54 protein-coding genes (2 of these 54 only partly in view) are annotated in these 56,282 nt (G+C 62.5%); 22 read left to right on the top strand and 32 right to left on the bottom strand.

What is annotated here, in order from left to right:
• The 3 genes from recB to EC845_RS17125 all read left to right on the top strand — a co-directional run.
• On the top strand, window positions 1-2,368 hold the 3' portion of the coding sequence (gene recB / locus EC845_RS17135) for an exodeoxyribonuclease V subunit beta (RefSeq protein WP_233598135.1). It extends 1,562 nt beyond the left edge of the window; 2,368 of the gene's 3,930 nt are visible here — the last part of the coding sequence; its start codon lies off the left edge, out of view; it ends in the stop codon at window positions 2,366-2,368.
• Window positions 2,365-4,665, top strand: coding sequence for an exodeoxyribonuclease V subunit alpha (gene recD, locus EC845_RS17130; RefSeq protein WP_199739833.1), 2,301 nt, complete (start codon window positions 2,365-2,367; stop codon window positions 4,663-4,665). The genes recB and recD overlap by 4 nt, the downstream gene beginning before the upstream one ends.
• A gap of 193 nt (window positions 4,666-4,858) precedes the next feature.
• Entirely contained in the window at window positions 4,859-5,746 is an 888-nt protein-coding gene (locus EC845_RS17125) for a fructose bisphosphate aldolase (RefSeq protein ID WP_123299349.1), read from the top strand.
• Between the two features lie 259 nt (window positions 5,747-6,005).
• Here the strand turns inward: EC845_RS17125 and EC845_RS17120 are convergent, their stop codons facing one another.
• The 5 genes from EC845_RS17120 to EC845_RS17100 form a co-directional block, all read right to left on the bottom strand.
• Entirely contained in the window at window positions 6,006-6,434 is a 429-nt protein-coding gene (locus EC845_RS17120; RefSeq protein ID WP_199739832.1) for a DUF2845 domain-containing protein, read from the bottom strand.
• Between the two features lie 85 nt (window positions 6,435-6,519).
• Entirely contained in the window at window positions 6,520-7,233 is a 714-nt protein-coding gene (gene hxsA, locus EC845_RS17115; protein WP_123299348.1) for a His-Xaa-Ser repeat protein HxsA, read from the bottom strand.
• Complete coding sequence (gene hxsC / locus EC845_RS17110; RefSeq protein WP_123299522.1) at window positions 7,230-8,357, bottom strand: His-Xaa-Ser system radical SAM maturase HxsC; 1,128 nt, start codon at window positions 8,355-8,357, stop codon at window positions 7,230-7,232. Before hxsC ends, hxsA begins: the two co-directional genes overlap by 4 nt.
• Window positions 8,354-9,811, bottom strand: a complete 1,458-nt coding sequence (hxsB, locus tag EC845_RS17105) for a His-Xaa-Ser system radical SAM maturase HxsB (protein ID WP_255416913.1) — start codon at window positions 9,809-9,811, stop codon at window positions 8,354-8,356. The genes hxsC and hxsB overlap by 4 nt, the downstream gene beginning before the upstream one ends.
• A gap of 354 nt (window positions 9,812-10,165) precedes the next feature.
• Window positions 10,166-11,926 carry a tannase/feruloyl esterase family alpha/beta hydrolase gene (locus EC845_RS17100; protein WP_123299347.1) on the bottom strand — a complete coding sequence of 587 codons (1,761 nt, stop codon included), beginning with the start codon at window positions 11,924-11,926 and terminating at the stop codon, window positions 10,166-10,168.
• 267 nt (window positions 11,927-12,193) lie between these two features.
• Between EC845_RS17100 and EC845_RS17095 the strand changes: the two genes are divergently transcribed.
• Complete coding sequence (locus EC845_RS17095) at window positions 12,194-13,201, top strand: tripartite tricarboxylate transporter substrate binding protein (RefSeq protein WP_123299346.1); 1,008 nt, start codon at window positions 12,194-12,196, stop codon at window positions 13,199-13,201.
• A 129-nt stretch (window positions 13,202-13,330) separates the two neighbouring features.
• On the opposite strand, the gene EC845_RS17090 is transcribed toward EC845_RS17095, so the two are convergent.
• The 8 genes from EC845_RS17090 to EC845_RS17060 form a co-directional block, all read right to left on the bottom strand.
• The gene (locus EC845_RS17090) at window positions 13,331-14,131 is read right to left on the bottom strand and encodes an amino acid ABC transporter permease (RefSeq protein WP_123299345.1); all 801 of its coding nucleotides are present in this window, start codon (window positions 14,129-14,131) and stop codon (window positions 13,331-13,333) included.
• Window positions 14,128-14,790, bottom strand: a complete 663-nt coding sequence (locus EC845_RS17085; RefSeq protein ID WP_123299344.1) for an ABC transporter permease subunit — start codon at window positions 14,788-14,790, stop codon at window positions 14,128-14,130. Before EC845_RS17085 ends, EC845_RS17090 begins: the two co-directional genes overlap by 4 nt.
• Window positions 14,791-14,793: 3 nt before the next feature.
• A complete protein-coding gene (locus EC845_RS17080; RefSeq protein ID WP_123299343.1) occupies window positions 14,794-15,696 on the bottom strand; it encodes a glutamate ABC transporter substrate-binding protein in 903 nt (300 codons plus the stop codon).
• Between the two features lie 215 nt (window positions 15,697-15,911).
• Window positions 15,912-17,114, bottom strand: a complete 1,203-nt coding sequence (locus EC845_RS17075; RefSeq protein WP_123299342.1) for an MFS transporter — start codon at window positions 17,112-17,114, stop codon at window positions 15,912-15,914.
• A 104-nt stretch (window positions 17,115-17,218) separates the two neighbouring features.
• A complete protein-coding gene (locus EC845_RS17070; RefSeq protein WP_123299341.1) occupies window positions 17,219-18,124 on the bottom strand; it encodes a LysR family transcriptional regulator in 906 nt (301 codons plus the stop codon).
• A 199-nt stretch (window positions 18,125-18,323) separates the two neighbouring features.
• Window positions 18,324-19,823, bottom strand: coding sequence for an ImmA/IrrE family metallo-endopeptidase (locus EC845_RS17065; RefSeq protein WP_123299340.1), 1,500 nt, complete (start codon window positions 19,821-19,823; stop codon window positions 18,324-18,326).
• Entirely contained in the window at window positions 19,820-20,236 is a 417-nt protein-coding gene (locus EC845_RS22185) for a hypothetical protein (RefSeq protein ID WP_148077327.1), read from the bottom strand. The genes EC845_RS17065 and EC845_RS22185 overlap by 4 nt, the downstream gene beginning before the upstream one ends.
• 31 nt (window positions 20,237-20,267) lie before the next feature.
• Complete coding sequence (locus EC845_RS17060; RefSeq protein WP_148077326.1) at window positions 20,268-20,750, bottom strand: hypothetical protein; 483 nt, start codon at window positions 20,748-20,750, stop codon at window positions 20,268-20,270.
• A gap of 556 nt (window positions 20,751-21,306) precedes the next feature.
• Here EC845_RS17060 and EC845_RS22405 point away from each other — a divergent pair.
• Together EC845_RS22405 and EC845_RS17055 are read left to right on the top strand one after the other, a co-directional pair.
• Entirely contained in the window at window positions 21,307-21,456 is a 150-nt protein-coding gene (locus EC845_RS22405; RefSeq protein ID WP_158615715.1) for a hypothetical protein, read from the top strand.
• Complete coding sequence (locus EC845_RS17055; protein WP_148077325.1) at window positions 21,453-21,929, top strand: hypothetical protein; 477 nt, start codon at window positions 21,453-21,455, stop codon at window positions 21,927-21,929. Before EC845_RS22405 ends, EC845_RS17055 begins: the two co-directional genes overlap by 4 nt.
• A gap of 354 nt (window positions 21,930-22,283) precedes the next feature.
• Here the strand turns inward: EC845_RS17055 and EC845_RS17050 are convergent, their stop codons facing one another.
• The 8 genes from EC845_RS17050 to EC845_RS17015 all read right to left on the bottom strand — a co-directional run bounded on the left by EC845_RS17050 (window position 22,284) and on the right by EC845_RS17015 (window position 31,964).
• Window positions 22,284-23,543 carry a putative Na+/H+ antiporter gene (locus EC845_RS17050; RefSeq protein ID WP_123299337.1) on the bottom strand — a complete coding sequence of 420 codons (1,260 nt, stop codon included), beginning with the start codon at window positions 23,541-23,543 and terminating at the stop codon, window positions 22,284-22,286.
• A 182-nt stretch (window positions 23,544-23,725) separates the two neighbouring features.
• A complete protein-coding gene (locus EC845_RS17045) occupies window positions 23,726-26,260 on the bottom strand; it encodes a TonB-dependent receptor (protein WP_233598133.1) in 2,535 nt (844 codons plus the stop codon).
• A gap of 105 nt (window positions 26,261-26,365) precedes the next feature.
• A complete protein-coding gene (locus EC845_RS17040) occupies window positions 26,366-27,307 on the bottom strand; it encodes a FecR domain-containing protein (RefSeq protein ID WP_233598132.1) in 942 nt (313 codons plus the stop codon).
• Between the two features lie 93 nt (window positions 27,308-27,400).
• Entirely contained in the window at window positions 27,401-27,904 is a 504-nt protein-coding gene (locus tag EC845_RS17035) for a sigma-70 family RNA polymerase sigma factor (protein WP_123299334.1), read from the bottom strand.
• Between the two features lie 85 nt (window positions 27,905-27,989).
• A complete protein-coding gene (locus EC845_RS17030; RefSeq protein WP_123299333.1) occupies window positions 27,990-28,751 on the bottom strand; it encodes an SDR family oxidoreductase in 762 nt (253 codons plus the stop codon).
• A 374-nt stretch (window positions 28,752-29,125) separates the two neighbouring features.
• Window positions 29,126-29,446, bottom strand: coding sequence for a hypothetical protein (locus EC845_RS17025; RefSeq protein ID WP_123299332.1), 321 nt, complete (start codon window positions 29,444-29,446; stop codon window positions 29,126-29,128).
• Window positions 29,447-29,580: 134 nt separating this feature from the next.
• Window positions 29,581-31,170 (bottom strand): sensor domain-containing diguanylate cyclase, encoded by a 1,590-nt coding sequence (locus EC845_RS17020; protein WP_123299331.1) that lies wholly within the window; start codon window positions 31,168-31,170, stop codon window positions 29,581-29,583.
• A gap of 572 nt (window positions 31,171-31,742) precedes the next feature.
• A complete protein-coding gene (locus tag EC845_RS17015; protein ID WP_123299330.1) occupies window positions 31,743-31,964 on the bottom strand; it encodes a DUF2158 domain-containing protein in 222 nt (73 codons plus the stop codon).
• Window positions 31,965-32,224: 260 nt separating this feature from the next.
• On the opposite strand from EC845_RS17015, the gene EC845_RS17010 reads away from it, so the two are divergent.
• The 5 genes from EC845_RS17010 to EC845_RS16995 all read left to right on the top strand — a co-directional run bounded on the left by EC845_RS17010 (window position 32,225) and on the right by EC845_RS16995 (window position 35,274).
• A complete protein-coding gene (locus tag EC845_RS17010) occupies window positions 32,225-33,118 on the top strand; it encodes an SDR family oxidoreductase (RefSeq protein WP_123299329.1) in 894 nt (297 codons plus the stop codon).
• 95 nt (window positions 33,119-33,213) lie between these two features.
• Window positions 33,214-33,750, top strand: a complete 537-nt coding sequence (locus EC845_RS17005) for a dihydrofolate reductase family protein (RefSeq protein ID WP_123299328.1) — start codon at window positions 33,214-33,216, stop codon at window positions 33,748-33,750.
• A gap of 35 nt (window positions 33,751-33,785) precedes the next feature.
• Complete coding sequence (locus EC845_RS17000; protein ID WP_233598131.1) at window positions 33,786-34,307, top strand: TetR/AcrR family transcriptional regulator; 522 nt, start codon at window positions 33,786-33,788, stop codon at window positions 34,305-34,307.
• Between the two features lie 332 nt (window positions 34,308-34,639).
• On the top strand, window positions 34,640-34,792 hold the full coding sequence (locus EC845_RS22400; protein WP_158615714.1) for a hypothetical protein: 153 nt from the start codon (window positions 34,640-34,642) through the stop codon (window positions 34,790-34,792).
• The gene (locus EC845_RS16995; RefSeq protein WP_123299326.1) at window positions 34,789-35,274 is read left to right on the top strand and encodes a hypothetical protein; all 486 of its coding nucleotides are present in this window, start codon (window positions 34,789-34,791) and stop codon (window positions 35,272-35,274) included. The genes EC845_RS22400 and EC845_RS16995 overlap by 4 nt, the downstream gene beginning before the upstream one ends.
• A gap of 300 nt (window positions 35,275-35,574) precedes the next feature.
• Here EC845_RS16995 and pycTIR read toward each other — a convergent pair whose 3' ends face one another.
• The 4 genes from pycTIR to EC845_RS16975 form a co-directional block, all read right to left on the bottom strand.
• Window positions 35,575-36,486: a Pycsar phage resistance system effector protein PycTIR gene (gene pycTIR / locus EC845_RS16990; protein WP_123299325.1), complete on the bottom strand. Its 912-nt coding sequence runs from the start codon at window positions 36,484-36,486 to the stop codon at window positions 35,575-35,577.
• A 157-nt stretch (window positions 36,487-36,643) separates the two neighbouring features.
• Window positions 36,644-37,243: a Mov34/MPN/PAD-1 family protein gene (locus EC845_RS22815; protein ID WP_123299324.1), complete on the bottom strand. Its 600-nt coding sequence runs from the start codon at window positions 37,241-37,243 to the stop codon at window positions 36,644-36,646.
• The gene (locus EC845_RS16980; RefSeq protein WP_123299323.1) at window positions 37,240-38,976 is read right to left on the bottom strand and encodes a ThiF family adenylyltransferase; all 1,737 of its coding nucleotides are present in this window, start codon (window positions 38,974-38,976) and stop codon (window positions 37,240-37,242) included. The genes EC845_RS22815 and EC845_RS16980 overlap by 4 nt, the downstream gene beginning before the upstream one ends.
• Window positions 38,976-40,568: an adenylate/guanylate cyclase domain-containing protein gene (locus EC845_RS16975; protein WP_123299322.1), complete on the bottom strand. Its 1,593-nt coding sequence runs from the start codon at window positions 40,566-40,568 to the stop codon at window positions 38,976-38,978. Before EC845_RS16975 ends, EC845_RS16980 begins: the two co-directional genes overlap by 1 nt.
• 546 nt (window positions 40,569-41,114) lie before the next feature.
• Between EC845_RS16975 and EC845_RS16970 the strand changes: the two genes are divergently transcribed.
• Window positions 41,115-41,582 (top strand): Rrf2 family transcriptional regulator, encoded by a 468-nt coding sequence (locus EC845_RS16970; protein ID WP_123299321.1) that lies wholly within the window; start codon window positions 41,115-41,117, stop codon window positions 41,580-41,582.
• On the top strand, window positions 41,572-42,465 hold the full coding sequence (locus EC845_RS16965; protein ID WP_123299320.1) for an NAD(P)/FAD-dependent oxidoreductase: 894 nt from the start codon (window positions 41,572-41,574) through the stop codon (window positions 42,463-42,465). Before EC845_RS16970 ends, EC845_RS16965 begins: the two co-directional genes overlap by 11 nt.
• Before the next feature lie 26 nt (window positions 42,466-42,491).
• Here EC845_RS16965 and EC845_RS16960 read toward each other — a convergent pair whose 3' ends face one another.
• A complete protein-coding gene (locus tag EC845_RS16960; RefSeq protein WP_123299319.1) occupies window positions 42,492-43,799 on the bottom strand; it encodes an MFS transporter in 1,308 nt (435 codons plus the stop codon).
• Between the two features lie 100 nt (window positions 43,800-43,899).
• Here EC845_RS16960 and EC845_RS16955 point away from each other — a divergent pair, with 100 nt between their 5' ends.
• Window positions 43,900-44,865, top strand: coding sequence for an AraC family transcriptional regulator (locus EC845_RS16955; protein ID WP_199739831.1), 966 nt, complete (start codon window positions 43,900-43,902; stop codon window positions 44,863-44,865).
• Between the two features lie 105 nt (window positions 44,866-44,970).
• Here EC845_RS16955 and EC845_RS16950 read toward each other — a convergent pair whose 3' ends face one another.
• Both EC845_RS16950 and EC845_RS16945 read right to left on the bottom strand, forming a co-directional pair.
• Entirely contained in the window at window positions 44,971-45,999 is a 1,029-nt protein-coding gene (locus tag EC845_RS16950) for an LLM class oxidoreductase (RefSeq protein ID WP_123299318.1), read from the bottom strand.
• A 28-nt stretch (window positions 46,000-46,027) separates the two neighbouring features.
• The gene (locus EC845_RS16945; RefSeq protein ID WP_123299317.1) at window positions 46,028-46,651 is read right to left on the bottom strand and encodes a glutathione S-transferase family protein; all 624 of its coding nucleotides are present in this window, start codon (window positions 46,649-46,651) and stop codon (window positions 46,028-46,030) included.
• A 172-nt stretch (window positions 46,652-46,823) separates the two neighbouring features.
• On the opposite strand from EC845_RS16945, the gene gcvA reads away from it, so the two are divergent.
• On the top strand, window positions 46,824-47,741 hold the full coding sequence (gcvA, locus tag EC845_RS16940; RefSeq protein ID WP_123299316.1) for a transcriptional regulator GcvA: 918 nt from the start codon (window positions 46,824-46,826) through the stop codon (window positions 47,739-47,741).
• Here the strand turns inward: gcvA and EC845_RS16935 are convergent.
• On the bottom strand, window positions 47,736-48,638 hold the full coding sequence (locus tag EC845_RS16935) for an AraC family transcriptional regulator (RefSeq protein WP_123299315.1): 903 nt from the start codon (window positions 48,636-48,638) through the stop codon (window positions 47,736-47,738). The genes gcvA and EC845_RS16935 overlap by 6 nt on opposite strands.
• A gap of 186 nt (window positions 48,639-48,824) precedes the next feature.
• Between EC845_RS16935 and EC845_RS16930 the strand changes: the two genes are divergently transcribed.
• Window positions 48,825-49,559 carry an SDR family oxidoreductase gene (locus EC845_RS16930; RefSeq protein WP_123299314.1) on the top strand — a complete coding sequence of 245 codons (735 nt, stop codon included), beginning with the start codon at window positions 48,825-48,827 and terminating at the stop codon, window positions 49,557-49,559.
• 52 nt (window positions 49,560-49,611) lie between these two features.
• Here the strand turns inward: EC845_RS16930 and EC845_RS16925 are convergent, their stop codons facing one another.
• Window positions 49,612-50,343 carry an IclR family transcriptional regulator gene (locus EC845_RS16925; RefSeq protein ID WP_123299313.1) on the bottom strand — a complete coding sequence of 244 codons (732 nt, stop codon included), beginning with the start codon at window positions 50,341-50,343 and terminating at the stop codon, window positions 49,612-49,614.
• 190 nt (window positions 50,344-50,533) lie between these two features.
• Here EC845_RS16925 and EC845_RS22680 point away from each other — a divergent pair, with 190 nt between their 5' ends.
• From EC845_RS22680 to EC845_RS16900, 6 genes are all read left to right on the top strand, one after another.
• Complete coding sequence (locus tag EC845_RS22680; RefSeq protein WP_233598130.1) at window positions 50,534-51,466, top strand: hydroxymethylglutaryl-CoA lyase; 933 nt, start codon at window positions 50,534-50,536, stop codon at window positions 51,464-51,466.
• 33 nt (window positions 51,467-51,499) lie between these two features.
• Window positions 51,500-52,705, top strand: a complete 1,206-nt coding sequence (locus tag EC845_RS22675) for a CaiB/BaiF CoA-transferase family protein (RefSeq protein ID WP_233598129.1) — start codon at window positions 51,500-51,502, stop codon at window positions 52,703-52,705.
• A complete protein-coding gene (locus EC845_RS16915) occupies window positions 52,702-53,697 on the top strand; it encodes a tripartite tricarboxylate transporter substrate binding protein (protein WP_123299312.1) in 996 nt (331 codons plus the stop codon). Before EC845_RS22675 ends, EC845_RS16915 begins: the two co-directional genes overlap by 4 nt.
• Before the next feature lie 24 nt (window positions 53,698-53,721).
• The gene (locus EC845_RS16910) at window positions 53,722-53,841 is read left to right on the top strand and encodes a tripartite tricarboxylate transporter substrate-binding protein (protein WP_123299311.1); all 120 of its coding nucleotides are present in this window, start codon (window positions 53,722-53,724) and stop codon (window positions 53,839-53,841) included.
• Between the two features lie 132 nt (window positions 53,842-53,973).
• Window positions 53,974-54,483, top strand: a complete 510-nt coding sequence (locus EC845_RS16905) for a GNAT family N-acetyltransferase (protein ID WP_233598128.1) — start codon at window positions 53,974-53,976, stop codon at window positions 54,481-54,483.
• Window positions 54,484-54,621: 138 nt separating this feature from the next.
• On the top strand, window positions 54,622-54,945 hold the full coding sequence (locus tag EC845_RS16900; RefSeq protein WP_123299310.1) for a hypothetical protein: 324 nt from the start codon (window positions 54,622-54,624) through the stop codon (window positions 54,943-54,945).
• A gap of 90 nt (window positions 54,946-55,035) precedes the next feature.
• Here EC845_RS16900 and EC845_RS16895 read toward each other — a convergent pair whose 3' ends face one another.
• Window positions 55,036-55,620 (bottom strand): hypothetical protein, encoded by a 585-nt coding sequence (locus EC845_RS16895; protein WP_123299309.1) that lies wholly within the window; start codon window positions 55,618-55,620, stop codon window positions 55,036-55,038.
• 53 nt (window positions 55,621-55,673) lie between these two features.
• Window positions 55,674-56,282, bottom strand: partial view of an amidohydrolase gene (locus EC845_RS16890; RefSeq protein ID WP_123299308.1) — the 3' portion only. Its footprint extends 312 nt past the window's final position; only the last 609 of its 921 coding nucleotides appear in the window; its start codon lies off the right edge, out of view; its stop codon occupies window positions 55,674-55,676.

The following is a 56,282-nucleotide window of genomic DNA, read 5'->3' as shown; positions in this document are numbered from 1 at the left end:
TGCCTATGCGGAAACGCACCACCCACGCGGCGCCTTCCGGTTTGCCGAGCCCGATGGCCGCAATCCCGTGCCCTTTGTGCCCGTGCAAGCCCAAGGCCGCCGGGAACGCCTGCTGATCGACGGCGCCGAGGTGCCCGCGCTCAATGTGTGGATGCTGGAGAACCCCGTCGATCCGCTCTTGCCCGTGGGCGCGACGATGTACCGCGAGCAGATGGCCGAACGCAGTGCCAGCGCCGTGCGTGACTGGCTGGCCCTGGCGAGCGAAGGGCGTGCAGGCTATGCGTCCGACGAAGCCGGGGCGCTGCCGCGGGTGCAGCGTGCGCTGCGGCCGGCCGATATCGCCATCCTCGTGCGCGGCCGGGCCGAAGCCGAGGCCGTGCGCTCTGCATTGGCCCGGCGCCGGCTGGCCAGCGTCTACCTCTCCGACCGCGACTCGGTCTTCGACACCCCCGAGGCGCAGGATCTGCTGCGCTGGCTGCAAGCCTGCGTCGAGCCCGGCCACGACGGCCGGCTGCGCGCCGCGCTGGCCACCCGCACCATGGGACTGGCCTGGGCCGCGCTCGACCGGCTCAACGAAGACGAGCAGCATTGGGAGACCCTGGTGCTGCGCGTGCACGGCTACAAGCTGATCTGGCAGAAACAGGGCGTGCTGCCCATGCTGCGCCGCTGGCTCTCGGACTTCGACTTGCCCGAGCGCCTGCGTGCCTTGCCCGACGGCGAGCGCAGCCTCACCAACGTGCTGCACCTCAGCGAATGGCTGCAACGCCAGTCGGCCGAGCTCGACGGCGAACACGCGCTGGTGCGGGCTTTTTCCGAAGAACTCGCCCAGCCCGGCGCCGAAGAGATCCTGCGCCTCGAAAGCGATGCCGACCTGATCAAGGTCATCACCGTGCACAAATCCAAGGGGCTGGAATATCCCTTGGTACTGCTGCCCTACATCTGCGCCTGGAAGGATGTCGACGGCCGCAGTGCAAGCCTGGGCTACCACCAGTCGCCGCAGGACGCCAGCGGCTGGCCCGGCGCCTATGTGGTCGAACTCTCGCGAGACAAGGTGCTGGCCGGCACCGCCTACGAACGCGCCAACGACGAACGCCTCAGCGAAGACCTGCGCCTGCTGTACGTCGCGCTCACGCGTGCGCGCCATGCCATCTGGATGGGCGCCGCGCCGCTGGTGGCCGGCAATGCGCGCCACTGCGAACTGCACAAGGGCGCCGTCGGCTACTTGCTGGCGGGCGGACAACCGGTGCCCACCGCAGAACTGCCCACCGCCCTGGCCACCTGGCGCGGCACCTGCGACGCCATTGCCCTGGCACCGGCCCCATCGGCCCATGACGACAGCCTGCCCCGGCAAGCCGCACCCACGCCCGGCGCGGCGCGTATTCCTGTGGCACGTGTGCGCACACCGTGGTGGATCGCCAGCTACTCGGCCCTGCGCATCGCAGACCCTGACACCGGCGCGTTGCCCAGCCTGTCCGACCTGCCCGAGGTGCAGGACACCCTGGAGCGCACCCCCGCCGAACCCGCCACGCCGCAAGAGGCCCGGCTGCGCGAATCCGCCCACCCGGTGCCGCCCACCGTGCCGCTGGTCACGCCGGGGGCCGTGCCCGAGATCGAAGCCGGCAGCCCCCATGCCTTTCCACGCGGTGCTGCGCCGGGCAGTTTTCTGCATGGCCTGTTGGAGTGGATGGCCGAGCAGGGCTATGCGCAGGTCGTCGCCTCGCCCGCGCTGCTGCGCGACACCGTGGCCCGCCGCTGCACGCTGCGGGGCTGGACCGAATGGATCGATCCGCTGGTGACGTGGCTGCTGCGACTGGCGACCACCCCGCTGCCGCTGCCCGACCCCGGCGCCAGCCCGCCCGTCGCCCTGGCCGCACTCCCATCCAGCCAGTCCGAGATGGAATTCTGGTTCTCGGCCAGCCATGTCGATGCGCTCAGGCTCGATGAATGGGTGACACGCTACACCCTGCAAGACACGCCGCGTCCGCGGGTGCGCCCCGACCAGCTCAACGGCCTGCTCAAGGGCTTCATCGATCTGGTGTTCGAGCACGAGGGCCGCTATTACGTCGCCGACTACAAATCGAACTGGCTGGGCCCGGACGACAGCGCCTACAGCCATCCCGCCATGCGGCTGGCCATGGCCGAACACCGCTACGACCTGCAATACAGCCTGTATCTGTTTGCACTGCACCGCCTGCTGCGCGTGCGATTGCCCGACTACGATTACGACCGCCATGTCGGCGGAGCCGTCTACCTGTTCATGCGCGGCATCGGCGCGCCGGGCCAGGGCGTGTATGCAGACAAACCGCCGCTGGCGCTGATGGACGCGCTCGACGCGCTGTTTCAGGGGCAGGAGACCCCCACACCATGACCACGCCCACCCACGGCTCCGGCCAGCTCGACCTCCTGGCCCCGGCCACGCCGTTCCCCGGCCCGGCCGGCATGATGGATCTGCTCGGCGAATGGGTGGCCCAAGGCTGGCTGCGCGCGCTCGACCGCATGCTTGCGGCTTTCTTGCTGGAACAAGACCCGACCGCCGATGCCCGCCTGCTGCTCGCCGCCGCACTGGCCAGCCACCAACTGGGCCGTGGCCATGTGTGCCTCGACCTGCAGGCCACGCTCGACAACAGCCGGTTCGTGCTCTCCCTGCCGCCCGACGGCGAAACCGGGACCGCCTTGCCGCGCCTGCCCTCGGACGTGCTCGAAGGCCTGCAGGCCGACGACTGGCGCCGCGCGCTCGATGCCAGCCGCCTGGTCGAGTCGATCGATGGATCGCAGCCGGGCAGGGCGATCGACGATGGCGACCATCGGCGGGCGGCCTCGGCAGAGGCCGCCCGCCCGTTGGTCTTGCACGGCAACCGTCTCTACCTGCGCAGATACTGGCGCTACGAGCAGCAGGTGCAGGCCGGCATCGAAGCCCGCCTGGCCGGCAACGCCGCACGGCGCGAAGCCCTGCCCACCGCAGTGCTGCGCGATGCGCTCGAGGCGCTGTTCCCGCCGCCGAAGCCGGCTCGGACCCTTCCCGACGCCGCCGAAGCCCCGGCCGGCCCCGCCACCGACTGGCAGAAACTCGCCTGTGCGCTCATGGCCGGCACCGCCTTCGGCGTCATCACCGGCGGGCCCGGCACCGGCAAGACCACCACCGTCGTCAAGCTGCTGGCCCTGCTGCAAAGCCTGGCGCTCACCGGCGAGCGTCCCGCCGCCTTGCGCATCCGCCTGGCCGCGCCCACCGGCAAGGCCGCAGCCCGGCTCAACGAATCCATCGCCGCCACCGTACTCCAGCTCGATCTCGATCATCTAGCCCATGGAGAAACCGTGCGCCGGCACATTCCGGTCGAAGTCACCACGCTGCACCGCCTGCTCGGCAGCCGTCCCGACAGCCGGCAGTTCCGCCACCATGCCGGCAACCCGCTGGCGCTCGACGTGCTGGTGGTCGACGAAGCCTCGATGATCGACCTGGAGATGATGGCCGCCGTTCTGGCCGCGCTGCCCGCGCATGCCCGGTTGCTCATGCTGGGTGACAAGGACCAGTTGGCCTCGGTCGAGGCCGGTGCCGTGCTGGGCGAGCTCTGCGCCCGGGCGCGCACCGCGCACTACCTGCCGCAGACCGCCGAATGGCTGCAGCGCGTCAGCGGCCAGCCGGTCGATCCGGCATTGACCGATGCCCAGGGCCGCCCGCTGGACCAGGCCGTGGCCATGCTGCGGCACAGCTACCGCTTCGACGCCCGCAGCGGCATCGGCCAACTGGCCGAGGCGGTCAACGCCGGCCAGCCGCAGTGGGTGATGGCCGTGCTGGCGCAGGGGCATCACGATCTGGCCACGAGCTGGCTCGCCCCCGAGGGAATCGGGGCCGGCCCGGCGCAAGGCATCCCCGGCCCAAGCGGATACGCGCCCCGCACCCAGGCATCCGCCGGTGCACTGGCCCGCCTGGCCGTCGAAGGCGGCGACTGGCCCGGCCACGCCGCCAAGCCCGGCAGCCCGAAAGGCTACCGTCATTACCTGACGCTGCTGCGCGACCGCCAGCCCGATCTCGACGCCGACGACAGCGCCTTCGACGCGTGGGCTCGCCAGGTGCTCGAGGCGCATGCCCAGTTTCAGATTCTGTGTGCCCTGCGGCGCGGGCCCTGGGGTGTGGAGGGGCTCAACCTCACCATCGCACGCGAGCTGGCCCGCCAGGGACTCATTCCCGCCGCGCAGGGCTGGTACCTGGGCCGGCCCGTGCTGGTCACGCGCAACGACTACGGCCTGGGCCTGATGAACGGCGACATCGGCATCACCCTGGCCCGACCGGTGGCAGGGCAGGGCGGCCGGCTGGCCTGGTCGCCCCGCGTGGCCTTTGCGGCCGGCGACGGCAGCCAGGGCATACGCTGGGTGCTGCCCAGCCGGCTGCAGGCCGTCGAATCCGTCTTTGCGCTCACCGTGCACAAATCGCAGGGCTCGGAATTCGCCCACGCCGCCATGATCGTGCCCGATGCGCTCAGCCCCATGCTCACGCGTGAACTGATCTACACCGGCATCACCCGCGCCAAAAGCTGGTTCACGCTCGCCCTGGCCCAGCGGCGTGCCGACGCCACGCTGGCCGCACGGACCGCCGTGCTGCGCACCGCCGTCGAGCGGCGAGTGCAGCGCAGCAGCGGCCTGGGGCAGCCGGGAGACGACCGCGATTGAGTCGGACAACAGCGGGTTTCGAACCCCTGTTCCCTGGGGCGAGTACCTTCGACTTCGCCTGCGACCTGTCTGCAGCCAAGTCAAACCCGGTATCATCGACCGCGTTGCCGGGCTGGACCAGCCCTGGATAGTCGGTTTTGTCGGTTTCGAAGTTCAGATTTTCAGATTTTCAAACTCTATAGGAGCAACCACTGTGCATCAGGAACAATTGGCCAAAGTCAAAGAAGGCAAGGGCTTCATCGCCGCGCTGGATCAAAGCGGCGGCAGCACCCCCAAGGCCTTGAAACTGTATGGCGTCGAAGAATCGTCGTACAGCGGCGACGCCGAGATGTTCGATCTCGTGCACGCCATGCGCACCCGCATCGTGAGCAGCCCGGCATTCGACGGCAAGCGTGTACTGGGCGCCATCCTGTTCGAAGCCACCATGGACCGCCAGTTCGATGGCCTGGACGCAGCCGCCTACCTGTGGGAACGCAAACAAGTCGTGCCTTTCCTGAAGGTCGACAAGGGCCTGGCCGCACGCGCCGACGGCGTCGAGCTCATGAAGCCCATCGCCGGTCTGGACGAACTGCTCAAGCGCGCTGTCGCCAAGGGCATTTTCGGCACCAAGATGCGTTCTGTGGTGCATGAAGCCAACGCCAAGGGCATCGACGCCGTCGTCGCCCAGCAGTTCGAAGTCGGCCAGCAGATCCTTGCCGCCGGCCTCGTGCCCATCATCGAGCCCGAAGTCTCCATCGCCGCGCCCGACAAGGCCGACGCCGAAGCCCTGCTCAAGAAATCCCTGCTGGCCCACCTCGACGCACTGCCGGCCGACGCCGTCGTCATGCTCAAGCTGACCCTGCCCGAAGTCGACGGTTTCTACAAGGAACTCGTCGAACACGCCCGTGTCGTCCGCGTCGTTGCGCTCTCCGGCGGCTACAGCCGCGACGAAGCCAACGCCCGCCTGGCCCGCAACCCCGGCATCATCGCCAGCTTCAGCCGCGCCCTCACCGAAGGCCTGAGCGCACAGCAAAGCGACGACGAGTTCAACAAGACCATCGATGGCACCATCGAAACGATCTACCAGGCTTCGATTGCCTGAGTGTTGATCGACTGATAAGTTGAATTGACCGTTTCTTGGGACGAGCTGGCCTGCCGTGCTGCAGGTCTGCCTGTTCTAAGGCAGAGACCCCGCTGAGTGTGAACTTGGCGGGGTTTTTGTTTTGCCATGACGCCAGTTGGACACTTCAAGGATGGCGTAATGCGCCAGGCCGTATTGATCCGACCGAATTGGTGCGGGTGATATCGCTAAAAGCGTAAGCTGCAAAGGAGTTGTTGAATGCCAGCTTTGGTGTGAGCGGCTATGATTTTTTGTCCCATCCTGCGACGTGGCCATTTTCAACAGTGATCCTGAGTCCATAGCGATTGACACCCTGCCGGTTGTACTTCCAGACTTCCTTGATCTTGGTCTTTAGTAATTTGTTGTCTACCGACTCAGGACGTCCCAGCGAGTCCAACAGTTGCTCGGCAGTCTGACCTTCCCAGAAATAGCCAGCGTAAATTTTCTGCACAGTTGTTTCGTCTTTGTATTTGCCTCTAAGGTAGGTGAGGCGCTTGTGCTTTTTGTTGTATTTGTACAGCGCAATCGCCACTACCAGCCCCAACATCGCCAAGAGTGGAATTGCCCAGCCCGAAGAGTCGATGACTTTCGAGGCGCCATAGATAGGTAAACCTATGACTGCCGCCGCTGCGATGAGAGTTCCTTGAACTTTGGATGATTTGCGGGCCATTAGATGTCCTTTATTCGAGGGGCGATGTTTTGGAATGACCGGCTTCTCGAACCTGCCACGAAAAATTGAGTAGGTCGATCTATTTTTACCTGACTGCCGTGATGCCCAACGCGTTCATCGTCTCCGTCGACATCAGCCCATTTGCAGGCAGCGATTTAACGATCTGGAACCGTTTCAGCGCCTCGACGGTCTGGGGCGTCATCACGCCGTTGGCCGGTCCGTCATAAAGTCCTACCGACAGAAGCTTGATTTGCACCCTCATGATTTGCAGTTTGAGCTTCTCCGTGCGGTTCATCTCGACCCCATCGCCTTGTCCAACTGCCGTAGCGCCTTTGGCGGATGTGGCACTGGATGTCGTTGCAGGCTGGACAGTTGTCGAAGACGGATTCGGCGATGGAGCCAGTGGGCGCGACGGCGAACCCAAGAGATTGCTGGCGGTGCCCGCCGCTGTCGACGAAGAAGAACGAGAAGGTGCGGGGGCAGGCGTTGGAGACGACCTCGGCGCGCTGTAGCTGGGGGCAGGCGAGGGCGCAGGTGAGGAGTAATACGAGGAACGGCCGCTTGATCCCGAGTAATGTGAGCTGTGACTGGAGTGAGATCGATGGCTGGAATGTGACCGATGACCCGCGAACAGGTTGTCGTGCTCGAAGTTCAGGGGACGCAACGGCACAGCCTGCGGCTCGTTGAGTGCATTGAGTGCCAGTTCAGAGGCCGGAATGGCTGCATCGGCAGTCTTGCTCCCGGCCAACGGGGTGATACTGGCCAGAAACAGGCCGATGTTTTTGATGAAACGGCTCATGCCGTGTACTCCTCGCGCGTAATGGGGATGGTTTTGGCGGGTTTCCAGCCTCGCTCATGCCAAGCAAAAAAGCCGGCGCAGTCCGGTTTGAGCTGGCAAGGTTCACAGACTGGCGTGTAGACGTTTTTCCAGTCCGAGATGCTTCGGTGAGCGTGCCCATGAAGATCCGTCGGCAGTGCGCAAAGCGGCGTGTTCATGAAGAGAAAGGGAACGGAATGCCGTTTCAGTTGGCGAGCGGCTTGTTCCAACGTGCCCTGCCAGTCCGCCAGGTCAACCTCGCACAACTCCCGGTTGGCCAGCGCAAAGCCGATAGGCTCGCAAGCCATGAGGGCGACCTCTTTGACGAATGGCAGGTTGCGACCAATGAAAGTACACAGCTCCGGCAAAACATCCAGCACTGGCTTGATCAAGACGATACGCAACTGAATCGGCTGGCGGTGTTGCTGGAGATTGAGCAGCCCCGCAAGCGTCTGCTCGAATGCGCCATGGGCTTGCACAACAAAATCGTGCAAAAAATCGACGTGGCCATACAGTGGCACCAACCATGTGGTCGGTGTCTGCAATCCATCCACAACGGCTTTGCACAGAGGGGCATTGGCAAGCAAGCGGCCGTTGCTCAAAATCTCGACCCGAGTGCTCGGGTGACATTCATGCACATGATCGAGAACCTCACGCAGACCCTCGCCTAAGAGCAAGGGCTCTCCACCTGTGAGTCCCAGTACCGGCGGGGAACTGCCCATGTGGCGAATGACCTCGACAGCCTCACGAACCATCCAGTCGTCAGCTTGCGGCGTCGGGGGTTGAGAGCACATCAGGCAGTTGCTGTTGCACCGATTCGTGAGTTGCAAGCCATGGTGAAGGTCGCTTGGGCGGTAAAGCACCGCTGCTTGCGATCGATGGGGTGTGGTGACTACCACGTCGCCAATCTCGGTATCGCAGGCATCCATCCATTCGACATTGCCAAGACCTGCAGCCTGAAGTTGGTGGACGTGCTTCCGGTCACTGTCACGGGTGACCTTGACCAGAAACTGCAGATCCGATTGCCATTGGGCTGCGAGAGTTTCAATTGATACCACGCGCCAAATGTCTTCGTTCTGCACTCGGCTTCCAAAGCTTGCACTCATGCGTCGCATAAGGTCTCCTGCTCGGGGGACGATGTGGGCCTGGCCCACGCATGAAATAGATCCAAGCGATCCTCGTCAGCCTGACGTACTGCATCGAAGAAGAAATCGAACAGCCACTGGTGTCGTTGGCAGTGCTCGGTTTCCAGGGCCGGTGTGTCCAGTCGACCAAATTGCGCCTGTGCGTCGACCGGGTTGGGCGCACAGTAGCTCTGGAAGGCGCACGTTCGGCAGTCATCGACCCGCTCGACTTGACTGGCCTCAATCAATGCCTGTTGAACGGCGGACTGTTGAAGCTCGGCCAGCGGCGTACCAATGGGCCCCAAACGCAGCGAAATGTCTCCCGATTCAGCCAGCATGCGTGCTTCATCACTTGGATAGACGTAACCGTCGTAGTTGTAGACCAGTACGCTTTGACCCGCCCCTGTCGGACTTTGCAGGTCGACATAGCCGCTGTCGAATGGCGAGAGAATCTTGTTGAGAATGATGGACGCATAGACTTCTCGTAGCGGCACACCCTGACGGTTCCAGTGAAGTACGCGCTCAAAAGCTCGGCGGTAGAAAGTCTCGAACTGAGCGGGTCGATAACCCAGTAAGGCCTGATTGCGCTTGGCAAAGCCATAGCTGCTGAGTGGACGCAAAAAGATCTCGGCAAAGCCCAGCCGTACGTACTCGTCGACGATCGCCTCGGGGTGCGCCAATGATGCCTTGGTTGTCGTCATCAGCGCTGAAACGGCATCGTGACCCATCCAGCGCCGCGCTCTCTCGATGCCCGCCAAAGTGCGCTCGTACGCATCGCGCCCCGGGAGGGGCCGATTACGGTTATGCAGTGACGCCGGACCATCCACGCTGGTGGACAGTACAACGCCGTGCTCGCGAAAGTAGGCACACATGGCGTCGTCAAGTTGATGCAACGTCGAAGCCACCACAAATCGCAGCAGTCGTCCCTCATGACGGTTTTTAATCTGGATCCGCTCGATGGCTTCCCGCACCAGATCAAAGCGCAGCAGCGGGTCCCCGCCCTGAAATTCGATCGTCAGCGTTGGCGATTGACTGTCGAAAATTCGATCACAAGCGGCATGCAAATCTTCACGAGTCATCGTGTGGCCGGTATCGTGCAATGAACGGCTGACTTGGCAATACTGGCACGAATGCGCACACTGCAGAGTGGGAACAAGAATATGCAGACTGGGGCCCGCAGTGACCGTTTCTCGACGTGCCGCCCGTCTTGAATTGAGGAGCCGCCGCGTGCCTGGAGTATCGGTGCTCGCTGTGAAGAAGCGGGATTTGAGCGTGGCTTGCAATGCCAGCGGCAATTCGCTGACGCACCCTTTGTTCAGTGTTTCGACTTCAGGTCCCGATAAGAAAACATGGTCACCCGAGCCGCTGACTGCCAGCCAGTCGTCTCCCAATGGCCGTTTCCAAAACGGCAAGACCTCGACTGCGTAAATCCCCACCTCATCCTCCCGACCCGTGTTTGAAACACTTGTTTGTCCTGTACTGAATCATCCTGACATGGAATCGGCTACAGCTGTATTCGTGCTCACCCGTTGTCGCACGAGGTTCATCAACTGTCAGGAGGATGTAAGGATGGATTGGGGATTTAGATTTTTAAGAAAATAGGATTCAATCTCGTGAAGATGAAAAGATTCCTATACAGAATTGCAAACGCCCGATGAGGCTACTCACCGGGCGTCCATTTTCAGCCTCACCAAGCCGACTCTTCATCCCCGAGAGGCATCACCTCCATCTCGGGACTGCGCGCAAACCCAACGCATCATCAGTGATGCGTCAGGTCCGCAGCGTGCCTTTCACTGCAAAGCGCACCGATAGCTGGCCGCCACCGCCACGTCGCCCGCGACGTACTGGGGGTAAGAGGGGTACCGGCACATGGGCTTGGATGCCTTGACGGCATAGGGGGGCAGGGGCTCATAAGACGACAGGGTCAGGTTGTCTGCCGGTTTGCTGCCCTCTTTCACCCATTTGTCCAGAAGACTCAGCAGATCCTGCTGACCGGGGATGCCGTACGCCGGGGCGTTTTGCGCACCGGCCGCGATGCCAGGCGAGGTGTGGGGCAGGCCGGTCGCGGCATAGGCGATGAAGAATTTCTCGACCGTCTCACGTCCCATGGTCGAGACGACCGAATCCCAGTAGTTGAGGCCTGTTCTCGGGCTCTGGGCCGTGTCGGCCAGATTCTCGCGCAGGATCAATTTTCCACCCCTGGCGTAGAAACGGCTCAGATCGGGGTTGGTTGCATCCATCATGGACGAGACTTCTTGGACGCGAGAGCGGTACGTGTCGGGGTTGTAGCCCAGCGGGTTGAAATCCTTGTCTTGCGCGATGAAGTAGCGGATGTAGCCATTGCCATAGGCAAAAAGATTGCCCACCCGCGTTTCGTTCGGCGCGGCGCTGAACACAGGCGCTTTGGAGCCGGTCATCCAGGCGCTCCAGTTCGAAGGCAGTCCCTCGCCACCATACGCAAAGCCAGCGTATTGGGTCATGTTGTTGGCGAGGGGGAAGTTGAATGTGTAACCGCTGTGCGCGGCACGCACCACATCCAGTTGTGCGTCCGACAGGCAGGCCGCACCCGAATCATTTCCGTCGGAGCAACGCAGCGCCTCGAGGGCAGGTCGTGCAACGGCGCCGCACGCGTTGTAGTTGCTGATGACGCCATCGGCCAGGCCATCGAGCTTGTCGCAGGCCGCCACCACCGTGTCGTGCACCCGTTGGACTTTGGTGCCCAGCCACGCCGAAGGTTTGCTCTGGAGCACGCCTCCCACGTAGTTGCCGAAAGTCTGAAGACCCGACCAGTTCATGACCGGATCGATCGAGATGATGCCGTCGTAGTCCTCGGGATAGCGCTGTGCCATGGTCATGCCTTCGCGGCCCCCCTCCGAGCCGCCCATGTAGTAGGTCGTGCCGGGTTTGGCGCCGTAATACAACTGCGCAACCTCGACCGCCAGATCGTGGGTCTTGTTGTACGAGGCATAGGCAAAGTTGCGCAGTGCCTCTGCATTGAGGGCAAAGGCCTGGGCTTCGACGCCGGTTGCATTCTGATGCCCGGAGTCGGTTCCCGCGGTCATGTAGCCCTGCGTGATGGGGCGGGGTGTGTCGGGGCCTGCCAGACGAACACCATCGAGCCCGGTGACCAGCGCGCCGTTGTAGCCGCTGCCACCGAACTGAAGAAACTTGTTGTTCCAGGCGCTCGGCAGGTTGACTTGCACGTTGATCAACGGAGCGGACGGATCCACGGGTTTGATGGTGGCCAGCACCTTGCAATAGTCGGGTGTCGCTTGAACCACGGCCGTGCCTGCCGTGTTCTGTGCATCGGCAACCGCCACGGTGAACACGGCGCTGTCGAGGGAGGCCTCGCCAGAGGCCTCTCCGAATGCCGTGGCGGCGACCTTCTTGCCCGCCAGCGCATGGCATGCAGCCTCGCCGACCGTCGGTTTGACAGGCGTCTCGCCGCTTGAATCATCGTTGTCGCTTCCTCCGCAGGCGACCACCAACAGCGTGGTGGCGCAGGCTGCGGCAAGCAGGTGCGGGCTGAATTTTTTCTTGTCTCCGGACATTGTTCTAGCTCCAAGTGAAGGAGCCCAGATGATTGTTTTTGGAAAAGATTTTCCGATTGGGGTTAGCACCACCCGTTGCAGAAAGATTGCGCGATCACCGCGCAATGTGTCTATTCATCGCGCAATAAGAATCGCCACTCCCGTAGTAACCAGTAGACGCCAGAGCCCACACCTGTTCCATCATTCCGCTAGCTCAACGACACGGGCGTCGCTTCGGCCGGGGTGGCCGAGGAACGCACGACAAACACATCACTGACGAGGGGTTTTATGAGGAATGACAGCGTGAACATGAAGCGTCGACACCTGGCCATGGCCATGGGGCTGTTGGCAACCGGTGTGGCAGCACCCGCCTTTGCACAATCGGGCTCGGCGAATTGGCCCGTCAAGCCCGTGAGGATCATCAATCCGTTCCCGGTGGGCGGAGGCCCGGACGGCGTCGCCCGACTGGTCGCCGACAAGCTTTCTCGGACCTGGAATCAATCGGTCGTCGTCGAGAACCGCCCCGGAGGCAATGGCTTCATCGCGATCGCGGCGTTCAAGCAAGGCGCGACGGATGGAACCGACATCATCCAGCTCGACAACGTGCATCTCGCGGCTTACCCCCATCTGTTCAAGAAGCTGCCTTACGATGTCCAGAAGGATTTCGAAATCATCACGCCGTTGTTCCGCACGTATTTTTTTGTGTGCGTCCCGGTCAACAGCCCCTATCAGTCGGTCGGCGATCTGATCGCCGCCGCAAAAGCCAACCCCGGCAAGTTGAACTACGGCTCATGGTCGGTCGGCAACCCCGTCCATCTCGGCTCGGCCCTGCTCGAGAAAATGACCGGGACCAAAATGGAGCATGTGATCTACAAGGAAACCAGCCAGCTCTACCAAGGCGTGGCCAATGGCGAACTCGACTTCGCGCTGGGCTCGAGCGGCACCGCCGGACCGATGGTGCGAGCAGGCAAACTTCGGCTGCTGGCGATCGCCGCGCCTGAGCGTCTGCCGGGCTACGAGAATGTTCCCACGGTGGCAGAGTCCGGAGGACCGGCCAACTATTTCGTCACGGGCTGGAACGCATTTGCCGTCCGCCCCGGAACGCCGGCCGAAGTGCAAAGAAAGCTGCGCACCGATGTGCAGGCCGCGCTTTCCGGACCCGATGTCAAAGAGAAATTCCAGACATTTGGATATGTTCAGTACGCGCCGACCCCCGAAGAGTTCAAGGTGTTCATGGCCGCCGAGAGCAAACGCTTCGAGGAAGTGATCAAGGCAGCCGGCCTGTCGCTGGAGTAAAGCTTCCGCAGGCGCAGCGCGGCTCGACCCAGGATCGTCCCTGCGCCTGCCGGCCAGCATCCATCTTGTCGACAGCTTTTGCCGTTGCCAGGGCGCCGAGTCACCGAACCGCGCGCATCCTGGCGACGGTCAATGCATCGGCCGTCCAAGCCGTTTACTCGCTCTGGATATCGCGTAATTCACGAGGCAATAAAGCACCGCCACGACCAGGTACACGGGCACCAGCGAGTTGTAGTTGGCGACCAGCACCTTGGCGTTCTGCATGAGTTCACCATAGGTGACGACGTAGCCGAAGGTGGTGTCCTTGACCACGATGACCAGTTGCGCGACCAGCGCCGGAACGATGTAGCGCAGCGCCTGCGGAAAGACGATCGAGAAAAAAACCTGCGCTTCGGTCATTCCCACACTGCGCGCCGCATCGGTCTGCCCGCGGGGAACGGCGAGCACGCCCGCGCGGTACACCTCGGCCACCACTGCGGCGGTGCTGAGGCCGACGGGCAAGGTCAGCATCCAATAGGTGCTCAGCTTCATCCCGACCGACGGCAGCACCAGAAAACACACATAGATCAGCAGCAGCGTCGGTGTGCCCCGCAGGAACTCGATGACCGCGATGCTGGGCCAACGCACGAGCCGCAACCGCGACCGGCGGCCCACCATCAGCAGCAGCCCGAGCGTCAGCGCGATGACGGCAGCCGTCGCCGCCGAGGCCAGCGTGCCGAGCAGGCCTTTGGCCAAGAAAGCCCAGGTCGTCGGCCGGGCGAAGAATTCCCACAGTGCGACGTCGAGCTGCCCTGCGGCATGGAACCGGTACACGACGCCCGCAGCCAACAGCAGCAGCACGGCCGCAGCGGCCACGCTCGCAGCCCGCATGACGGTGCGGGTCTGGGGATTGGGTGCACCGAACAGAATGTCTTCGAGAGGACGGCTCATCGCAGTATCCGTGCCTTCTTGTCCAAGGTGGCGCCAGCCCAGGCGATGAGCAAGCCTGTCACCACATACATCGCAGCCGCCACGGCGAACGCGGCAATGCCGCTGGCCGAGTCGTTGGCGATCTTGGCGACCAGCGCGGTGAGTTCTCTCCCCGGAATCGGCACCTGCGACGCCAGCGAGGTCGACAACATCAGCGCAATGAGCAGCGAGGTCATCGGCTGCACCACCGAGCGCAGCGCCTGCGGCAAGACCACGGCAGAGATCACCTGCACGGGCCGCATGCCCAAGCTGAGCGCGGCCTCGATCTGGCGGCCGTCGATGGTGTTGATGCCTGCGCGCAGGTAATCTGCCGTGAACGCGGAGCAGATCAGCGTCAACGTCAGGATCACGCTGTGCTCATAGTCGATCAGGACATCGAGATCGGGCAAGGCGAATACAACGAAGATCAGCAGCGCCACGCCGGGAATGTTGCGAAAGACTTCGACATAAGCGGTCAGGACCCCACGCAGCGGCGGCAGCGGCAGGAGCCGGAGCAGCGCCACGAGCACGCCCAGCACGAAGCCGGGCACAAACGACACGATCGTCAGCTTCCATGTCAGCAAAAGGGCCTGCCCGAAGGCAGGCCCATAGTTGGCCAGAAGCCGGGAGACCTCGTCCATCGCTCAGGGGATGGAGGGCGGCGTGGGAACGTCGGTGCTGCCGGTGCGCTGTCCGATGGACACGGTCCACAGCTTGGCCCAGGTGCCGTCGGCTTCCAGCTTCTTCAGGAAGGCATTGACGAAGGCCACGCCGTCCGAGCCCTTGGGCAGGCCGATGCCGTAGGGGTCTTGCGCGCCAAAGGGCGCGCCCGCCAGCCGCGCTTCGCTGCCGCCGAGGCTCAGCACATTGAGCAGCAGCGTCTGGTCGGTGACGTAGGCGTCCACGCGTCCCTGGCGCAATCCGTTGAGCGCCTCCTGGTGCGTCTGGAACTCTTGGACGACCGCCTTGGGCGCATATTGCGCCAGGATCGCGGGCCCCGTGGAGCCCGCCTGCGTGGCGACCTTCTTGTCGGCCAGGTCGTTGTACGACTGGATCTCCTTGTTGCTGGCCTTGACCAGCACGCCCGCCTGCGATGCGTAGTAAGGACCGGCGAACGCGATCTTCTCGGCGCGGGCCGGGGTGATGGAGTAGGTGGCGAACACCACGTCCACCTGGTCGTTGATCAGCACCTGCTCGCGCGTGGACGAGGTCACCTGCGTGAACTGGTACTTGGACTGATCGCCCAGGATATAGCGCGTGAGCAATTGGGCCAGGCCGGCGTCGAAGCCGCGGATCTTGCCGTCTTTTTCGTCGAGCAGAGAGAAAAGATTCGCGGTTTGCGTCGTGCCCAGGCGCAGCGCGCCAGCCTGCTTGATCTTGCTGGCCCAGGCGCTCGATGCAATGGTCGAGGCGCTGGCCACGGGGCCCTGCGCAACCAGCGCGTCGAACTGCGCGGCGTTGATGGGCGTGCCCTGTGCAAAGACCGATCCCCCGGTGACGATCGCCAGTGCCGCCACGGTGGATTTCAGAATGGATTTGATCGACATGCGATCCTCTCGAAGGGTATGTTGAGTGAATCAAAATATAGCAGCTATCGCGTGTGCAAGCTGCCGATCCGGTCAAGTCTACCGCCGTGCGCGCGATGCTGCTGGCAGGGCGTTCAGGCAAACTGCGTCGTCATGGCTCGCCAAGGTTATCCCGACCTCGGCGATGCGTCGGCACGCGGGGGCCGCATCACCTGGCGAGATCTCCAGGGCTTCGATCACTGGCGCTTGTGCGCCCACACGCCGATGACCAAGGCCGCGACCGCAGAAGCCAACGCGACGGCCGCTCCGACCAGGCCCACGCTCTCGATTCCCCACCAGGGGATGCTGGCACCGCCCAGGGCCGCACCCATGGCGACGCCACCGTTCGCCGCGGAAACATTGATTGTCCCAGCGAGCGCCTGTGCATGCGGTGCCGACTTCATCACCCGAATCTGGCAGATCGGGTACAGCGCGGTATTGGCGATGCCCCAGACGCACAGAGCGATCGCCAGGGCGGCTTGCATCTGCGCAAGCAGTACCGTGGCGGTCATCCCGGCGGCGAGCAGCATGCTGAACAAGGCGGTCGTGGCCAACGGCTTGCGGTCCACCCCAAGGCCGCCCAGCCAATTGCCGATCAGGCCTACGGCACCGAAGCCCATCAGCCACCATCCGACCTGTGCGGAAGGGACGTTCGCCGCCTTTTCGAGCAGTTCGGCAAGGTAGGTGTAGCCCGTGAACATCGCGGTAAACACCGCCACCGACAGCAGCACGTTGGCGACGAACGTTGGATCACGGAGGATGCGGGCCTGCTCTGCCATGGCCACGCGCTTGCCGGCCTTCAGGGTCGGCATCGAGACGTGCAGCAGCAAGGCGATCGACAGCGACATGATGGCCAGTGCCCAGAACGCGCCCCGCCAGCCGATGGCATCGCCGGCAAGAGTGCCTAGCGGAATGCCCAGCAGCATGGCTGCCGAGATGCCCAGGTACACCATCGACACGGCTTTGCCGGCGCGCGCCGGACCGGCCATCTGGGCGGCCGTCTCGCTCGCCGTGCCCCAGAACACCGGCAGCGCCAGGGCAGGAACGATACGTGCCAGGCTCAGCACCCAGATGTTGGGCGCGACGGCTGCCAAGGCGTTCGAGGCCGCAAACAGCAAGACCACGGCAACGAACAGGCGCTTGCGCTCGATGTGCGCGAGCCAGGCCGTCAGCGGTGGACCGAAGACCATGACCACCACCGCAAACAGCGTGACCAGTTGCCCCGCCGTGGAGACCGACACGGCGAGATCTCGGGCCAGCGCAGGCAGCAGGCCGACCATGAGGAATTCGGTCGTGACGATGACAAACGCCGCGACTGCCAGGATGAGAATGGACGCCTGGCTGTTGGAGGTCGGGCTCGCAGCGTCGCTGGCAGGGGCCGGGGATGAAGACGAAGACATGGAAGAGCTTGCAGAAAATCGAAGACAAAGACGCAAGCTTATTGATTCCTCATGGTCTAGTGTTGGATGACTTTTCCTCTCAATATGGCCTGGGATTCCGCAATTCACACCTGTAGCGTGCCGGACAGGTGCTGGAGCAGCGCATCGACCTTGGGCAATTGCTGCCGGCTGCGCAGCCACAGCAGATACAGCGGCAGTCCCTCGACCGCATGGGCGGGGAGCACCTCCACGAGCTCGCCGCTGGCCAGACGGTCTTCGATGAGCCAAGTCGAGAGCTGAGCGATACCGAACCCGCTGACCACGGCCTCGACGTGGGCCTCTGCACTGCCGACTGCCATCCGCGCCAGGGGGTGGAAGTGTTCGACCGGGCCCGTGTTTCGGCGGATGAACCACGGACTGGCCGATCCGTCCGCGCGCTTGTAGACCACGGCATCCCGTGCGGGCAGTGCCTCCAATCCCACGATGGGGCCGGCGGACGCCAGATACGCGGGGGAACAACAGAAAACCCGACGTTCGTGGCCGATGAAGCGGTAGCCGATGGGCGTTGGCCAGGTGTCGCTGCCTCCAATGCGCACGGCCAGGTCGATGCCGTCTTCCACCAGATCCACAAAACGATCCGTGAACGAGATGTGCGGCTGCACGCCGGGGTACTTCTTCAGGAACTCAAGCAGCAGAGGCATCACCCGCATGCGGCCATACGTAGCCGGCAAGTCGATGCGCAGCTTGCCCACCGGGGCCGTGCCCTCGGCTTTCAGCGAATGCTCGGCCTCTTCGAGATCACCCAGCACCTGCTGGCAGGTGCGGTAAAAGGCCTGACCTGCATCGGTGAGGGAGAGGCGTCGCGTCGTCCTCTCGAATAGCCGGACACCCAGCCGTCCTTCAAGACGCGCCACCGCCTTGCCGACCGCCGAGTTGGTCAGGTTCAGCCGCTCGGAGGCCGCCGTGAAACTGCCGGCATCGACGACCGACACGAACACATCCAGACCCTTCAAGCGTTCAGAGGAATGCATAGACTGTGGAATTCAAGGCCATATTTGGGATGGATGGTATCCAAATTTGGAGCCTGATTCCTGAATATGAGCCAGTCGATGACAGGCGTCACTGCAGGTGAGCGGTCGAGCGAGTCTCAGGACCTTTCAATGGTCATCGCGCCGCGACTGATGTTTGCTTCAGGTCTCACTGTCGCGGGTCCCCGATTCAGTGTCTGACTCAATGGTATCGGTAGCCACTGATTGCTTGAAAATCGTCTTCCGAGATGAGGTCGAAGTTGCGCAAGTGCTCGAGTAGCGCACCTGTTCCAATGCCGAATGTTTCGGCAAGCTTATTGATCACTTTCCTGTCACGACTCGATACGGAATTCAAAGCCCGTTCCAAGGCGTGGGGTGTGGCCAGAAACATGGCGGCGAAGGCGTTGGCGCGCTTTTCAACGCGCCCCGATGTCCAAGGTCCGCTGATGTGTGAGAGACGCTTTGCACGCGAACGATCAAACAGGATATGGCAGAACTCGTGCGCAAGCGTAAAACGTCGGCCACGGGCGCTGTTGTTGAATTTGTGGCTCGTGTTGATCACGATCGTCGGCAAGAAATCTTCGCCGGCAATGGCAACGCCGCGAACGCTGTTGGTTTTTAGATCGATCTCTTGTATGGCGATGCCCAGTCGCTCGAGATGCTTCTCCACATCCACAAATGCGACATCCGTATCGATCTGGAGAGCTTCTCGTATCTGATAGGCCAGCTCGTAGCCGTGTGTGTAGGGCTGTAGATACTCGTAGATGGATGGCGAAGAAACAAGCTCTGCGAGCTCTTTGTCGTCCGTTCCTCGGTGCTGTTGCACGAGGACGTCGAATAGTTTTCGCACATCGCTCGTGCCGATGTCGACATTCAAGCCGCCGAACATCAGTACGGGCATGTCGAATTGAGTGACCACTGGAATGTCGGTCAACGCCTTGCCGTTGGGTATCCAATGACTCGAGCGAATCTTGTCCATCACCTCGTGACAGATATCGTCTGCCATGTAAGCAGCTTCGAGTTCGACGGATTGGGTCTGTTGGGTTGCCTCGAGCCGTTTGCGTAAGCTTTGTATCTGCGTGTGATCATCTCGTGTAACCGGTTGCGCAGACGTCGTCGCCCATTGCAGGAATTCCCAAAGCGGCTTTGCGACTTCTTCGACTGGGAAGAGTGCCACGCCCGGGTTGAGATTCAGCTCATGGCCTTCTGGAGAAAAGTCGGGCTGCTTGTCCAGCCAAGACACTTCGATGGTGTCCTCGACCCGGCGAATGACGATGGAGGGAAGCAAAGCGCTTGGATCGGCCGAGCGCAAAGCGTGCCTCATCCACCACGCACGGATATGCTTGTAGACCAGTCTGTCGCTGGGATATGCCGATGCCATGTATCGCTCGAGATCGGCTTCTACCGTGAAGGCTGCGGATTCTCCCGAATGCGTTTTCCAGGTATAGGCTTCTTCATGCATCAGCCATTTCCACTGGCTGAGCAGCCAAGCAACCACGGGTCCCAGGTACCATTGGATGCCCTCCTTTGACTCACCGTGAATGCGATGCTCGGTGAGGGTGACTCCGCCAACCTTTATGCAGAGTTCGCCCATCGACCACCCATGATCTTTGGGCAAACGATCCCTGGGCTCCTGATCTTGGACCCACCGAGCCGAAATCTCGAAGCGATCGGGATCGCCAAATGTCTGCATGCCAGTCATCGGGAGTCGCTATCTAGAGCCCATGTCATGTTGTTTTTTCCATGTTTTCGGTGCCTTTTGATATCACGGTTAGTGACGACACCTTCATCGAGCCAGCGATCAAGGAGGTCGGTGGGCACGCCTTCCCAAGGAATCGGATAACCATGCCAATAACCGTCGTTGGATGGTTTGGCCTCGAAAGCGATCCCTCTTGACGTTGCATAGCGGCGCTGTTCGCCGTCGGGGTGGGGTTGTGAGCTTTCAAAAATCCGGTGAGCTTCAGTCTGCAACCAGGCGTGGCTGAATGGATCGTTTTTAAGACCACCCATCGGCGTTGAGTGGGTCCACTCAGGGCATAGCGTTCCTTTGGCGCCGTGCGCTGGCCGGTTCTTGTGCTTCTCTGACCCGCGGTAGCGACTGGTGATGACGTTCATTGGGAAGTCGAGGATCCGGTGTGCAAGGATATCAAATCGAAGCTGCGTGGACAGCGGCCAGTTCAACCACACGCGCCAAATGACCTTGTTCGATGGCCTGACGCGGTGTACGGCCACCCAGAGCGCCCAATGGCGTCTCGAGGAAAGTGAGCAGTGCCCAGCCCTCGCGGGTGTCCAGAGCTTTGGAAAGCTGGGGGACGGCATCCCACATCGCCGGTTCGAACTGCCAACTGGGCAGCTTGAAACCACGCCGCATTTGGGTCAATCCGATGGCCCGCCCTTTGGCAATCCACGCGTTGATCGTCACCCGGGTTGTACCCACCAGATCGGCTGCGCCATCGGTGCTGAGCATGTCATTGGCTTCCAGGCGGTTCATCCGGGCCGCCAAGCTGCCGGCCATCATGGCCTTGGTCTGAGTCGCTGACACATAGGGCGACGGAAGAGCAACTGCACTTGGGGTGTTGGTTGAACGGTGACGAGTCGTCGGGGCCGATGGTGTCGAAAGAGTTTTCATGGGGGACCTCATCAGTGGCGCTTCAGGGCGCTTTGTGGCCGTTGACCTTGCTACCGAAGCAGGAGATGCGGGGCCGGTTCAATGTATGAGAAGGCTTGCGCCCGGTCAGGGACAGGGCCAACGGGCAAATGGCTGCGACGCTTTGCAACACCATCTGATCAGTTTGAACAGTTGGTTAAATTCGATTTATTCGTTAAGTTTGATTGTCTCGGAATAGCTGCTCAGAGACTACAGCCAGTTTCAGTCCCTCGGCGCAGTTTGGGCTCGGCCTAAGCAGACGTTGTCAGTCACCCCCGCACGTGCCACAATCACTTCAACCCGAAAGGGCCGGTGCGTAGAAACACCTCGTCAGTTAGCGGCCATACCGCCCCGTTAGAGCGGTTTTGTCACGCCCATGTTTTGTGAGGGTCCATGCTGGACTCTTCGCGATTACGGACGGGATGGGTCTGTCCGTAAGGCTGGCCGCACGTCTAACTGCGTGTTTCTAACATCCCGTCCACCCGTTGCGCGTAGAAACGTTGCGAGTGGTCTGCAGACTCAGTTAGGAGCCTCGACCATGATGACAGCCGTCGTCTTCAATGCCAGCCATCGCGCTGTGCCGGATCCGCCCAAACAGGGCGATCTCTTTTCCCCCAGCCGACTCATCCCCGCGTGCACCCGCGCCACGATGGTCGCCTGCGCTTTCCACCTGGGAGGCGCAGCATGACCCCTTCCACCCCACCTCAATCCACGGCGCCCGGCGTCCAGACGTTCTCTGACAACGATCTGTGTGGCTTGATCGAGGCCGATCTGAATCGCCTGACCGGTACGCTTTTTGTCATCGGCCACTTCTTCGAAGGCGCTGAAGAGGCTGAGTCGCTCGTCGCTCAAGAGCGCCTCATGTCGATGATTCAGCATGCGGCAAAAGTCGCCGATCGTGTGGTGACCTACTCGCAGCATGGCGCGAACCTCATACCCGGCACTGCGCAAACAGAGGTGATGCAGGCGGCTGGCATTCTGGCCAGTCTGGATGTCATGACGGCCACGGCGGATCGGCACAGCCATGCATCCGATGCCGTGATGAGCAGCACGATCGATGCGGCGCGTGACTGTGTCGATCGTGCCATTGCGCTGATGAGCCCGGACAGCGCGGAGGGCGTGCGTTATCGCGGCATGCTCGAGTTGGAAGCGCGGCACTAGGGGCCGCTGGCCTCGCGTCGGCAGAGTCCAGCGTCCGCAGGCGCTAGGCGCGTCCTTCGGCAGCCCGAAGTTCGTTTCTGGCCTTCAACGATTTGCACACCGTGCTCCAGATCGCCCAGGCCAGCCGCAGGGCGGCGATGCCGAGCAAGGATGCGCCGATCGACCGGTCGAAGAACACGCCTGGGTGCCACGCGAAAGCCATATCCCAAGATGCCGGGCAGGGCCACCATGTCGATGTCGAACTCGTTGTTGTTGACGCTGTACATGCCCCGTGTCGGGGAAGGTCGTCTCGGTTGAGTCATGGCAAAGCTGCGCCCGGCCGGTGCGCCGGCTTCTCACAAAAGTTGGGGAAAGCTAGAGCAGCAGGAGTGCGGCAGCCGCCATGGCGGTCGGGCCCAAGGCACCGAGGAACAGCGCGCCGACGCTGACGGTCTCGTCCTTGAAGCCGCGCTTGAGCAGGGCGACGCCTGCCGGATTGGGTGCGTTGGCGATGACGGTGAGGCCGCCGCCAGCGACGGCCCCTGCGACCAGCATGTACTTGGAGGCGTCCGAGATGCCGTCGATGAGTGAACCGAGGTAGGTGAGGGCCGCGTTGTCGGTGATGGCGGTCAGTCCCAATGCGCCGAAAAACAGCACCAGCGGTTCGAGTCCTTCGACGATGGGACGCAGCCACCACTGCTGCATGCCGCCCAGCACCACCAGGCCGGCCAGGAAAAAGCCCACCAGCAGGGCTTCCTTCAGAATCAGCGGGTTCTGGTACTTCTCGTAGGCCTGCGTGAAACCCAGGAACAACAGGAAGATGCCGATGAAGACCACCGGGTGATGGGCTGCCGCGATCACCGCAGCGAGCATCACGACATGCACGGCCACGACGGGCAGCGGCATCGAGCCGGAGGGCGCGCCGCCGGCCTCTGCTTGGCCCGACTTGGGCAGATGGTTGCGCAAGACGTAGGTCGCCGCCGTGGCGTTGACGATGACGGCCAGTGCCGCTTTCCAGCCGAACTGCGTCAGCATGAACCAGCTGTCCCAGCCCCAAGTGGACGCAACCATGAGCACGGGCGGCGCTGCATAGGCTGTCAGCGTGCCGCCGATCGACACGTTGACGAAAAGAACGCCCAGGGCGAAGTATTTGACCGCCTCGGGTACGGCGGGACGGAAGATCTGAAGCGCCAGCATGAGTGCCGCAATGGTCATCGCGGCAGGCTCCGTGATCAGCGAGCCCAGCAGGGGCACCACGGCCAGGCCCAGCCAGGCGCTGGCCAAAGGCGTCGGCACCGGCATCTTTCGGGCGATGGCGTTCAGAATGAAGCCGACGGTATGCAGGATCGGCTTGGAGGCGGCGATGACCATCACGACGAACACGAACAGCGGTTCGGTGTAGTTCCTGGATTCGACGTAGTCGAGCGCCTGCGTGCTGCCGCCGACAACGGCCAGGGTCGCGACCAGCACGATCGCCCAGAAGCCGAAGACGACCTCGACTTCACCCAGCAGGTGAAAGACGCCGGCATGGCGAGGGTAGCGATGGGAGAGCCGCTCGAACTGCTTGGCTGCAAACGTGTGCAACAGCGCGACGGCAAAAAGAATGGCGGCAAGGGAATCGAGCAATGAAATCATCGGTTGGACACGGAAGTACCGCGAGGCGCCCCTACCTTCGCGATTCCTGCCTCACACCGTGTGTCGACACCCTGCCGCGCAGTCTATGGGCTAAAACACCCAAAAACGTACGTAGAACTGCGTACAGGCAGCGCAAATGACTCGGTAATTACCCTGATGGTGCCTTCTCGGATCAACCGCCGTCAGAACTTGTAGCTCAGCGTCGCGCGATAGCTGCGGGGCGTGCCCCACATCACTTGTTCGTTGAAGTTCACCGAGGTGTAGTACCACTTGTCGAACAGGTTGTCGACGTTGAACTGCAGCGACAACTGCGGCGTGAACTGGTAACGTGCCATCAGGCTGCCCAGCACATAAGCGCCCTGGCGGTATTCGCCCAAACCGTTGGGATTGTCCGGGTGATACACGCCTGTGGGGTTGGTGGTCTTGGCTTGCCAGTTGGCGCCCCCGCCCACCGTCAGGCGGTGCCAGTCACCGGGCAGGCGGTAAGTGGTGAACACACGCAGTACCGTACGCGGCGAATCGGTGTTGTACGCGTCGCCGTCGGCGTCTTCGGCCTTGAAGTGCGTCGCGTTGAAGGCCAGGTTCCAGCCCGGGCTCAGTTCGCCGTTGATCTCGAACTCCACGCCTTTGCTGACCACGCCGCTGGCACCGACGTAAGCCTGCGTCGCCGAGCCGGGCACGAGCTGGCCGACATCGGCCGTGGCCACGTTGTCTTGTTTGATGCGGAATACGGCGGCCGATGCCTGCACACGGCCGTTGAGGAATTCACCCTTGATGCCGGCTTCCCAGTTGCTGCCCTCGACCGGGTCCAGAAAGTTGCCGTTGCGGTCCTGGTAGTTCTGGGGGTTGTAGATGCTGGTGTAGCTGCCGTAGAGCGAGTAGCTGTTGCCCAGGTCGTAGACCAGGCCCGCATAGGGCGTGATTTTGCTTTGCTCGAAATCGTACGGGCTGCGGCCCGCGTAGCCGGCACCGCTGCGATGCCACCGATTGAAGCGGCCGCCGACGATGAGCTTGAGCGGGTCTGCCAACGACAGCCGCAGCGCGCCGTAGGCACCTGTTTGCCGCCGGTCGTAGGTTCCGGATTTCACGGCAGTGCCCCAGGTCGCCGGCTCGGGGTAGTCGGCCCAGTCGAACAGGCTGATCGCCGGCACTGCATCGGTTGCACCGATGCGGTCGAAATCCATCTTCTGGCGCGAGTAGCTGAATCCGAAAGCCGCCTCGTGCGACCGGTCGAAAGCGTCGAACGAGCCGGTGCTGCGCACATCCAGACTGCGCTGATCGCGCTGACCGGGGAAATCGACGCGCGAGGGGTTGCTGCTCATCAATCCCGTTGCAGCGTCTGGAAAGCCCCATGGGAAAAGCCGTGTGTTGCTGCCGACCTCCTGCCGGCTGTACATGGCCAGTGCCGTGGTCTTCCAGCCATTGCGCCACTCGTGCGTCAGTTCGGCAAACGCATTGGTGCTGTCGGTTTCCTCGCTCGACCAGCGTGGCCAGATCGAGAACGAACGGCCCAGGCTGCGCCAGTCGATGGCCGTGCCGTCGCTGTACACCAGCGGGAATCCGCCATAGGTCACGCCCTTGGCACGGCCACGCTGGTGGCTCACGCCCACATCCAGCTGAGTGGCGGGCGTGAGGTCGACCGCAACCGTGCCATAGAGCGTGCGGCGTTCGCGGCTGTAGTTGTCGATGTACGACTGCTTGTCTTCCTCGGCGACCACGAGGCGGCCCCGGATGCGGCCGTCCTGCGTGAGCGGTGCCGACAGGTCTGCCGAAGCGCGGTAGTTGTCCCACGAGCCGGCGCTGGCCGTGAGCTCGCCGGTGAAGACCTTGCTGTCCGCGCGTTTGCGCACCAGGTTGATCGCCGCCGAAGGATCGCCGGCACCCGTGAGCAGGCCGGTGGCGCCGCGCACGATCTCGACGCGGTCGTAGATGATCGAATCGACCTCGGATTCGCCGGCGCCGTATTGCGTGGCGTATTGCGTGGGCACGCCGTCGTACTGCAGGTGGTCGATGCTGAAGCCGCGCGAGTAGAAGGTGAAGCGCTCGCTGTCGAGCTGCGTGACCGTGATGCCGGGCGCGTTGTGGAGGATTTCCTGAACCGACTGCACCGCCTGGTCATCGAGCTGCTGTCGCGTGATGACACTGACCGACTGCGGTGTTTCTTTCAACGTCAGGCCCAGCGGCGTGGCGGTGTTGCCGGGGCCTCGGGTCGCGTAGCTGCCGGTTCCTTCCGTCGTTCCGCTGCGCGGTGCCTGGGCCGTGACCGTCACGGCGGGCAGGGTCGAGGAGCCGGCAGCGGGCGTGCTCGCCGGGGGGGCCGCCCGCAGCGTGAATCCGCCGCCTGCAGCCGGCACAGCCATCAGTCCGGTGCCTCTCAGGGCCTGGGCCAATGCGTCTTCCACGCCGTAACTGCCGCGTGCACCCGGGCTGCGCCGTCCTTCGGTCAGGCCCGAGCCAAAGGTGATGAGCACGCCCGAATCCCGGCCCAGGCGGTTCAACACGCTCTCCAGAGGGCCAGCCGGAATGTCGAATGCCTGCACCCCGTTGCTTGCAGCCTGTGCCCTGGTGTGCTGCGGCAGCGTGACGCCGCCCACCGCCACCATGCCCACGCACAAGGCGTGCAGGGCCAATGCAAGAGGCGTCCGCTGCCGCAAGCGGCTTGGACTGTCAGGGCGATGGTGTGGATGGCCGGCGCGCTGCCCGGTGCTCTGCTGCATGGAAATCCCCTCGATGGACTTGTTGCTCTGTGAAGCGGAATGGGCGCAAAAACTGCGCCTCATCCTCCTTGACAACAAGGCCGGCCAAATCGGCTCAACTATTTTTCAGGACGAGTTGCGGGCAGGCCGCACGTCGATCCAGAAGCGGGTGAAGCGGTGCACCTCGATGGGCAGCGCCGACGTGAGCGAGGTGAGGATGCGGTCGGTGTCCGCCAAGGGGTAGGCGCCCGATACCGAAAGATGGGCGATGGCCGGATCGCACCCCAGCCGGCCGCGCCGATAGAGGGCAAGCTCGGCCAGGAAGTCGTCCAGCCGCATGTGAGACACCACCAGCATGCCTTCGGCCCATGCGGCATCGCCGTCTTTCAACGGGGGGCTGGCGCTGGCTTGCAGGGGCGTGAAACTGGCCGATTCACCCGCTTGCAGCAGACGGGCGGCCTGCGGGGCATCCGCCGGCAGCAGCTCGACAGCGCCTTGCAGCACAGCCACCTCGACGTCCTTGTCTCGCTGGCGCACGGTGAAGCGTGTGCCGACGGCCCGGGCCAGACCCGCTTCGGTCTGCACAAAAAAGGGCCTGCCCATGCGGTCTGGCGCTGTCTGCACCAGGATTTCTCCGTGCAGCAACTGCACCACGCGCCGCCGGTCATCGAAGCGCAGGTTGATGGCGCTGGCGGTGTTGAGGGTCATGGAGCCGCCATCGGGCAGTTGCACGGTGCGGATTTCGCCGGTAGCCGACGCGACATCGGCCATGGCAACCTGCCAAGGGTTCGACTGCCGCACCAGGGCCGCACCGCCGCCTGCGACGACCAGCGCGGTCAGCAGTTGCACCGTGCGGCGACGTTGTTTCGAAGCCGGCCCTGCAACCAAGGCCGCGCGCGCAACCGGCAGGGGAATCTGGGCCAACTGGCTGCGCATGGATTCGATGCGCTGCCATGCCGCTTCGTGTTGGGGATCGGCTTTCCGCCAGGCTTCCAACGCGGCCAGTTGCGCGGCTCCGGGGTTCTTCGACTGCAGCGCCATCCACCATTGCACGGCTTGCTGGGCCACAGCAGGGGTCACCGCAGACGGCCCGGCGGCTTTCCCGGAACGTGAGGCAGCCGAGTCGTCGACCGGGATCGGAGAAACCACGGGCAGCGCTTCTTATTCGGGAAAGAAACAGCGCATCGCCGCCTTGGCCAGATGCCGCTTGACGGTCGAGACGGAAATGCTGAGCTCTGCCGCGATCTCGGCATGCGACAGCCCTTCGAGCTGGGCCAGCAGAAAAGCCTGCTTGGCCGCCGCAGGAAGACCGTCGAGGCGGCGGTCGATCTCGACCAGTGTCTCGAGCACCATCAGTCTGACTTCGGGGGGCGGAGCCGCCGGCTCGGGCAAATGGGCCAGCGCTTCAAGATATGCCTGTTCGATCGCGCGCCGTCGCACCTGGTTGACCAGCAGGTTGCGTGCAATCGTCGTCAGGTAGGCGCGCGGTTCGGCGATGCGCCCGACATCGTCGGCCACCAGCAGGCGCAAAAAGGTGCTTTGCGCCAAGTCGGCCGCATCGAACGCATTGCCCACCTTCTTGCGCAGCCAGCTTTGAAGCCACTGGTGGTGGTCGACATACAAAGAAGCGACTTCGCTGTGGAGAACGGTTGGAGCAGAAGACATGATGGCGCGCTGGATGCGGATGCAGTCGGGTGTAAATAAGGATAATTCTTGTTTATTGTACCCAGTACCCGACCGGCGATCCCCCCTACTTGCCGCCGGTCACATCCAGAAAAGTACCGGTGATGAACGAGGCCTCGGCGCTGGCCAGCCACAAGATGGCTCGGGCGACTTCTTCGGGCTGGCCGCCGCGGCCCATGGGAACGGTGTCCTTGACTCGGTTCACGCGATCCGGCTCGCCGCCGCTGGCGTGCATCTCGGTGTAGATATGGCCCGGGCGGATGCAGTTGACGCGTATGCCTTCGCGTGCGACTTCTTTGGCAAAGCCCGTGGTGAAGGTCTCGACGGCCCCTTTCGAGGCGGCGTAGTCCACGTATTCATTGGGACTGCCGAGGCGCGCCGATGCCGACGAGATGTTGATGACCGAGCCGCCACGGCCGTTGTACCGGGTGGACATGCGTTTGACCGCCTGCTGCGCGCAAAGAATCGGACCGATCGAGTTGACCGCAAACACGCGGCGCACGCGCTCGAAGTCAAGGTCTTCAAGGCGCGATTGACGGGCCAGCATGGCAGCGTTGTTGACCAGCACATCGAGCCGGCCGAACGCCTTGTCGATCGCTGCGAACAACGCGGCGACCTGCGCGGGGTCGGCATTGTCGGCACGCACGGGCAGGGCGCGGCGCCCCAGGGCCTCGACATCCGACGCCACGGATCGGGCCGCGCTTTCGTTGGCGACAAAGCTGATGGCCACGTCGTAACCCTGCGCCGCCGCCAGCCGGGCCGTCGCGGCACCCACGCCGCGGCTACCGCCCGTGATGAGGATGACGGGTGCTTGTGATTCGTCTGTCATTCGATCGGTCTTTCTGGAGGGCGCGGCGACGATGCGTCGGCAGGTTGTCCATCTCGACGGCAAGAGCCACGGACATCGGTCGGCTCGGCTCGGCTTGTCGGGTCACGCACGGCAACGGCCATGCGCCGATAAAAATTATCGGCCGAGTCGGCGAACCGCGTTCTCGACACCGCCTTTTGCCGAGGAGCGATCGGGGTCACTCGAGTTCAGAGGCTGATCTGTCTTGCATCCTTGAACCACGCGGCCAGAAAATCGATCATCGCGCGCAACGCGCCGCTCATCTGTCTGCGCGATGCAAAGACGCCATACACCCCGCCCGCGAGCAACAAGGCCTCCGCAGGGGAGGCCTTTCGATGACTTCGGCAGGTCTGAACTCAGTTCACCGCAACGGAGGGTGATCGGGCAGGAATGCCATACAGAGGCGATGCCTGCCAGACGCCCGAGGCGCGTTCGTACTTCTTGTCGATCGCCGTGCGGGCCGCCGCCTTGGCCTCGCTCAGGGCCGCGTCCCAACTGGCCCAGGGGCCGTTGAGTGTGGCCAGGATCTCGAGAGGACCCTCGTTATGGGTCGGAACCCGATACGCGACGATGCCGATGGGCTTTTCACTGCCGTTCAGCCACTCTCCGGTGATGACGACCTGTTCCCGGTTGTAGCGATAGCAGAAAGGCTGATGCAGCTCAGGCGACGAGATCATGAATACTCCTGTGATGACGAAGACCAAAATGGGCCTATAGATTGCCCACGACTGCGTTCAGGGGATGTCGGTTTCAGTCCTCGATCAAGGGTCGGACGAATCCGACAAGCGCCCGGTTGGCGCACCCCCCAGTGTCACGAATGGGCGATTTGATTGCGCCCATTTCTTTTTGCCCTGTAGAGCGCGGCATCGGCGAGTTTCAAGACATCCTCGCCGCTCTCCATCGTTTGCTGCGTGTCGGCCACGCCGATCGACAGGGTGATCTTCAGCCCGGGGTAGGGCGGTGAGTCGGTCGCGAGTGCCTGCACGAGCCGTTCACACACGTGGACGGCCTCACGGCCCGGCGTGCCGGGTAGCAGAAGGGTGAACCCATCACCCCCGTTGCGACACAACACGTCGCCGGAGCGTGTTGCCCGGCGCATGTGAGCCGCCAGGAACTGCAGAGCGGCGTCGCCCACGTCGTGGCCATACGTGTCGTTGATGGATTTGAAGTGATCGATATCCAGCGCAACCACGGCAAAAGGAATCCGCAGCTCTTGCCATTGCTGAAGGGTGTCGTCCAGCCCGCGGCGATTGAGCAAGCCGGTGAGCGGGTCGGTGAGCGTCTCCTGGTTCAATCGTGAGATCTTGTGCTGCATCTGGCTCAGTCCGGCCTCGATCGCTTTCTTCAGGGCGATCACCTCGTAGTACCACGAGGGCACCTGGGTGATCTTCTGATCGGTGTCCGCATCGCTCAGCCGGTTGGTGATGCGCGCCAGGTCATGCAGCGGGCTCGAGATCAATCGCGAAAAAATCCAGATGCCCAGCAAGGTCAGGCACAGCAGCGGCGCGATCTGCAGCAGCATGTCTTGGGCCTGGCGGCTGAGCAGCTTGAGCGTGAGATCGGTCGGCCTTTGCACGATCACGCCCCAACCCGTCGAACTCACGGGGGCAAAGCCCGCCAGCGTGGCGCGCCCCTGCGTGTTGACCGTCTCGGCGCTACCTGTCTCGCCACGCTGCACCACGGCTTGCACCACCGGGTTGGACAAGACGTTCTGGCCGATGCGTTGGGGCTCCCAGTGGTAGATCAGGTTGCCGAGACGATCGACCACATAAAGATAAGAGCCGTTTTGGTAATGGTGATGGGCCAGCATTTGCTCGAGCCCGTTCTTTTCGTGCAAGTAAACGGCACCGCCGATGAAACCGCGAAACACGCCATCCGGCGCAAAGATCGGCTTGCTGATCAGGATCAAAAAACGCCCCGTCCCTGTCGTGAAGGGGTCGCTCACCAACGGTCGACGCGCGTTCAGGGCCTCGACCAGGCTGGCGCTTCGGACCTGCTGGCCCACGATCTCTTTCATGGGGGGCGATACGTCGATGAGTGTGCCTTGGGCGTCGACGATGATGACGGAGTTGAACGTCTGGCTCTGCTCGGCGAGCCGGCGAGTCTCTGCGGCGCGAATGGCCGGGTCGTCGAATGCGCTGCCCAGAACCATCGCGCTGAAGCCCAACTGGGTTTCGGCCTGCTGCAGGAACTGATCCGTCATCGTCGCCAGCTTGCTGGCATACGCTTCGTTCGAATCCAGCGTGTTGCGGATCAACATCTCGCGCTGCTGCGAAAAGCCGGCGTAAAACGTATTGGCGAAGGTGATCAGAACCGCCAGAAAGGACAGCCCCAGGATCAGACTCCGTAGATCCAGGATCGACCCCCACGGCTTTCTGTGGGCGCCACGCCATTTCTGCATAAGAGCTGAATGAAACACGATAGGTACCTCGATCGAATGAGACTGCCTGCGCGCCGGTCTGTTTCAAGACCACCAATGCGCGGAGCCGAATGGGTACACCTCGTAGAACCAGAGCGCGGCCAGTGTGGTGATCACAAAGATCACCAGGAAGACAACGATGACCGCAAGAATTTTTCGCATACGACGTCCATCACTTTCCGTGGCGAACATCAAACCCCGTGCGACGCCTGTGCGGACGAGCTCAAAATCATTGTTTGATGCTGTTCACTCGACAGGGTACACCGGGCTGACGGCATCACCGGGGAAAGCAGGATTTGTGCTGACGCGGGGCCTTGGCCATCGATTGAAACGGGGTGTCGAACGGGTCAGCAGTCGACTTGCCGCCGATCGACGTGTGTGTTCGACTCGTCTCTGCTATCGAAAGGCCCTGCAAGAGCGGCAGCCGGTACGGCCATTCGCGCCCAGGGCCGGAAGCCTGAGACCGAGGTCGCAAGGGGGAGGAGGAGGAGGGGAGCGTCACCGGCCCATGAGCGAGGGCGGGGCTCCTAGTCATCGTCCGCGCGGCGGGTTGCTTATCTGGAGGTTTCTTCGAACCCCGGGCTGCCGTCATGACTGCGGGTCGACGAATCCGATTCGGTGACCGATTCCAGCTCGCGCAGTTCAAAACGCCCATCGTTCAGGTGCCCGTGCTCGAACCATTGGCACACGCCTCGGCTGCCGCCTATGGCTGCCACGGCCATCGTCGGTCCGCCGGACTTCAGTCGCACTTTGTCGCCCGCTTTGATGTCGGCCATGTCTGTCTCCAGCTTGATGTGATGTGAAACACGCGAACCCGGTATACCCGGCTTGGATTTTCGGACGGTATGGATGCCTTGCATGTCAGACAACGCCGATGGGGCCATTGACGTTCGGCTCCAAAGATCGTTTTGTGGGGGTGAGCAGGGGCCCACGTCGCCACAGACAGCTCCTACGCCCATCTCGTCGATTGACTGCCATCGCCACGAAGCCATAGGCAACAAGATGAAGGCATCGTTCAACTCACTGGAGAAAAGTCTTGTCCAATCGCCTTTCCATCACCGATCCCCGTACCCAATATCCCCAGCCGCCGTTCCCGCGTCAGCCGCAACCCGTGCCCGGCAAGGCATCGAAGATGGAGCCGACCCCCGACCATGGCGAGACTTCGTATCAAGGCTCCGGCAAGCTCAAAGGCCGCAAGGCTTTGGTCACCGGCGGCGACAGCGGCATCGGCCGTGCGGCTGCCATCGCCTATGCCCGCGAAGGCGCCGATGTGGCCATCTCGTACCTGCCCAGCGAAGAGGCCGATGCCCAAGAAGTCATCCAGCTCATCGAAGCCGAAGGCCGCACGGCCGTGGCCTTGCCCGGCGACATCACCGATGAAAAATGGTGCAACGAACTCGTCACCCAAGCCGTCGGCAAGCTGGGCGGGCTCGACATTTTGGTCATCAATGCCGGCCGACAGCAGTTTCGCGAAGACCTCTCGCAAGTCACCACCGAAGACTTCGACAAGACCCTTAAGACCAACCTCTACGCCTTGCACTGGATCGCGCAAGCCGCCGTGCCGCATCTGCCGGCCGGTGCGTCGGTGATCACCACCTCTTCGGTGCAAGCCTACGAGCCCTCGGCCATCTTGCTCGACTACGCCACCACCAAGGCGGGCATGGTCGCCTATACCAAGGCGCTGGCCAAACAGCTGATCAAGAAGGGCATTCGTGCCAACGTCGTGGCACCCGGACCGTTCTGGACCCCGCTGCAATCCTCCGGCGGCCAGCCGCCCGAGGCCGTGTCGAAGTTCGGCTCGAAGAGCGAGTTCGGCCGCCCAGGCCAGCCCGTGGAAATCGCGCCCGTCTACGTGCTGCTGGCCAGCCAGGAAGGCAGCTACATCAGCGGTGAGGTGTTTGGCGTGACCGGGGGTGCCGGCATCGCTTGATGACGTTGCCCGTGTCATCGAAACGCAGTGATCACGCGTATTGCCCTGACCCCGTATTCGAATAAAATATACGGTGTATAAATAGGGGCGACACAGTGGTCACTGCACACGTTTTCATCGCCATCAGTCTGGACGGTTTCATCGCCCGGCAAGATGGCGATCTCGCTTGGTTATTGCAACGCGACAACGGCACCGAGGATCACGGTTATTCGACGTTCATCGCCGACAAGGACATGATCGTGATGGGCCGGGGCACCTACGAGAAGGTCTTGGCCTTCGATGCATGGCCCTATGACCGGCCCGTACTCGTGCTGTCCAAACAGTTGGTCGCTGAACCCGTACCCGAAGCGCTGAAAGGCAAGGTTCGGTTCTCCAGCCTCGCACCCCAACAAGCGATGGCCGAACTCGCAGGGCAGGGCGTGCATCGCGTGTATGTCGATGGCGGGCAGTTGATCCAGTCGTTCTTGCGCGAGGGCCTGGTCGCCGACCTGGTGATCACCACCGTGCCCGTCTTGCTGGGCTCGGGGCGGCCGCTGTTTGGCTCGCTCAGCCAAGATATCGACTTGAAGCTGATCTCGAGCCAGAAATTTCCGTCCGGGCTGGTTCAATCCACGTATCGCGTGGTGCCATGACCCGGCCGCGTGGACGCCCCGCCCAAGGGGCCGGTGTGACTCGCGACGACATCCTGACCGCAGCCTTGAGCCTGCTGGATGAAGGCGGAGGGAGCGGGTTGACGATGCGCGCTCTGGCCACCCGCCTGGGCGTCACCCCCATGAGTCTTTACCACCACGTCGAGGACCGGACAGGGCTGTTGCGGGCGCTGTCGGACAGGGTCTATGCCGACGTGCTGGACGGCATGGTTGCGCCGGCGGATCACCGGTCGGAGATCGAGATGATCTTGACCCGATACCATCTGGCGGTGGGCCGCCACCCGCAACTGACGCTGGCCATCTTTGCCACGCCGGAAGCCTTTGCCGGCGTGACGCTCAAGATCACCCATCGTCTGATCGCGCTGCTGGCCGGGTTCACAGCCGAGCCCCGTTTGTGGAGCGACATCCTGGTCGACCATGCGCACGGCAGCGGTCTGACACTGGCATCGGCTTACGCGGATCGGGAGAGGGCGCAGAACTTGCACGAGCACTATCGACAGGCTCTCGGTCTGCTGCTGGATCGTGTGACCGGTCTCTGACGACACCCATCAGCTTCAGGCGTTGCAAGCCCGGCGAATAGCGCCAATGCTGGTCGTTGCCAGCCTCTTTGGCCCGTGCCACAATCGCCTTAACCCGAAAGGGCCGGTGCGTAGAAACACCTGTAAGCAGCGGTGCAACCTCCCCGTAAGTGAGGTTTTGTCACGTCCATATTCGGTGGTGGTGCGTTCGCGCACGCCCCAAGATTACGGGCGGGATGGGTCAGTCCGTAAGGCTGGCCGCACGGCTGTTTACGTGTTTCTAACATCCCGTCCACCCCGTTGCGCGTAGAAACGCATCGAAGTGGTCTCTGGTCTCAAACAGGAGCCCGACCATGATGACGTTCGTCGTCTTTAATGCCAGCCATCGTGCTGTGCCAGATCCGCCTGAACAGGCCGATCTTCATTCCCCCAGTCGACTCATCGTCTACGCGCACAGCGGCGCCACGATGATTGTCTGCGCCTTCCAAACGGGAGGTGCAGCATGACCGGTTCCACCCAATCTCAACCTCAATCGGCTGAGCCTGCGGCCCATCAGTTCTCCGACATCGATCTGTGTGCATTGATTGAAGCGGATCTGAATCGCCTGACCGGCACGCTATTCGTGATTGGCCACTTCTTTGAGGGGGCAGAGGAGAACGAATTGCTCCTTGCGCACGAGCACCTCATGACGATGATTCAGCATGCGGCGAAAGTTGCTGATCGAGTCGTGACGTATTCGCGGCGTGGTGTAAATCTGGTGCCAGGGACGGCAAAGGAAGAGATCATGCAAGCGGCTGGGATTCTGGCGAGTCTGGATGTCATGACGGCCACAGCGGATCGCGATAGCCACGCGTCGGATGCGGTGATGAGCAGCACGCTTGATGCTGCGCGGGATTGTGTGGATCGTGCGATTGCGTTGATGAGTCCGGATAGTGTGGAGGGGGGGCGGTATCGGGGGGTGATGGAGATGGAATCAGGGCGCTGCTAAAAGTCTGGCGTATCGGTCATGCTCCTCTGAATAGAGGGGGTAGGGTCTGTTGTATATGGGTGATCAATCCACTTGAAATTGAGAATTTCAACAGGGGTGATTACGCCTGCAGTCAACCGCCGAGAATTTGTGAACCCTGCCAGTGATAGTATCTCAGCACGTTTGTCACTGGTAGAGTTGCAACATATTCTTGGTCCACCCGTGTTATTTGCCCGCAGATTTCATGTTTATTATATTTATCTCGCTCCTCATTCCGTAGCGCGGGCCACCTTCATCTTCTATATAATTTTATAGGATTGGTTAAGAGATAGTGCCAAGGTTCATGATATGTTTACGGAGTGCAGTCGCAGCTGGGCCAAACTTTGCTTCTGAATCATTTTTTTCGTCATAAACATATGATATCGTCGTAACGCCAGCCATATCGCTCGGAAGCTTAACGCCCTCGCCGCGCGGCTCCATTAGGATTGCGCGTTTACGTCCGAGACGTCCCATAAATAGGCCGAGTTCGAAGACTACATTATCGCGCGGTGCAGGCCATTGTGTGCCACGAGCAGTGGTAACATCGTCGCCATGCGCGATCGCCACGGCAAAATCGCATTGATCCAATTCACGTTCGATATCGTCAATCGTATAATTCGCAACTCTGAATACTCCTTGGTTCCACGGAACAGTCAGGAACTTGTCATGTGCAAACATGGATTGGAGCAAGTTCGCAACAGGAATCGCTTCAGCGCTCGAAATCACAAACACGCGAATTTTTTCGCGCTTGGCGTTCACAAAGTGATTGCGCTCGATTAGGCGTTTTGAGAGCTCTTGCGCCATTCGCCGCCAAATGCCAGGATAGCGGGTGCCGAGTTCATTTAGTTGGTGTTCAGTAATTTTTGCAACTAGGGAATCTTCAGCGGCACTTACGGTAGCAGACCGTTTCTGAATCGGCTCCACGGCTGCCATTTCTCCGATGGAATCACCTGGAAAACGTCTACGTATTGGTGTATTGTTGACGACAATGTCGAATGCCCCGGTGATAATAAAATACATATCGTTGTCGGTGGCATCCTGCTGGATAATAATGGTTCCAGCTTTGACCGAAATCAGCTCGGCCACGTCAGCCAAGGCAAGGGCCAGGTCATTGGCTCCACGGACTAATTTCTGGCCTAAGAACGCTTCAATGAGGAGGCGTTTTCCCATTTCTCCAGAAAATCTTTCAATCATTTTTCTTCTTTCTTTTCATTTAAGGAATCAGTGCTAGCGCTGATTTTAATAGGGGATAGCTAGATTCTAGACCCATAGAGAGAAAGCGTATAGCAGGTTTCTTTTTTATCCATTGTGACGATGAGCGCAGTTCTTGTTAAATAGACATCGCGCTTTTTTACCAGTAAATTGTTTGCTTCAACGAAGCATCACGCGTTGACCCTCGAGAATGGCCGTTGTTTGCCCGCAGAGCAAGTTTTTGGCGAAGAGATAGCTGGGTAGAGGGGGTAATCTCGGTGATCGCGTCGTCTTGCCCGTATATGGCCAACGGCACGCGAATTGGCGTGAGGCCATGTGCGAACGCGTGGGCAGATGCCTCAAGCTTACCGGCGATCGATCGTTTGACTATCAGCAGCACGAGGAAATTTGCCACTTGATCTGGCGCTGTGAGTAGCGAGCACATCGTAAGGATGTCTTTGGAGCTTGGCAACGCAGGAAAGCTCGGGTGAGAGTGCCACTCGCCTAAATAGTTATACCTACTATATTGATGTCTAGTCTTGTTGTGGAATCGACGCATAAATCCCTTGTGTAGACTAGCATCTCGAGAAAACCTTGAAAAAGAGCCTCCGTTACGTTGCACAGACAAGTCAACGATACGAAAAATGCTGTTGGCAACGTGCTCGGCTACTAGGATGCCACCTATCTCATGTGTCCCCGCGCGACGAAGCTCACGCAGTAGCTTGGCGGCGCATTCCAGTGTCAATTGAATCTCTATCATTTGCTCACTCTCCCCGTTACGGCGCTAAAAATTTCCAGCAGCGCTTTATTGCCCTCGGCACGCACGTCGGGGTTGACTTCAGCGGTATGTTCTAGCCGGCCTGAACCGAGATTGATCGGCCAAGTATCGAATGGCCTCTCGAAAATCCATTCCCTACGCAACCCTATCATGTAGGCCGAGCATTCGAACTCGGAGTCGTCGCCGCCGATGGCGGCATCGATGAGCAGGCGGGCGAAATGTGCGGCGATAGCCGACACGTCGGCATCGTCAGCAACCATCGGCGGGCCCTCCTCCGTTCGCGAGGCATAGTCCTTTTCCGGCTGAGGTGGTTCGGGAAGCCCGGGCCTAGCGCACCACTGGTCGATCATCGCACGCGCGTCGAACGGATTCGGATCTAGCCCGGGGCGTGCGCGGGCAATCAGGCCTCCATAGCCGCCCGCAAAGACGCGTGCCCAGCACATCGTTTTCTGGTTGAGCCTAGCTGCCGCTGCCGCGTAGTTGAACACGTCCTGGTTGCCCGTAGCGTCGACGATGATGTCCGCGCTGGCAATTTCTCGTACCACCGTGTCGTTCTTGCTACCGGGTTCTTGCCCACCCAACAGGAAGTTGTGCACCTTTACATCGACGCCGGCAGCTACGCGCTTCAGACGCTGAGCAACGGCAGACGCTTTCGACGCACCTGCTTGTTTGGCGTCGAGTTCGTTGCGAACAAGGTTCTCGAGCTTCAGGACGTCCGCGTCGATCAGGATGAACTTGCGCGCACCACTACGCGTTATGGTCGTGGCTACCTTGGAGCCGAGGGAGCCACAGCCCAAGATGGCAAACGTCTTTTCTGCGAGGCGCGCGTTGTAGGTCGGTAGGCGTTGGCCAGAGTCGGGAGGAATCTGTGCGAACTCATACGGCCTACTGCCGTCTGGCCGGACGTAGAATGCGCGTGTTCCTCTCGGCGTGACCAACATGAGGCAGCGATCTTCGTCGTTGGCGATAGGGTCCGTGACGAACTTGCTCCAGAATACGCGACTGTCCTCACCCTCCTTGAGGAAGTTTTGGATGTCATTTAGACGCTCGTCGTCGGCGGCTATAGCTATAGCCCGTCCCTCTAGACGTGCATCCTCGACGAATGCTGTCGGCACTGTTGGATCGACCCACTGCGTATTGTCCTGTTCTGTGACAGTGGTTAACGTGACCATGATACTTTGCGGGCCCCAGCACTGGTGGAGCTTGATTGGCTGGATTCCTGACACAGTAGCGAGCTTGGCTTGGCCGGTGGTAGTCATATTCATCCGGTAAAAGCTCCCGCGGATTTGTTGACCTTGCGTCACGTTGTGCGCCGACGGTAATACCCAACCAGACGTGTGAGTGATACCCAAATCGGCGGCCATTAGCTTCAACGCACTGCGCAGCATTACGGCACCGCATAGGTCCGGATGCCAGTTGTCTGCGCGGTACTCAAGGCAGAGATCACCGCTGACGACGTACTGGTGAGCGCCCCAGTATGTGTTTTCCCCAATGGGACGCACAACTGGTGGTGCATTCGGGAAAATCAGTGGGTAAGTCATGGTGACCGCTCGAACCTTGTCGCCGATTCGCAGATCGACATCCACCTTCAAGGCGAGGTCGGACCCCAATACACCCCATTGGACGTTCTCTATGCCAATGTCTTCCGCGACCAACTGATCGATCGCGCCACGCTCAGCTAGGAGACGCGTTGGATCGCTGATGAACCACCACATCAGGCGAATCCTGCCGGAACTTTGTTCGGATTCGTGGGCCCTGCGGCCTGTGCGGGCAGAGTGAACGTCGCTGTGGCCGATGCTGCGGTGCGACCGAGACGGTCTGGCTGGATCGACGGCAACGTGGTGGCGAGCGCCGAAGCCGATGTTGCTTTTTGGCTGTCGGCTTCGTCGGCAAGTGCGTCGACCGCTTCATCGTAGTCGAAGTCCGAGCGGATCCGACTGCCACTGAACAAGATGCGGAATGCCTCCGGCGCACAATTGTATGTAGTCGGGCCAATCGCAGTTTCATTGCCCTTGCAACGACGCTGCTCGTCCTCGGCGCGCAGCACGGCGCGACTGATACAGCAACGCGTCCGCTCGCCCTTATACCCCAGCCGGGTTATTGCCGTCGGACCGTGCTCCAGCCCGATCTGGATGCCTAGCTCACCGGCGTCGATCCCTTTTTCCTTGAGGACGGCAATCGCCTCCCCGAAACTACTGCGTAGAGCAGCTGCGCAAAGCATGGCGTTTTTGGTTGTCACAGCATCATCGGTTGTGTGAGACGTCCCCTCGATCAGCACACCGTGTATGCAGTCTCCGATGAATCGAATCTTGCGGCCACTAAAGTCTGCGTGGAGGACGGCATCGAGCTCGGCTCGCAGCACATGCAGCGCGCGGACGACATCTTTGGCCGAGTCGTCAGTATCGATCCTGTCAGACACGTAAGCGGTAAAGCCGTCGATGTCAGCGTAGATCGACGTCGAATCCTGGCGTCGAGAATTGCCTGGTGTTAGTGTTTCCAAGTCGAGGTCAGCAAACGGCGGCGTGTGCCTCTTGAATTCGAACGAGCCGAGCGGCTGGTTGGAGAGACCCTCTTCCCAGTCCATGACCACATCATCAGCAGCGACATGTAGATCCGCGACATCTTCGGATTTTTCGATTTGCGCCTTAGTCAACGCTGTCTTATCCTCATCGTCGACCGTGTTCCAGCCCACAACCGAACGTGCGGTGTTGGTCATGTAAATGCCTGTGTCGGCGCCTCCACCCGAGCGCTTTGCTGCTAGGTTGGCTGGCTCGCCAAGGAAAAGCGGCTCGCGATTGCCGCGACGACCGTTGTTGACGGCAAGAGCCTTGCCGGAGTCGATGCCTGCCCGCACTTTAGCCGCTGGCAGCGGGTCGTTGCTGTTCTCCCCCGTGCGTTGAAGTACATCGATTATTAGTTGCGCGGTCGCAACCGCTTTATGGATTCGGCCGGTCTCGTTGCCATAGGGTTTGGCAATGACAGCGTGAAGCCGCTGATTGTGGAAGTCCACCTGGATCGCGTCTACGCCCTTCAAGATGTCGCGTACTGCTCGATAGTGCCTGTCTAGGAAGCGCAGCGTGCGACTGTGTGCCCGCACGCCTTCTGAGCCCGTCACTCCAAGCATTTCGTCAAGGTTGAGAATGTCGACATAAAGGTGTACGCCGTCGATGCGATAGGCTACACCACTCCGAATTCCGGTCAGATTCGTATCTCGAAGATACTCTTTGATTTCGACCGTGCTGACTTGGTTGAACCACCCGCGGATGCGTTCCTGAGCACGTTCCCTCTTCCAGTTCCTGCTTGTCATGCTGTTTTACCCTAATGAATTAGATGCTTGGCCTCAAATGCGACGGCCAGAACGCGTTGTTGCGAGATGTTCGAGAAATGATAATAGAGCATTGAACCACGATTTCTTAATGAAGGCAGCTTGTCTTATAGAGCTGTGGTAAAGAGCATCTTACTAAGTGAGAGCCATGTACCGCCTAGGTTACGTGCATAGACCGAAGAGTAGGACTTAGGTGTCTTCTTCGCTACGGAAGGCGGTGGGCAGTTTGTAGGCGTGACATAGTGATCTTATCAGACCATTTCAATAGCCAAAACTGGGTACATGGAAAGGCCAAATGAGTCCGTTCATTGCTAAGTACTTAACCTAGTCGCTCGAGATATTCAGGTTCAACAGTGACCGGCTGTAATTGCCCTCAAATAACTTATGGCCTAGTTAGCAGCAAGGTGGCGGGATGGCTTACTCAGGCGATCCACTTCCTGCTGACCATTGCTGCAAAGCCACGCCAATCGTAATTTCCGCACCTCTCCTCTCTTGACCTGTCTGTCAAAATGAAACATCATAAGTTACATGAAAAGAGACAGCCGTTTATCCTCCGTCCTGCACGCGTTGCTGCACATGGCCGAGCAAGACAAGCCGATGACTTCCGAGGCCCTGGCGTTGTGCCTGGGCACGCATGCGGTGGTGGTTCGGCGCACGATGGGTTTTTTGCGCAGGGCGGGGCTGGTGGCGTCAGACCGGGGGCATGCGGGGGGATGGCGTATCGATGCCGATCTGTCGGCGATCACGCTGCGGCAGTTGCACGAGGCGTTGGGCGAGCCGATCGTGTTTGCGATGGGCAACCGCCATGAGTCGCCCGAATGCCTGGTCGAGCAGTCGGTGAACGCGGCGCTCGACAAGGCGTTTGTCGAAGCCGAAGCCTTGCTGCTGAGTCGCTTTTCTGAAATCACGCTGGCGGATCTGGCTGCCGATTTTGCGCAGCGCCACGCCTCTCACCAAAAGCACGCGAATCACGGAGCAGTCGGCCATGCAGCATGACGTCGTCATCATCGGGGGCAGCTATGCGGGCATGGCTGCGGCTTTGCAACTGCTGCGGGCACGCAAGAAGGTGCTGGTGATCGATGCGGGCCAGCGGCGCAATCGCTTTGCCAGCCATTCGCATGGCTTTCTGGGGCAGGATGGGCGCGACCCGGCCGAGATTGCGTCAAGTGCGCGTGCGCAACTCGAAGCGTACCCATCGTTGACTTGGGTTCAAGGCCGGGCCGAGGCGGTTGCCGGGCAGGTGGACGATTTCACGGTGACGACAACCGATGGGCAGTCTTATGCAAGCCGGCGCATTCTGCTGGCGACGGGTGTGGCGGATCAGCTGCCTGCAATCACAGGTTTGGCCGAGCGGTGGGGGCAGTCGGTTTTTCATTGTCCTTATTGCCACGGTTACGAGCTCGATCAGGGCCGCATCGGCATCGTGGCGACGGGCGCTGTGTCTGCGCACCAGGCCGAGCTGCTGACCGAGTGGGGCGAGGTGACGCTGCTGCTCAACGGCGCTTTCGAGCTGGCCGACGATGTTCGCCACACACTCGAAGGCCGAGGCGTGGCGATCGAGCACACACCCATCGGCCGCATCGAAGGCGTGGCCGATGTGGTGCTGGTGGATGGTCGGGTGCTGTCTTTTGCCGGTCTGTTCACCGCGCCTCGCTGTGCGCCTTCGAGCGGCGTGGCGGCTGCGGCCGGCTGTGCGTTGGAAGACGGCCCGATGGGCACGCAGATCGTGACCGATGCCGAGAACAAGACGTCGGTTCGCGGCATCTTTGCCTGCGGCGACGTGGCTCGCGCACCGCATTCGGTGTCGCTGGCCGTGGGCCATGGGGCGATGGCGGGCATACAGGTGCATCGCTCGCTGGTCTGGCCAGACGCAAGCTAGGGCAGGGCGCAGCACAGCGGCGGAGTTCACAGGTCGATTGAGTTTTCACGGAAATCGATCCTGGCCTGTCTGCTGGCCGCGTTCTTTTTGGTCGGTGCCATCGGCAACAGACTGTGGGGTGCGACCTTGACCTTGAGCGCGATCAGCGCCGCCGCGAGCAGCATCACAATGCCGCCTGCGATGAACACGCCGGCGATGCCGCTGAAGCTGAACAGGGCACCCCCGGCTGCGGCACCCGCGGCGATCGAGGATTGCACCGACGCCACGACCATGCCGCCGGCGCTCTCGGCCTGATCGGGCACGGCACGGGCAACCCAGTTCGACCACGCCACGGGCACGCCGCCGAAGGCCATGCCCCAGAGCGCGACGAGCAGTGCCAGCCCCGCGACCGATGCGGGCAGCAACACCAGGGCCAACGCGGCGATGCCGACCAGGCCGGGCATCAGGGCCAGCGTGACACGCAGGCTGCGCTGCATCAGCCACCCGGCCAGCAGGGTGCCGCCGAAGTTGGCCAAGCCGAAACCCAGCAGCAAGAGCGCGAGTCCATCGGCTCCGACGCCTGCCGTGCTCTCGAGGAAGGGCCTGATATAGGTGAACAGCGCAAAGTGCCCGGTATGCGCGAGCACGCAGCCGAACATGCCCATGGCGATACCGGGGCGCAGCAGCACCTCGAGTATCGTGCCGAGCCGCGCGGCCCGAGTCGGCGCCATTCGGGGCAGCGTGAACCACTGGAACAGCAGCGTGATCGTGCCCACGGCCGCAGCCGCCACAAAGGCGCTGCGCCAGCCGTACAGGCCGCCCATGTAACTGCCGAGCGGCACCGCGACGACCGTGCCCACGGCTATGCCGCTGAAGATGATGGACAGCGCGCGGGGCAACAACGCCGCCGGCACAAGCCGCATCGCCACGGCGGCGGCCATGCTCCAGAAGCCGCCCAATGCAATGCCCAGCAGCACCCGCATGGTCAGCAGCACCGCCATGCTGGACGACAGGGCAACCAGCAGGTTGGAGGCGACCATCAGCACCGAAAACGCCAGCAAAACCACGCGGCGGTCCAGCCCTCGCGTCAGGCCGGGCACCAGCAGACCAGCAAACAGGGCGACCACGGCCGTCACGGTCACGGCCTGGCCTGCCAGGGCTTCGGATACACCCAGATCGGCGGCCATGGGGGTGAGCAGGCTGGCTGGAAGGTACTCGGCCGTCAGCAGGCCAAACACGCCCATCGCGAGCGAGAAGACGGCCATCCAGGCCGGTGAGGCCGGGGACACCGGCGCTGCCGCGGTTGCACCGGCAAGGCGCTCGTCGGGGGAAACATCGCAAACACTGTGGCTCATCTAAAAGGTCCTGAGAAACTGTCGATAGCCGAAAGTCTAGAAGCGATGTTCAGGATGATCTATGATGATTCGTCTTGAATTTTTGATCGAAACTCCTGGAATGCCTGTGTCAGATCCGTTCGCTCTTTCGTCCGATCTCATCAGCGAACTGTTGACCGGCATGCGCCTGCGTGGCGTTCAGTACCGGCGTATCCAGACGGGCCCATCCTTTGGCCTGCGCTTCGACGCCCGGCCAGGGCACGCCTACTTCCACTACCTGGCGATCGGCTCGGCGGTCTTGCGCATGGACGACGGCACGGTGCACGAACTGTCTGCGGGCAATGCCGTGTTGATCCCGCAGGGCAGGGCTCATGACCTGCTGTCCGGCCCCGACGTCGTTGCGCAAGACATCGGCGATTTCGAGGCCGCCCCATTGGGCGACACGGTGTGTGCGGTGGACATGTGCCCGAGCATGAGCGTGATTCCCAGCGCGATCCTTTTTTATGGCTGTATGGCGTTCGATCTGGGGGGCATGCAGGGTCTGGGCAAACTGATGCCCGATCTGATGCTGGCCGATGCAAAGGGCCAACGTTACCCGGGGCTGATGCCGATATTGGCCGCGATGAAGAATGAGATCTGCTCGGGGCGCATCGGTTTTGCCGGCATCCTCGCGCGGCTTGCCGATGTGGTGGCCGCGATGATCGTGCGGGGCTGGGTCGAATGCGGTTGCGACAACGCCTCGGGTCTGGTGGCCGCATTGCGCGATCCGCGGCTGGCCCGCGCGATTCTGGCGTTGCACCGTCAGCCGGGTCGCGACTGGACGGTGGCCGAGCTGGCGGCGGAGTGTCACACGTCGCGCTCTGTTTTTGCAGAACGTTTTCAGGCCACGATCGGCATGCCGCCGTTGCGTTATGCCACCGAGCTGCGCATGGGCCTGGCCCGCCAGTGGCTGACCGAAGACCGCCTACCGGTCGAGGCCGTGGCCCAGCGCCTGGGTTACAACTCGCAGGCAGCCTTCAGCCGGGCTTTCAAGCGCATCGTCGGCCTGCCGCCGGGGGCGAGCCGAAGCGTGGTGCGCGTGGGCTGATCGATCGGCCGGCGCCTTCGGTGAATCGAGGCGCTCTTTTCAGTGCCGAGCCCCGAGCCCCGAGCCCCGAGTCCTGAGCACTGCAACAGCCGTCCATCCCGCCCCTCACCACGAACCCGCAAGCGCCGGCAGCGCTTCATGCGAGGGGAAGTACGGCAGCACCTCTTCGGCAAGTTCCTGGATGACTTCGGCGGCTGGCCGCTCCGAGAACTGGATGCCCAGGGCGGCATGGTTGACGCCGGCTTGCCGCCATTCCTCGAGCAGGGCGATGAGGCCTTTGCGGCCGGTGCGCAGCACATAGCCGCCGCGCAGAGGGGTGCGCGGGTGGTCGGGGTCGTCGACCAGGTCCAGCCATTCGTTGGTCATGTGCGGCCTGAATCCGCCGTCGGGAATGAGCTCCCGCCAGGCGCGGATCTTTTCTGCGAGGCGTTGCGGCCCCTGTCGGTTGTGTGTGGCTTCCGGGTAGGTCAGCCAGCCATCGGCATGCTGGCCGACCCATGCCAACGACTGGCCCGACGAGCCGGTGACGATCAACGGAATGGCCCCGGTGGCGGGTTGGGGCAGCAAGGTCGCACCGTCGATGCGGCCCAGGGGTGAGTCGATGACCGGTTGGCCCGCCTGCATGAGCTGGCGAAAATACGCGACGGCCTGCGAGAAGCGCTCGCCGCGCTGGCTGTGTTGCAGGCCGTAAGCGGGAAACTCGCTGGCGCGGTCGCCGGACGCGATGCCCAGCACCAGCCGCCCGCCCGACAGCTGGTCGATCGAGGCGGATGCCTTGGCCAGGTCGATCGGATGGCGCAGCGAAAAGATGGCGCTGCCGGTGGCCAGCGCGACGGTCTTGGTCCTGGCCGCCAGAAACGCGAGATAGGTGAAGGGGTCGAACAGTTGCCCGGCATCGCCGAACGCGGGATCGAACAGCGGCACGTCGCGCACCCACACGGCGGCGAATCCGCGACGGTCGATGTCGCTCACCCGATCGGCCTGACCGGCCAGCACGCGCATGTCGCCCTGGTAGAAGCGCAGGGGCAAAAAGAGGCCCAGCGTGAGCCGGCCGGGGGCGAACATGCGCCGATAGCCTGGATGGGCTGAGAACGCTGCAAACGAAGCGCCGCCCGAAGCGGGAATGGAAGTCATGAGGGGTGTGTCCTGCGGAGTCATCGGTTCAAGCGCCCGTTGCGGGTGCGGGCAGCGTGACGCCCTTGCGCACGGCGGGGCGGCGCGCCACGCGTTCGTGCCAGGCGGAGAGGTGCGGGTAGGCGCTGAAATCGAAGCCGACGATTCGGGCGATATGGGTCCAGCCGAAGTGGGCGATGTCGGCGATGGAGTAGTCATCGCCGGCCAGGTAGGGGTGTGCGGCCAGGCGAGCATCCACGGTCGAAAACGCGTCGTGCGTCAGGCCCCGGTAACGGGCGATGTTGGCGGGCTGCCTGTCTTCGGCAAACAGCTCGAAGTGCACCCGCTGGCCCAGGATCGGCCCGACGCTTGCGGCATGGAACACCAGCCATTGCATGGCCTGCCAGCGTGGCTTGGGTGCTGCCGGCAGCAGGTGGCCGGTCTTGTCGGCCAGGTAGAGCAGGATGGCTGCCGACTCGAACAGCGTGATGCCCGTTTCATCGTCCTGGATCACGGGAATGCGACCGTGCGGATTGAGCCGCAGGAATGCGGGTCGGCGGTTCTCGCCTTGGTCGATGCGGATGGGGTGCAAGGTGTAGGGCAAGCCCAGTTCTTCGAGGGCGATGGTGATCTTGAATCCGTTGGGCGAGCTGTCGGTGTAGAGATGGATCATGTCGGCCTCTCCGTCTCGCAGGGTTGGCGGTGCCGAGGGGGTGTATGAGTCTGCATTTGAATGTAGTTTTTCTAAAGTCATCAAGTTTTCTGAACACGCCTTATGATGGCCAATCGGCGAGATGATGGGAAACGATCATTTCTTTTCTTATGGTTTAGAAAAACTGAATTCAATGACGACTGTGCTCCCCTTGTCCGCGTTGCGCGCTTTTGTCGAGGTCGGGCAGCGGGGCAGCATCAAGGCCGCGGCCGAGGCCCTGCATGTGACCTCTGGCGCGGTCAGCCAGCAGATCCGTCTGCTCGAGGATCGGGTGGGGGTGGCGCTGTTCACACGGGAGCGGCAGGGCCTGCGGCTGACCGAGGCGGGGGCCGGGGTGCATCCATCGTTGCTGCAGGCCTTCGAGCAGATCGAAAGGGCGATGCAGACGCTGGATCGCGCCCAGGCCCGGCAGACCCTGACGGTGAGCACGGTGGCGACTTTTGCGGCATCGTGGCTGGTGCCTCGGCTGGGCCGGTTCAACGCGCGTTGTCCGCACATCGAGGTGCGGGTCGAGGCCACCTCGGCCGTGGTCGACATGCGGCGGGATCGGGTGGACGTGGCGCTGCGGCATGGGCTGGGCGTCTATCCCGGCTTGCACGTCACGCGGCTGATGGCACCCGTCTTGGTGCCGGTGGCGAGCCCGCAATGGGTGGCGGCAAACGCGGTGCTCGAGGAGCCGGCAGATTGCCTGAACCACCCGCTGCTGCACGACAGCGACCGTGCGGATTGGCCGCTCTGGCTGGCTGCTCACGCGGTTGCCGAAGACCCACGGGCCGAACGCGGCACGGCATTCGAAGACGACTTTCTGCTGATCCGCGCGGCGGAAGCGGGCCAGGGGCTGGCCTTGGTGCCATCCGAGTATGCGAAGGATGAAATCGCCGCGGGCCGCCTGGTGCAGGTGCTCGACAAGCCGTGGCCCGCCCGGTTTGCCTACTACGTGGTCACGAAGCCCGAAGCCGTTCAAAGGCCCGAGGTGCGGGCGTTCGTCGACTGGATCATGGAAGAGGCGCAGGGCGCCGCACGAGGCGACCCGGAGCGGCCCGGTTCATAGCCTGGCCGCTGCCGCAGCGCCTTGCTTCAGCCGCTTCACATCGCCCCGGGGCGCCACGCCGTACACACGCTGGTATTCGCGGCTGAACTGCGAGGCGCTTTCGTAGCCGACCCTGAAACCCGCTTCGGCGGCGCCGTGGTCTTCGGCGATCATCAGGCGGCGGGCTTCCTGCATGCGCAGCAGGGTGCGGAACTTGAGCGGGCTCATGTGGGTGGCCGACTGGAAGTGCGCATGAAAAGTCGACACGGCCATGCCGGCCTCGGCCGCCAGGCGTTCGATGTCGATGGGCTCGGCATAGTGCTGGCGGATATAGGCCACAGCCTTGCGCACGCGGTTGAGCCGGCTGGTGCCGTGGGCGATGCGATGCAGGGTGCTGGCTTGCGGACCGCCGAGCAGGCGGTACAGCAGTTCTTTTTCGAACAGGGGGCCGAGCACGGGCAGATCGTGCGGGGTGTCGAGCAGGCTCAACAGCCGCACGGTGGCGTCGATCAGGGGCGGTGTGGCCCGGCTCAGGCCGATGGCCGGCGCAGTGGATTCGGCCGAGGCCGGCAGGGCAGCCTGCGTTTCGAGCAGCTCGGCGAGCAGGCGGCGGTCGAGTTCGAGCCGCAGGCACAGGTAGGGCGCATCGGGGCTGGCCTCGACGACTGCGCCGATCACGGGCAGGTCGATGCCGACGACCAGGTACTGCGCCGGATCGTACACATAGCTCTGCCCGCCCACGGTGGCGTGCTTGCGGCCCTGCGCGGCGATGCAGCACGAGGGCTCGTACAGGGTGTGCAACGGCTCGGTGGTCGAAGACGATCGTATGAGTTCGATGCGGGGGAGGGCCGTGGCAAATGTGCCGTCGTGCGGGGCGTGCCGGGCGATCAGTGCGGCCAGGGCGGAGAGGTCTTGCATGGGCTCGATTCTGATCCGTGTGGGCCGGGTGCGCAACGACGGCGATGCAGATGCAGATGCAGATGCAGATGCAGAGAATCGTGCAAACATCCCGGAGGATGCGGCTACCGCTACCCGTCCTTGCACACGGATGATTCATCTCAGGCCGCCATGGGGTGGCCCTTGGAATCAACGAAGAGGCAAATCATGCAAGGTATCGAAGGAAAAGTCGTACTCGTCACCGGCGCCAGCAGCGGCATCGGCGCAGAAACCGCGCGTTACCTGGCGGCGGCAGGCGCTCGGGTGCTGATGGGCGCCCGCCGTGTGGACCGGCTGGCCGAGCTGGCCGAAGAGATCCGCAACGCCGGCGGCACGGCGATCTACCGGGCGCTCGATGTCACGAGCCGCGCGGCCAACACCGCGTTCGTCGAAGCCGCATTGGCGGAATTCGGGCAGGTGGACGTCATCGTCAACAACGCCGGCATCATGCCGCTGTCGCCGCTGAATGCGCTCAAGGTGGATGAGTGGGACAGCATGGTGGACGTGAACATCAAGGGCGTGCTGTACGGCATCGCCGCCGTGCTGCCGGTGATGAACCGCCAGGGCTTCGGGCAGATCATCAACATCTCGTCCATCGGCGGCCTGGCGGTGTCGCCCACGGCGGCGGTCTACTGCGCCACCAAGTACGCGGTGCGCGCCCTATCCGACGGCCTGCGCCAAGAGAACGACACCTTGCGCGTGACCTGTGTGTATCCCGGCGTGGTCGAATCCGAACTGGCTTCGACCATCACCGATCCGACCGCAGCGGCGGCGATGGTGGGATTCCGCAAGATCGCCATCCAGCCCCAGGACATCGCCCGCGCCATCGGCCACGTCATCGCCCAGCCGGCCGGTGTCGACACCAGCGAGATCGTGGTGCGGCCGACGGCGAGTCCTTATTGAGGGGCTGTGCGTGTGCCGCTGCAGCTGGCCTGCGGTCGCCCTGCGGACGGGCTCAGCTTGCGATGCTTGCCGGAAAGTGACCGCCCAGCAGGGCGGTTATTTCTTGGGCGCAGGCGAGAACGTGGGGCGCGTGGGCGTGATCGAGCCGATGCGCGGGCATGGTGAGCGTGACCGCCCCGGCTAGGGTGGTGCCTTGTGAAAACACCGGGGCGGAGACGCCCGAGATTTCAGGCGAACGGTCTTTTTCGAGCACGATCACGCCGTCGCGGCGGATGGTGTCGTAGAGCTCGCCTTCGGCGCCGGTGAATGCCATCAGCACGCGGGCACCCGCGCCTCGCGTCAGCGGCAGGATGTCGCCGACCTTGATGTGTTCACGCACGAGCTGCGGCGATTCGACTCGAAACAGGCAGATGCGCTGACCTTGCTGCAGCACGTGGAAAGCCGCGCTTTCCCGCGTCTGGCGGACCAGTTTCTCGAGCGCGGGGACGACCACCGTTTCGAGCGAAAACGAGTTCGAGTAGGTGGCGAACAGCCGTGCGACTTCCGAGCCCAATTGGTAGCCCGCCGCAGTCTTGCGAATCAGCGACCCGTGTTCGAGCGAGGCCAGCAGCCGCAGCACGGTGCTCTTGTACAGGCCGGTCACTTCGGAGAGCTCTGTCAGCGTGAGCGTGGCGCGGTCTTGAGAAAACGCATGAAGGATGGTGATGGCGCGGTCGACGGCGGCAGCCCCCCCTGGCGCGGCGGACAGGTCTGCGACCGAGGCGGTGATGGCTTTCTTGGGCATGTCTGGGTGCTGACCGTGGAACGAACGTTGAAGGCGATTTGCAGCGCTGCATTTTGCTCTGGATACGACGGCTCGTTGTCCGAGCCTTGGGCATCGGGCCGCTCGTCAGGGTAAGCCCCCGATGCCCGAGCATAAACTCTTGCGTATGATTAATTTATAGAACATGGTTCTGTCTTGCGGAACAATAGAAATGAACAACCCTTTGAATCCTCATGTCCTGATCAGCGAAGTCGGGCCGCGCGATGGGCTGCAGTCGGTCAAGGCGACGATGCCGACCGCAGACAAATTTCGCTGGATCGACGCACTCGTGGCCGCCGGCGTTCGCGAAATCGAGGTGGCCTCGTTCGTGCCGCCCAAGCTGCTGCCTCAGATGGCCGATGCGGCCGAGGTGGTGAGGTATGGCAAACAGAAAGCCGGCGTGACGATCATGGCGCTGGTCCCCAATCTGCGCGGCGCAGAGAACGCGTTGCGCGCGGGTGCCGACAAGCTGACGATGCCGGTCTCTGCCAGCACGGCGCATTCACTGGCCAATGTCCGCCGGACGCCGCTGGAGATGGTGGAAGAGGTCCGGGCCATTGCCCGGCTGCGCGACGAGCTGGCTCCCCACGTCAAGCTGGAGGCGGGCATCTCGACGGCCTTCGGCTGCACGCTGCAGGGCCTCGTGCCTGAGGACGACGTGATCCGTCTGGCCGCAGCCTGCATCGAAGCGGGGGCGGATGAATCCGGTTTGTCCGACACGGTGGGATATGCCAACCCTGCGCAGGTGAGGCGGCTGTTCCGGCGGCTCAAGGAAGAGATCGGCGATCGCGCCGGTGCCGCGCACATGCACAACACGCGCGGGCTGGGCCTGGCCAATTGCCTGGCGGCCTGGGATGTGGGCGTTCGCACATTCGATTCGTCTCTGGGCGGCCTGGGCGGCTGTCCGTATGCGCCGGGGGCCTCGGGCAATGTGGTGACCGAAGACCTGGTGTTCATGTTCGAAGCCATGGGCGTCTCCACCGGCATCGATCTGGAAAGGATCGTGGCGGCGAGAGCCCCCCTGATGCAGGGACTGCCCGGCGAGCCGGTCTACGGCATGACGCCCGACGCAGGACTGCCCAAGGGCTTCCGCCTAGCCGCCTGAGTTTGCCCCGATCGTCTGTTCGAGAGTTGGAACATGAACCACACAAGCTGCCATTCATTGCCGTACGAAGGTCTCCGCGTGATCGAGTTCACCCACATGGTGATGGGGCCGACCTGCGGCATGCTGCTGGGTGACCTGGGCGCCGAAGTCATCAAGATCGAGCCCCTGGGAGGCGACACGACCCGCACGCTGCTGGGGTCGGGTTCGGGATTCTTTCCGATGTTCAACCGCAACAAGAAAAGCGTGGTGCTCGACCTGAAAAGCGCCGAAGGGGTCGAGGCTGCGTTGCGCCTGATCGATACCGCGGACGTGGTGAGCGAGAACTTCAAGTCGGGCGTGATGGAAAAACTCGGCCTGGGCTACGACCTTCTCAAGCAGCGCAATCCCCGCCTGATCTACGTGAGCCACAAGGGTTTTTTGCCCGGCCCCTACGACAACCGCACGGCCCTCGACGAGGTCGTGCAGATGATGGGCGGACTGGCCTATATGACGGGGCGTCCGGGCGATCCGCTGCGGGCGGGGACCAGCGTCAACGACATCATGGGCGGCATGTTCGGCGCCATGGGGGCGATGGCGGCACTGGCCCAGCGCGAGAAGACGGGGGTGGGCACCGAAGTGCAGTCGTCGCTCTTCGAGAACAACGTGTTTCTGGTCGGCCAGCACATGATGCAGTTCGCCTCGACGGGCAGGGCGGCCGCGCCGATGCCCAGCCGCATCTCGGCCTGGGCCATCTACGACGTGTTCACGGTCAAGGACGGCGAGCAGATCTTTCTGGCCGTGGTCAGCGACAAGCAATGGAACATCTTCTGCAAGGCCTTCGGCATGGAGGAACTGAAGAGCGATCCGCGCCTGACCACCAACAACGACAGGGTGCTGGCCCGCGAATGGCTGATGCCGCGGCTGCGATCCGAACTCGCCCCGCGCAGTGCGCAAGAGCTTGCCGCAGTCTTCGAAGCGCAGGGCCTGCCCTTTGCGCCGATCACGCGTCCCGAGCAACTGTTCGACGATCCGCATCTGCAGGCCACCGGCGGGCTGGCGCCGGTTCGCCTGGCCAACGGCACCGAGTCGCTGGTGCCGCTGGCCCCGCTGACCTTGGGCGGCCGCCGGCCGGGCATCCGCCTGCAGCCCCCCCGGGTCGGCGAGCACACCAAAGAACTTCTGCGTCAGGTCGGCTACAGCGATGCAGACATCGCCGATCTCGAAAAAAGATCGATTACACAAGGAGACACATCATCATGAAATCCATCACCCGCCGCAGCGCGATCGGCGCCGCATTGATCGCCATGGGGATCGGTGCAGGGACCGGCGCATGGGCCCAGTCCGCCGCCGACTACACCGGTGGCCGCCCGATCAAGCTGATCGTGCCGTACACCCCGGGCGGAGGAACGGACGCGGTCGCCCGGGCCGTTGCCGACAAGATCACGCAGGCTTCGGGCTGGACGGTGGTGGTCGAGAACCGGCCGGGTGCCAGCGGCAACATCGGCATGGATGCAGTGGCGAAATCCAAGGCCGACGGCTTGACGATCGGCATGGGCCAGACGGCCAATCTGGCCATCAATCCTGCCTTGATGCCCAAGATGCCGTTCGATCCCAAGACCGACCTGGCACCGGTCGCACTGGTTGCGTCCTTGCCCGTGATCATGGTGGTCAGAGCCGATTCGAAGTGGACCAAGCTCTCGGAGGTGGTCGAAGCCGCAAAGGCCCAGCCCGATCAGGTCAAGCAGGCCCTGGCAGGCACAGGCACGGTCGGGCACCTAGCCGGCGAGCTGCTGGCGTACCAGGGCAAGTTCAAGGTGTTGAATGTGCCGTACAAGGGCGCATCGCCCGCCCTCACGGACTTGCTGGGAGGCAGCACCGATTTCATGTTCGGCACGCCCCAGGCGGTGCTTGAAATGATCAAGGGCAAACGTCTGCGCGCGCTGGCCGTGACGTCGCCGAGCAGGCTCAAGGTGTTGCCCGATGTGCCGACGGTTGCGGAATCCGGGTACCCCGGTTTTGAAGCGGTCGATTGGAAAGCCATCGTCGCGCCGGCGGCGACCCCGCCTGCCGTGGTGCAGGCGCTCAACCAAGCCACCGAGAAGGCCTTGGCGAATCCCGCCATGCTCGAGCTGCTGGCCAACGAGGGCAGCAGCCCGCTCGGTGGATCGCCGAGCCGGGCCCAGAGCTATATCCAGGCCGAACAGAAGAAGTGGGCCGAACTGATCGAGAAGGCCCAGATCACGCTGGAGTAGGCCGGCGGCCGATCACAGGCCGGCATGTTGAAGATGCTGGCCGTGACGACCGCCCGGCGTCTGGCCCGGTACCGTGATGTGCCGACCATGGCTGAAGTGCCGGGAATGAAGGACTTCGAAGCGTCGTCCTGGTATGCGACGTAGGCACCGGCAGGCGTTCCGCCAGAGATCGCGGCCAAGTTGTCGAACGCCATCGGCCAAGTGGTCGAGGCCGCAGCGATCAAGCCCGACTGAGCATCGTGCAAGGTCGCTGCTTTTGCACGCAGAATCCAGTCCATGCTTTCCTCTTTGACGATCCGCCCGTTCCAACCGGGAGACGAGCCTTCGCTGCGCCGGGTGTTCGAGTCGGCCATCCATGGCGTGGCCTCGCGCGACTACTCGCCCGAGCAGATCCAGGCCTGGGCGCCGGCCGATCACGACCCGGTTCAGTGGGCGGTGCGCATGCAGACGCTCCGGCCTTTCGTCGCGGTGATGGATGGCGAGATCGTGGCTTATGCCGATGTGCAGCCTAGCGGCTACATCGATCACTTCTTTGTCTCGGGCGATCGTCCGCGCCAGGGAATCGGCACGCGACTGATGGACCGGCTTCACCGGGAGGCCGTGGCGCTGGGCATTGCCGAGCTCACATCGGACGTGAGCCTGACGGCCGAGCCCTTCTTCCTACGCCATGGTTTCGAAGTGGTCGAGCGGCGCTTTCCGGTTCGCGGAGGGGTGACGCTGCAGAACGCGCTGATGCGCAAACGCGGTGTGTTGCGCGGCATTGTTTTCGATGTCCTACGCCGATGATCGAAATCGTCTTTCCCGATGGCACCGAGAGGTATCGGAACATGGGCTTTCCTGCAACGCACGCAGGCGCTTTTTTTGTCATTCATTGAACGCGGAGGGTGTCGCTGGATGCCCGCCCGCCCTGAAAGGAGACCCGTGATGATCACCTCAGAACGAGAAATTCGTGCCTTGATGACCGCGCCCGAACAGCAACTGTTCGATCTGAGCCTTTCCAAGGAACTGCCCAAGTTCTCCGGCCCGCAGATACGCGCCAAGCTCAAACGTGCGCGCGATCTGCGCGACAAGGCACAGGATACCTACCGCCGTCAGGTGATGGCCACCCAAGGCCGCACCGGCACCAAACGCGGTCTCACCGGCGGTTCGAACGAACGCACCCGCATGAAGGCCGCTGCGCTGTCGGGCGTGGTCGAACGCCTGGCTGCGGCGGCGACCGCTGCGGACGACAACAGCACGATCCACTGAAACCCGCCGTCCCAGGGAACTGGGACCGTCTTTTCCAGGCCGTCCGAGACGGCCTGTCTGTCGTCTGGCGGGGCTGACCGGTGCGATGCGTTACCGCGCCGGCGGAAGCTGCAGATTCAGCGTCAGGGCGACGATCGTTGCGTGTCCCAGAAACGCACAGAACTCTGCCATGCCTTGCCGTCCAAAACGATCGAGGCCTTCGTCACGCAAGCCGACCGTCAACGGCAGACCTCCGAACAGGCGATCCGCCAATTGCCAGGCCAGCCGCACGTCGTTGGGGCCCTTGGGGCACATGCCTTGCTCGATTGCCGAGAGGCTGTCGGCCGGGATGCCTGCGGCGAGTGCCTTGGGCCAGTGGCGTTCCCACTGTTCACGGCATTGAAGGCGTCGGGCGACGACCATGAAGGTCGCCTCCAGCACCGGGCGGGAGAGGGCACCCGACCAGAGACGCTTGGAAAGCGCGTCGATAGTCAAGGCGATGTCGGGGCTGGCCAGCAGGACACGGTGGATCGGCGGCAGTGCCGTCGCATTGGCTTGCAACACGGCACAAGCGCGGGCTGCCGGCTCATCGAGTGCTGCGGCATCGAATGCCCAGCCGCTGAATCGACTGTTCCGCTCGGCGGCGGACAGGTCTTCGCTCATCGCCACCGTGCGAGCCGCAGAGTCGGTCTGCATAGGTGTGTTCCTGATTCGTCGATCGATGATGCCCCTGAGAACGCGCGCAGCGATCAGCGGGCGAACACTGGAAACTGGTAGAGGCGCTCGGGATTGGCGACCAGGATCGCTTGCCGCTCGGCCTCATCGGTCCATCGCGCGAAGATGTCGAACTGCAGGCCATCGTCGACCGGCCGCAGCGGCTCGGGGGTGTCGCGTGGCCTGGGGCCCGAAGCCACGGGGTTGGTGTGCGGCCAGTCCGTGCCCCACAGCATGCGATCCAGCCGGCATTCGATCAGCGCACGCACCACTGGAACAGCGTCGTCGCCCAGGGGGTGTTCGATGATGCGGTAGGGGGCGGAGAGCTTGACGTAGGTGCTGCCTTCCTTGACCAGATCGAGCAGGGTCGAGAACCCCGGCTGCGTGGTTCCTCCGCCGGCATGGGCCAGGCCGAAATGGTCGACGACGACGGGCACACCCAATCGTGCGATCACATCGGCCATGGCCTGCACCACGGTGAGCTGCGCATAGATCTGCACATGCCAGCCCATGCGGGCCGCCAGCCTTGCCGTGTCTGCCAACTGTTGGCGGGCGATTTCTGGCTGCGAGATTCCGAATGACTGCAGGTTGACGCGCAGCCCGCGAACGCCTGCGCGGTGAAGGACCTGCAGCGCTTCGTCGTC

Origin of the sequence: Comamonas sp. BIGb0124, from assembly GCF_003752175.1 — a bacterium.
Taxonomy (GTDB): domain Bacteria; phylum Pseudomonadota; class Gammaproteobacteria; order Burkholderiales; family Burkholderiaceae_C; genus Comamonas_F.
The sequence above is the reverse complement of the archived record's forward strand: the minus strand, read 5'-3'. Positions and strand labels throughout refer to the sequence as shown.

Bases quoted from the DNA above. Each gene is read 5' to 3' on its own strand.
- EC845_RS17045 (WP_233598133.1), bottom strand. From the start codon at position 26,260: ATGCAGCAGAGCACCGGGCAGCGCGCCGGCCATCCACACCATCGCCCT.
- EC845_RS16980 (WP_123299323.1), bottom strand. From the start codon at position 38,976: ATGTGGTGGTTCATCAGCGATCCAACGCGTCTCCTAGCTGAGCGTGGC.
- EC845_RS17090 (WP_123299345.1), bottom strand. From the start codon at position 14,131: ATGAGCCGTCCTCTCGAAGACATTCTGTTCGGTGCACCCAATCCCCAG.
- gcvA (WP_123299316.1), top strand. From the start codon at position 46,824: ATGACGACTGTGCTCCCCTTGTCCGCGTTGCGCGCTTTTGTCGAGGTC.
- EC845_RS17080 (WP_123299343.1), bottom strand. From the start codon at position 15,696: ATGTCGATCAAATCCATTCTGAAATCCACCGTGGCGGCACTGGCGATC.
- EC845_RS17055 (WP_148077325.1), top strand. From the start codon at position 21,453: ATGACCCCTTCCACCCCACCTCAATCCACGGCGCCCGGCGTCCAGACG.
- EC845_RS16970 (WP_123299321.1), top strand. From the start codon at position 41,115: ATGAAAAGAGACAGCCGTTTATCCTCCGTCCTGCACGCGTTGCTGCAC.
- hxsA (WP_123299348.1), bottom strand. From the start codon at position 7,233: ATGAGCCGTTTCATCAAAAACATCGGCCTGTTTCTGGCCAGTATCACC.
- EC845_RS17065 (WP_123299340.1), bottom strand. From the start codon at position 19,823: ATGACTGGCATGCAGACATTTGGCGATCCCGATCGCTTCGAGATTTCG.
- EC845_RS16925 (WP_123299313.1), bottom strand. From the start codon at position 50,343: ATGCCCAAGAAAGCCATCACCGCCTCGGTCGCAGACCTGTCCGCCGCG.
- EC845_RS16950 (WP_123299318.1), bottom strand. From the start codon at position 45,999: ATGACTTCCATTCCCGCTTCGGGCGGCGCTTCGTTTGCAGCGTTCTCA.
- EC845_RS17070 (WP_123299341.1), bottom strand. From the start codon at position 18,124: ATGCATTCCTCTGAACGCTTGAAGGGTCTGGATGTGTTCGTGTCGGTC.
- EC845_RS16965 (WP_123299320.1), top strand. From the start codon at position 41,572: ATGCAGCATGACGTCGTCATCATCGGGGGCAGCTATGCGGGCATGGCT.
- pycTIR (WP_123299325.1), bottom strand. From the start codon at position 36,486: ATGATTGAAAGATTTTCTGGAGAAATGGGAAAACGCCTCCTCATTGAA.
- EC845_RS17120 (WP_199739832.1), bottom strand. From the start codon at position 6,434: ATGGCCCGCAAATCATCCAAAGTTCAAGGAACTCTCATCGCAGCGGCG.
- EC845_RS22675 (WP_233598129.1), top strand. From the start codon at position 51,500: ATGAACCACACAAGCTGCCATTCATTGCCGTACGAAGGTCTCCGCGTG.
- EC845_RS17075 (WP_123299342.1), bottom strand. From the start codon at position 17,114: ATGTCTTCGTCTTCATCCCCGGCCCCTGCCAGCGACGCTGCGAGCCCG.
- EC845_RS16975 (WP_123299322.1), bottom strand. From the start codon at position 40,568: ATGACAAGCAGGAACTGGAAGAGGGAACGTGCTCAGGAACGCATCCGC.
- EC845_RS17100 (WP_123299347.1), bottom strand. From the start codon at position 11,926: ATGTCCGGAGACAAGAAAAAATTCAGCCCGCACCTGCTTGCCGCAGCC.
- EC845_RS16915 (WP_123299312.1), top strand. From the start codon at position 52,702: ATGAAATCCATCACCCGCCGCAGCGCGATCGGCGCCGCATTGATCGCC.
- EC845_RS16995 (WP_123299326.1), top strand. From the start codon at position 34,789: ATGACCGGTTCCACCCAATCTCAACCTCAATCGGCTGAGCCTGCGGCC.
- EC845_RS16930 (WP_123299314.1), top strand. From the start codon at position 48,825: ATGCAAGGTATCGAAGGAAAAGTCGTACTCGTCACCGGCGCCAGCAGC.
- EC845_RS17020 (WP_123299331.1), bottom strand. From the start codon at position 31,170: ATGCAGAAATGGCGTGGCGCCCACAGAAAGCCGTGGGGGTCGATCCTG.
- EC845_RS16960 (WP_123299319.1), bottom strand. From the start codon at position 43,799: ATGAGCCACAGTGTTTGCGATGTTTCCCCCGACGAGCGCCTTGCCGGT.
- recD (WP_199739833.1), top strand. From the start codon at position 2,365: ATGACCACGCCCACCCACGGCTCCGGCCAGCTCGACCTCCTGGCCCCG.
- EC845_RS17025 (WP_123299332.1), bottom strand. From the start codon at position 29,446: ATGATCTCGTCGCCTGAGCTGCATCAGCCTTTCTGCTATCGCTACAAC.
- hxsC (WP_123299522.1), bottom strand. From the start codon at position 8,357: ATGAGTGCAAGCTTTGGAAGCCGAGTGCAGAACGAAGACATTTGGCGC.
- EC845_RS17085 (WP_123299344.1), bottom strand. From the start codon at position 14,790: ATGGACGAGGTCTCCCGGCTTCTGGCCAACTATGGGCCTGCCTTCGGG.
- EC845_RS17050 (WP_123299337.1), bottom strand. From the start codon at position 23,543: ATGATTTCATTGCTCGATTCCCTTGCCGCCATTCTTTTTGCCGTCGCG.
- EC845_RS17015 (WP_123299330.1), bottom strand. From the start codon at position 31,964: ATGGCCGACATCAAAGCGGGCGACAAAGTGCGACTGAAGTCCGGCGGA.
- EC845_RS16955 (WP_199739831.1), top strand. From the start codon at position 43,900: ATGCCTGTGTCAGATCCGTTCGCTCTTTCGTCCGATCTCATCAGCGAA.
- EC845_RS17095 (WP_123299346.1), top strand. From the start codon at position 12,194: ATGAGGAATGACAGCGTGAACATGAAGCGTCGACACCTGGCCATGGCC.
- EC845_RS22185 (WP_148077327.1), bottom strand. From the start codon at position 20,236: ATGAACGTCATCACCAGTCGCTACCGCGGGTCAGAGAAGCACAAGAAC.
- EC845_RS17035 (WP_123299334.1), bottom strand. From the start codon at position 27,904: ATGTCTTCTGCTCCAACCGTTCTCCACAGCGAAGTCGCTTCTTTGTAT.
- EC845_RS16900 (WP_123299310.1), top strand. From the start codon at position 54,622: ATGATCACCTCAGAACGAGAAATTCGTGCCTTGATGACCGCGCCCGAA.
- EC845_RS16905 (WP_233598128.1), top strand. From the start codon at position 53,974: ATGCTTTCCTCTTTGACGATCCGCCCGTTCCAACCGGGAGACGAGCCT.
- EC845_RS22400 (WP_158615714.1), top strand. From the start codon at position 34,640: ATGATGACGTTCGTCGTCTTTAATGCCAGCCATCGTGCTGTGCCAGAT.
- EC845_RS16945 (WP_123299317.1), bottom strand. From the start codon at position 46,651: ATGATCCATCTCTACACCGACAGCTCGCCCAACGGATTCAAGATCACC.
- EC845_RS16895 (WP_123299309.1), bottom strand. From the start codon at position 55,620: ATGCAGACCGACTCTGCGGCTCGCACGGTGGCGATGAGCGAAGACCTG.
- EC845_RS22405 (WP_158615715.1), top strand. From the start codon at position 21,307: ATGATGACAGCCGTCGTCTTCAATGCCAGCCATCGCGCTGTGCCGGAT.
- EC845_RS17060 (WP_148077326.1), bottom strand. From the start codon at position 20,750: ATGAAAACTCTTTCGACACCATCGGCCCCGACGACTCGTCACCGTTCA.
- EC845_RS22680 (WP_233598130.1), top strand. From the start codon at position 50,534: ATGAACAACCCTTTGAATCCTCATGTCCTGATCAGCGAAGTCGGGCCG.
- EC845_RS16935 (WP_123299315.1), bottom strand. From the start codon at position 48,638: ATGCAAGACCTCTCCGCCCTGGCCGCACTGATCGCCCGGCACGCCCCG.
- EC845_RS22815 (WP_123299324.1), bottom strand. From the start codon at position 37,243: ATGATAGAGATTCAATTGACACTGGAATGCGCCGCCAAGCTACTGCGT.
- EC845_RS17030 (WP_123299333.1), bottom strand. From the start codon at position 28,751: ATGACAGACGAATCACAAGCACCCGTCATCCTCATCACGGGCGGTAGC.
- EC845_RS16910 (WP_123299311.1), top strand. From the start codon at position 53,722: ATGTTGAAGATGCTGGCCGTGACGACCGCCCGGCGTCTGGCCCGGTAC.